This is a genomic window from Dactylosporangium sp. NPDC000555 (genome assembly GCF_040300025.1).
Classification (GTDB): Bacteria; Actinomycetota; Actinomycetes; order Mycobacteriales; family Micromonosporaceae; genus Dactylosporangium.
In genome coordinates this window covers 1-57,671 of sequence record NZ_JBEPDB010000040.1, presented here as the reverse complement: position 1 = coordinate 57,671, position 57,671 = coordinate 1, and the positions used below count along the sequence as shown (strand labels likewise).

Annotated in this window: 49 protein-coding genes and 1 pseudogene (1 of these 50 running past the window's edge); 26 read left to right on the top strand and 24 right to left on the bottom strand. The window is 72.3% G+C overall.

Annotated features, from left to right (window positions below; genetic code table 11):
- Window positions 1–1,579, bottom strand: partial view of a diguanylate cyclase gene (locus ABT297_RS23505; RefSeq protein ID WP_350553195.1) — the 5' portion only. 626 nt of this gene lie to the left of the window's left edge; 1,579 of the gene's 2,205 nt are visible here — the first part of the coding sequence; it begins with the start codon at window positions 1,577–1,579; its stop codon lies off the left edge, out of view.
- A gap of 180 nt (window positions 1,580–1,759) precedes the next feature.
- Window positions 1,760–2,341 carry a cadmium resistance transporter gene (locus ABT297_RS23500; protein WP_350553193.1) on the bottom strand — a complete coding sequence of 194 codons (582 nt, stop codon included), beginning with the start codon at window positions 2,339–2,341 and terminating at the stop codon, window positions 1,760–1,762.
- A gap of 169 nt (window positions 2,342–2,510) precedes the next feature.
- Between ABT297_RS23500 and ABT297_RS23495 the strand changes: the two genes are divergently transcribed.
- From ABT297_RS23495 to ABT297_RS23480, 4 genes are all read left to right on the top strand, one after another.
- Complete coding sequence (locus ABT297_RS23495; RefSeq protein ID WP_350553191.1) at window positions 2,511–2,735, top strand: hypothetical protein; 225 nt, start codon at window positions 2,511–2,513, stop codon at window positions 2,733–2,735.
- On the top strand, window positions 2,736–4,154 hold the full coding sequence (locus tag ABT297_RS23490) for an MFS transporter (protein ID WP_350553189.1): 1,419 nt from the start codon (window positions 2,736–2,738) through the stop codon (window positions 4,152–4,154).
- Between the two features lie 85 nt (window positions 4,155–4,239).
- Window positions 4,240–5,202 (top strand): LLM class flavin-dependent oxidoreductase, encoded by a 963-nt coding sequence (locus ABT297_RS23485; RefSeq protein ID WP_350553187.1) that lies wholly within the window; start codon window positions 4,240–4,242, stop codon window positions 5,200–5,202.
- Window positions 5,203–5,228: 26 nt separating this feature from the next.
- Window positions 5,229–6,536: an LLM class flavin-dependent oxidoreductase gene (locus ABT297_RS23480; protein WP_350553185.1), complete on the top strand. Its 1,308-nt coding sequence runs from the start codon at window positions 5,229–5,231 to the stop codon at window positions 6,534–6,536.
- Window positions 6,537–6,632: 96 nt separating this feature from the next.
- Here the strand turns inward: ABT297_RS23480 and ABT297_RS23475 are convergent, their stop codons facing one another.
- Genes ABT297_RS23475 through ABT297_RS23465 form a run of 3 tightly spaced genes read right to left on the bottom strand, consistent with a single transcriptional unit; the run spans window position 6,633 to window position 9,126 of the window.
- Window positions 6,633–7,379, bottom strand: a complete 747-nt coding sequence (locus tag ABT297_RS23475; protein ID WP_350553183.1) for an amino acid ABC transporter ATP-binding protein — start codon at window positions 7,377–7,379, stop codon at window positions 6,633–6,635.
- On the bottom strand, window positions 7,376–8,230 hold the full coding sequence (locus tag ABT297_RS23470; protein ID WP_350553181.1) for an amino acid ABC transporter permease: 855 nt from the start codon (window positions 8,228–8,230) through the stop codon (window positions 7,376–7,378). Before ABT297_RS23470 ends, ABT297_RS23475 begins: the two co-directional genes overlap by 4 nt.
- 17 nt (window positions 8,231–8,247) lie before the next feature.
- Window positions 8,248–9,126, bottom strand: coding sequence for an ABC transporter substrate-binding protein (locus tag ABT297_RS23465; RefSeq protein ID WP_350553179.1), 879 nt, complete (start codon window positions 9,124–9,126; stop codon window positions 8,248–8,250).
- A 234-nt stretch (window positions 9,127–9,360) separates the two neighbouring features.
- On the opposite strand from ABT297_RS23465, the gene ABT297_RS23460 reads away from it, so the two are divergent.
- The 3 genes from ABT297_RS23460 to ABT297_RS23450 all read left to right on the top strand — a co-directional run bounded on the left by ABT297_RS23460 (window position 9,361) and on the right by ABT297_RS23450 (window position 12,650).
- Window positions 9,361–10,011, top strand: coding sequence for a pentapeptide repeat-containing protein (locus ABT297_RS23460; RefSeq protein WP_350553177.1), 651 nt, complete (start codon window positions 9,361–9,363; stop codon window positions 10,009–10,011).
- A 160-nt stretch (window positions 10,012–10,171) separates the two neighbouring features.
- Window positions 10,172–12,304 (top strand): SpoIIE family protein phosphatase, encoded by a 2,133-nt coding sequence (locus ABT297_RS23455; RefSeq protein ID WP_350553175.1) that lies wholly within the window; start codon window positions 10,172–10,174, stop codon window positions 12,302–12,304.
- 1 nt (window position 12,305) lies between these two features.
- The gene (locus ABT297_RS23450) at window positions 12,306–12,650 is read left to right on the top strand and encodes an STAS domain-containing protein (RefSeq protein ID WP_350553174.1); all 345 of its coding nucleotides are present in this window, start codon (window positions 12,306–12,308) and stop codon (window positions 12,648–12,650) included.
- Window positions 12,651–12,694: 44 nt separating this feature from the next.
- Here ABT297_RS23450 and ABT297_RS23445 read toward each other — a convergent pair whose 3' ends face one another.
- Both ABT297_RS23445 and ABT297_RS23440 read right to left on the bottom strand, forming a co-directional pair.
- Window positions 12,695–13,000, bottom strand: coding sequence for a MoaD/ThiS family protein (locus ABT297_RS23445; RefSeq protein ID WP_350553172.1), 306 nt, complete (start codon window positions 12,998–13,000; stop codon window positions 12,695–12,697).
- Entirely contained in the window at window positions 12,997–14,112 is a 1,116-nt protein-coding gene (locus ABT297_RS23440) for a WD40/YVTN/BNR-like repeat-containing protein (RefSeq protein ID WP_350553170.1), read from the bottom strand. Before ABT297_RS23440 ends, ABT297_RS23445 begins: the two co-directional genes overlap by 4 nt.
- Before the next feature lie 367 nt (window positions 14,113–14,479).
- Between ABT297_RS23440 and ABT297_RS23435 the strand changes: the two genes are divergently transcribed.
- Both ABT297_RS23435 and ABT297_RS23430 read left to right on the top strand, forming a co-directional pair.
- The gene (locus ABT297_RS23435) at window positions 14,480–14,953 is read left to right on the top strand and encodes a hypothetical protein (protein ID WP_350553168.1); all 474 of its coding nucleotides are present in this window, start codon (window positions 14,480–14,482) and stop codon (window positions 14,951–14,953) included.
- 411 nt (window positions 14,954–15,364) lie between these two features.
- Complete coding sequence (locus tag ABT297_RS23430; protein WP_350553166.1) at window positions 15,365–15,544, top strand: hypothetical protein; 180 nt, start codon at window positions 15,365–15,367, stop codon at window positions 15,542–15,544.
- A gap of 360 nt (window positions 15,545–15,904) precedes the next feature.
- On the opposite strand, the gene ABT297_RS23425 is transcribed toward ABT297_RS23430, so the two are convergent.
- From ABT297_RS23425 to ABT297_RS23390, 8 genes are all read right to left on the bottom strand, one after another.
- Window positions 15,905–18,193 carry an ATP-binding cassette domain-containing protein gene (locus ABT297_RS23425; protein ID WP_350553164.1) on the bottom strand — a complete coding sequence of 763 codons (2,289 nt, stop codon included), beginning with the start codon at window positions 18,191–18,193 and terminating at the stop codon, window positions 15,905–15,907.
- Between the two features lie 107 nt (window positions 18,194–18,300).
- Window positions 18,301–18,789, bottom strand: coding sequence for a flavin reductase family protein (locus ABT297_RS23420; RefSeq protein WP_350553162.1), 489 nt, complete (start codon window positions 18,787–18,789; stop codon window positions 18,301–18,303).
- A gap of 221 nt (window positions 18,790–19,010) precedes the next feature.
- A complete protein-coding gene (locus ABT297_RS23415; protein WP_350553160.1) occupies window positions 19,011–19,580 on the bottom strand; it encodes a hypothetical protein in 570 nt (189 codons plus the stop codon).
- Between the two features lie 104 nt (window positions 19,581–19,684).
- On the bottom strand, window positions 19,685–21,874 hold the full coding sequence (locus tag ABT297_RS23410; protein ID WP_350553158.1) for a carbohydrate-binding protein: 2,190 nt from the start codon (window positions 21,872–21,874) through the stop codon (window positions 19,685–19,687).
- Between the two features lie 209 nt (window positions 21,875–22,083).
- On the bottom strand, window positions 22,084–23,133 hold the full coding sequence (locus ABT297_RS23405; protein ID WP_350553156.1) for a LacI family DNA-binding transcriptional regulator: 1,050 nt from the start codon (window positions 23,131–23,133) through the stop codon (window positions 22,084–22,086).
- Window positions 23,134–23,236: 103 nt separating this feature from the next.
- Complete coding sequence (locus ABT297_RS23400) at window positions 23,237–24,115, bottom strand: TIGR03560 family F420-dependent LLM class oxidoreductase (protein ID WP_350553154.1); 879 nt, start codon at window positions 24,113–24,115, stop codon at window positions 23,237–23,239.
- Between the two features lie 52 nt (window positions 24,116–24,167).
- Window positions 24,168–25,205, bottom strand: a complete 1,038-nt coding sequence (locus ABT297_RS23395) for a LacI family DNA-binding transcriptional regulator (RefSeq protein ID WP_350553152.1) — start codon at window positions 25,203–25,205, stop codon at window positions 24,168–24,170.
- A gap of 97 nt (window positions 25,206–25,302) precedes the next feature.
- Complete coding sequence (locus ABT297_RS23390; protein ID WP_350553150.1) at window positions 25,303–27,492, bottom strand: discoidin domain-containing protein; 2,190 nt, start codon at window positions 27,490–27,492, stop codon at window positions 25,303–25,305.
- A gap of 310 nt (window positions 27,493–27,802) precedes the next feature.
- On the opposite strand from ABT297_RS23390, the gene ABT297_RS23385 reads away from it, so the two are divergent.
- Window positions 27,803–28,069, top strand: coding sequence for an ABC-2 family transporter protein (locus tag ABT297_RS23385; protein ID WP_350553148.1), 267 nt, complete (start codon window positions 27,803–27,805; stop codon window positions 28,067–28,069).
- A 15-nt stretch (window positions 28,070–28,084) separates the two neighbouring features.
- Here the strand turns inward: ABT297_RS23385 and ABT297_RS23380 are convergent, their stop codons facing one another.
- The 3 genes from ABT297_RS23380 to ABT297_RS23370 form a co-directional block, all read right to left on the bottom strand.
- A complete protein-coding gene (locus ABT297_RS23380; protein WP_350553146.1) occupies window positions 28,085–29,236 on the bottom strand; it encodes a putative PEP-binding protein in 1,152 nt (383 codons plus the stop codon).
- Between the two features lie 83 nt (window positions 29,237–29,319).
- Window positions 29,320–31,155 carry an FAD/NAD(P)-binding protein gene (locus ABT297_RS23375; RefSeq protein WP_350553144.1) on the bottom strand — a complete coding sequence of 612 codons (1,836 nt, stop codon included), beginning with the start codon at window positions 31,153–31,155 and terminating at the stop codon, window positions 29,320–29,322.
- A gap of 141 nt (window positions 31,156–31,296) precedes the next feature.
- Complete coding sequence (locus tag ABT297_RS23370) at window positions 31,297–32,223, bottom strand: GNAT family N-acetyltransferase (RefSeq protein ID WP_350553142.1); 927 nt, start codon at window positions 32,221–32,223, stop codon at window positions 31,297–31,299.
- Between the two features lie 50 nt (window positions 32,224–32,273).
- Here ABT297_RS23370 and ABT297_RS23365 point away from each other — a divergent pair, with 50 nt between their 5' ends.
- Entirely contained in the window at window positions 32,274–33,614 is a 1,341-nt protein-coding gene (locus ABT297_RS23365) for an MFS transporter (protein WP_350553140.1), read from the top strand.
- A gap of 18 nt (window positions 33,615–33,632) precedes the next feature.
- On the opposite strand, the gene gnd is transcribed toward ABT297_RS23365, so the two are convergent.
- From gnd to ABT297_RS23345, 4 genes are all read right to left on the bottom strand, one after another.
- Window positions 33,633–35,069, bottom strand: coding sequence for an NADP-dependent phosphogluconate dehydrogenase (gnd, locus tag ABT297_RS23360; protein WP_350553138.1), 1,437 nt, complete (start codon window positions 35,067–35,069; stop codon window positions 33,633–33,635).
- 160 nt (window positions 35,070–35,229) lie between these two features.
- A complete protein-coding gene (locus ABT297_RS23355) occupies window positions 35,230–35,784 on the bottom strand; it encodes a TetR/AcrR family transcriptional regulator (RefSeq protein WP_350553136.1) in 555 nt (184 codons plus the stop codon).
- 7 nt (window positions 35,785–35,791) lie between these two features.
- Complete coding sequence (locus ABT297_RS23350; RefSeq protein ID WP_350553134.1) at window positions 35,792–35,947, bottom strand: hypothetical protein; 156 nt, start codon at window positions 35,945–35,947, stop codon at window positions 35,792–35,794.
- A gap of 282 nt (window positions 35,948–36,229) precedes the next feature.
- Window positions 36,230–37,345, bottom strand: coding sequence for an LCP family protein (locus tag ABT297_RS23345; RefSeq protein ID WP_350553132.1), 1,116 nt, complete (start codon window positions 37,343–37,345; stop codon window positions 36,230–36,232).
- Between the two features lie 185 nt (window positions 37,346–37,530).
- Here ABT297_RS23345 and ABT297_RS23340 point away from each other — a divergent pair, with 185 nt between their 5' ends.
- From ABT297_RS23340 to ABT297_RS23300, 9 genes are all read left to right on the top strand, one after another.
- Window positions 37,531–37,968: a DUF3307 domain-containing protein gene (locus ABT297_RS23340; RefSeq protein WP_350553130.1), complete on the top strand. Its 438-nt coding sequence runs from the start codon at window positions 37,531–37,533 to the stop codon at window positions 37,966–37,968.
- Window positions 37,969–38,293: 325 nt separating this feature from the next.
- Window positions 38,294–38,746 carry a thiol-disulfide oxidoreductase DCC family protein gene (locus ABT297_RS23335; RefSeq protein ID WP_350553128.1) on the top strand — a complete coding sequence of 151 codons (453 nt, stop codon included), beginning with the start codon at window positions 38,294–38,296 and terminating at the stop codon, window positions 38,744–38,746.
- A complete protein-coding gene (locus tag ABT297_RS23330; protein WP_350553126.1) occupies window positions 38,724–39,422 on the top strand; it encodes a TetR/AcrR family transcriptional regulator in 699 nt (232 codons plus the stop codon). The genes ABT297_RS23335 and ABT297_RS23330 overlap by 23 nt, the downstream gene beginning before the upstream one ends.
- Window positions 39,423–39,544: 122 nt before the next feature.
- Window positions 39,545–40,747, top strand: a complete 1,203-nt coding sequence (egtA, locus tag ABT297_RS23325) for an ergothioneine biosynthesis glutamate--cysteine ligase EgtA (RefSeq protein WP_350553124.1) — start codon at window positions 39,545–39,547, stop codon at window positions 40,745–40,747.
- Window positions 40,740–41,984, top strand: coding sequence for an ergothioneine biosynthesis protein EgtB (gene egtB, locus ABT297_RS23320; RefSeq protein WP_350553122.1), 1,245 nt, complete (start codon window positions 40,740–40,742; stop codon window positions 41,982–41,984). Before egtA ends, egtB begins: the two co-directional genes overlap by 8 nt.
- The gene (gene egtC, locus ABT297_RS23315) at window positions 41,984–42,757 is read left to right on the top strand and encodes an ergothioneine biosynthesis protein EgtC (protein WP_350553120.1); all 774 of its coding nucleotides are present in this window, start codon (window positions 41,984–41,986) and stop codon (window positions 42,755–42,757) included. Before egtB ends, egtC begins: the two co-directional genes overlap by 1 nt.
- Window positions 42,758–42,759: 2 nt before the next feature.
- Complete coding sequence (gene egtD / locus ABT297_RS23310) at window positions 42,760–43,737, top strand: L-histidine N(alpha)-methyltransferase (protein ID WP_350553220.1); 978 nt, start codon at window positions 42,760–42,762, stop codon at window positions 43,735–43,737.
- A gap of 103 nt (window positions 43,738–43,840) precedes the next feature.
- On the top strand, window positions 43,841–46,639 hold the full coding sequence (locus ABT297_RS23305; protein ID WP_350553118.1) for a protein kinase domain-containing protein: 2,799 nt from the start codon (window positions 43,841–43,843) through the stop codon (window positions 46,637–46,639).
- A gap of 38 nt (window positions 46,640–46,677) precedes the next feature.
- Window positions 46,678–47,103: a protein-tyrosine phosphatase family protein gene (locus ABT297_RS23300; RefSeq protein ID WP_350553117.1), complete on the top strand. Its 426-nt coding sequence runs from the start codon at window positions 46,678–46,680 to the stop codon at window positions 47,101–47,103.
- Between the two features lie 35 nt (window positions 47,104–47,138).
- On the opposite strand, the gene ABT297_RS23295 is transcribed toward ABT297_RS23300, so the two are convergent.
- Together ABT297_RS23295 and ABT297_RS23290 are read right to left on the bottom strand one after the other, a co-directional pair.
- The gene (locus tag ABT297_RS23295) at window positions 47,139–48,188 is read right to left on the bottom strand and encodes an MFS transporter (protein WP_350553218.1); all 1,050 of its coding nucleotides are present in this window, start codon (window positions 48,186–48,188) and stop codon (window positions 47,139–47,141) included.
- A gap of 48 nt (window positions 48,189–48,236) precedes the next feature.
- The gene (locus ABT297_RS23290) at window positions 48,237–49,703 is read right to left on the bottom strand and encodes a bis-aminopropyl spermidine synthase family protein (protein WP_350553115.1); all 1,467 of its coding nucleotides are present in this window, start codon (window positions 49,701–49,703) and stop codon (window positions 48,237–48,239) included.
- A gap of 335 nt (window positions 49,704–50,038) precedes the next feature.
- Here ABT297_RS23290 and ABT297_RS23285 point away from each other — a divergent pair, with 335 nt between their 5' ends.
- The 6 genes and pseudogenes from ABT297_RS23285 to ABT297_RS23260 all read left to right on the top strand — a co-directional run bounded on the left by ABT297_RS23285 (window position 50,039) and on the right by ABT297_RS23260 (window position 57,337).
- Window positions 50,039–52,084: a M4 family metallopeptidase gene (locus ABT297_RS23285; RefSeq protein WP_350553113.1), complete on the top strand. Its 2,046-nt coding sequence runs from the start codon at window positions 50,039–50,041 to the stop codon at window positions 52,082–52,084.
- Window positions 52,085–52,318: 234 nt separating this feature from the next.
- Window positions 52,319–52,801, top strand: a pseudogene (locus ABT297_RS23280) (transposase family protein); the annotation flags it as partial.
- A gap of 119 nt (window positions 52,802–52,920) precedes the next feature.
- Entirely contained in the window at window positions 52,921–53,121 is a 201-nt protein-coding gene (locus tag ABT297_RS23275) for a hypothetical protein (RefSeq protein ID WP_350553111.1), read from the top strand.
- Between the two features lie 898 nt (window positions 53,122–54,019).
- On the top strand, window positions 54,020–55,531 hold the full coding sequence (locus ABT297_RS23270) for a serine hydrolase domain-containing protein (protein WP_350553109.1): 1,512 nt from the start codon (window positions 54,020–54,022) through the stop codon (window positions 55,529–55,531).
- Window positions 55,524–56,702: a sensor histidine kinase gene (locus ABT297_RS23265; protein ID WP_350553107.1), complete on the top strand. Its 1,179-nt coding sequence runs from the start codon at window positions 55,524–55,526 to the stop codon at window positions 56,700–56,702. The genes ABT297_RS23270 and ABT297_RS23265 overlap by 8 nt, the downstream gene beginning before the upstream one ends.
- On the top strand, window positions 56,693–57,337 hold the full coding sequence (locus ABT297_RS23260; RefSeq protein WP_350553105.1) for a response regulator: 645 nt from the start codon (window positions 56,693–56,695) through the stop codon (window positions 57,335–57,337). The genes ABT297_RS23265 and ABT297_RS23260 overlap by 10 nt, the downstream gene beginning before the upstream one ends.
- Window positions 57,338–57,671: the final 334 nt, after the last annotated feature.

Below are 57,671 nucleotides of genomic sequence, written 5' to 3'. Positions count from 1 at the left end.
CGCGCTGGAGATAGTCCAGGTGCAGGACCGGGGCGACGGCCGGCGCCGTGTCCGATTCTTCGGATACCACCGCCTGAACCCCGTCTTCCGGGCCCGGCTCCGCACGGGGCTCGACGCGCGCACCGCCGACGACCACCCGGTCGCGGCCGAGGATCTTCGCGGTGTAGAGGGCGCGGTCGGCGACCGCCACCAGCTCGCGCTGCGAGGCGCTGTGGGCCGGAAAGCCGGCCGTACCGATGGAGACGGTGATCGTGACGCGGGTGTCGTGGTCGAGCGGGACCGGCTCGTCGCCGACACTGCGCCGCAGCCGCTGCGAGACCGCCTCCAGTTCCTCGGGGCGCAGGCCGGGCATGAGCACCGCGAACTCCTCGCCGCCGTAGCGCGCCAGCACGTCGCCGGGGCGCACGGCCCGCCGCAGCCGCCGGGCGATCTCGACGAGCGCGCGGTCGCCGGCCGGGTGGCCGTAACGGTCGTTGACCGACTTGAAGTGGTCGACGTCAGCGATGAACAGCGCCACCGGGCCGCGGCGCCGGCCGGCCCGCGCCACCTCGGCGGACAGCCGGCCCTCGATGAAGCGGCGGGTGAACAGGCCGGTGAGCGGGTCCGTGACCGCCAGGCGGCGCTGCTCGATCGCCACGCCCGCCATCCGGCCGAGGGTGAGCAGGAACAGCACCGCGCAGGCGACGGCGGCGGCCGGCACATCCGCGTTGATGCCGCGCGCGGACTGCACCAGCAGGGCGGCGGGGGCGAGCAGGGCGGCGCAGGCCAGCAGTAGGAAACGGACCGGCCTCGACTCGTCGCGCCCGCACGGCGCCGGGTCGGTGAGCCCGATCATGCCGCGGTGCAGCGTGGCGGCGCCGAGGGCGAGGTTGGCGGTGAGCCACATCGCGTCGAGGAAGTTGCCGGCCTCGTAGACGCCGTGCAACTGCTGGTAGCTGTAGACGGTGTCGGCGGCGGCGATGCCGAGCAGGTTGGCCAGCAGCAGCCCGAACGAGGCGGACCGGACGGCGACCCCGATCACCAGCCGCGCGGTGAGCGCCACCAGTGCCAGGTCCAGGACCGGGTAGGCGAGCTCCGCGTAGTGGGCGAGGGTGCTCCCGCCGCGTGCCGCCGTGGGGCCGATGAGGAACATCCAGGACAGCAGCGCGGCCGCGACGGCGGCGACGAGCCCGTCGATCTGCCCGACCACGCTGCGCGGCTCGCGGCGACGGATCAGCAGCAGCAGCGCGGCCAGTAGCGGCGGGTAGTGGCCCAGGTACAGCAGGTCGGCGAAGGACGGGAACCGCTCGGAGTGCAGGACGTAGTGCGAGACGTAGAAGACCGCGTCGGCGCTCGCGTAGACCAGCTGACTCAGGCCCAGCAGCAGCCAGGGCAGGCACACCGCGGGGCGGTTGCGGGCGATGCCCCACCAGACGGCCGCGGCGCCCGACAGGCTGATCGCGAGGTACACCGCGACCCGGGCGTAGCGCCAGGCGTCGCGCTCGGGCAGCAGGAAGTACCCGAGCATCGCGATGGTGCCGGCGAGCAGATATCCGAGCCACACCCGGTTGTCCCGGACGTCCGCTCTCGCGCTTGACATAGTCGCTCCTCGATGGCGCATCGATGACCCATCAGGTGCTCGGCGGGCGATTCCCGGCGACCGTGCAAGGTCAATTCGACGCCGGGGCCAAAGCCGTCCAACACCGTAGTGCACGGGGACCCGGAATGCATTCGGCCACACGCGCCACACCGGCCGTTCGTGAACGAAGCCCGCCGCGGCCTATTCGACGCCGGCGAGGATCAGCACGCCGATGCCGATCAGCACGACGGGCAGCGCGACGTTGCCCCAGCGGCCGAGCATCCGCGCGACCGCCGGACGGGTGGCGAGGTGCCGGCCGGCCGCGCACCAGACCGCCACCAGCGCCAGGAAGACGACGGCGTACACCGCGATCCGCACGCCCCCGGCGGTGGCGAGCACGGGCACGTACACGCCGATGTTGTCCCCGCCGTTGGCGAGGGTGACCGCGGCGACCTCGGCCGCGGCGGGCCCGCCCCGGCCCGCCCTCGGGTCGCCGTCGTCGCCGCGGGACCGCCACGCCCGCCAGGCCGCCCGCAGCCCGAGCAGGAGCGGGATCAGCCCCAGGTAGGGCAGGGCCCGCTCGGGCAGGAACGTCGCGCCGAACGCGCCGGCGGCGGACACCGCGAGGATCGCGGCGAAGCCGAGGTACTGCCCGAGGACAACCCGCCGGGTGGCCCCGGGGCGGCCGTCGCCGCGGGCGAAGTACAGCGCCAGGATGAGAAGATCGTCGACGTTGGTGACCACGAAGAGGCCGATCGCCTGCCCCAGCGCGCCCAGCACCACCGAAGATCCTCCCGCCGACGCGGGGAACCCTATCGCAGCTCAGGGCCGGGTCAGGCCGGTCCGAGCCAGTCCAAGCCGCCGTCGCCGACCGCCGCGGTGTGACGCAGGACAACGGCGATCACGGAATTAATCCTATGGGCGAAGTATGAAAACTGATAGCCTTCGAGCTATGAGCAACCGGCGATTCCTGCTGCAGCAGGCAGTCACGCGGGTCGTCAACCGCGCGGTCGGCCTGGCACACCGTCTGATCGGCTTCGGCGCCGCACCCGCGGACGGCCCGGCGGAGGCGGACGCGGAGCCGTTCTGCCGGACCGGCGCGCACGACGCCCCGATGTGGGCCGAGCTCGCGACGGAATTACAACTGCGCCGCATCGCCGTGCGCGCGGCGCGCTGAGTGGACCGCTCGCACCGGCTGATTCTGGTCGTCTGCCTCGGCGCCGGCTGGACCACCCTGCTCGACCAGTCCATCCTCAACGTCAACGTGCCGGCCATGCGCGCCTCGCTGCACGCGAGCGACGCCGCGCTGCAGTGGATCATGGCGGGCTACTCGCTCACGTTCGGCCTCGCCCTCGTGCCGGCCGGGCGGCTCGGCGACATGTACGGCCGGCGCGCGCTCTTCGCCGGCGGCATGGCGCTCTTCGGCGTCGGCGGGATCGTCGCCGCGTGCGCCGACCGCGACTGGCTGGTGGCGGCGGCGCGGCTGACCCAGGGCCTCGGCGCCGGGACCGTCAACCCGCAGATCATCGGGCTGTTCCAGGACGTCTTCCAGGGCCGGGACCGGGTGCGTGCGCTCGGCGCGTACGCCGTGGTCGGCGGCCTGTCCGGCTCGGTCGGCCCCCCGCTCGGCGGGCTGATCCTGCAACTGGCCGGCCCCGACCCCGGCTGGCGGCTCGTGCTGCTGGCCAACCTGCCGTTCGTGCTGCTCACCGTCCCGCTCGCGCTGCGCCTGCTACCCGCCGGCCGGCCGCGTGGGCACCGCACCGACCTCGACCTTCCGGGACTGCTCCTGCTCGGCGCCGCCACGCTGGGCCTGATCCTGCCGCTGGTGGGCACCTCGGGCGGCTGGCGCTGGGCGGGGCTCGCCGCCCTCGCCGCCGCCGGGTTCGTGGCCTGGGAGCGGCGCTACAACGCGACCGGCCGCACCGCGCTACTGCTGCCGGCGCTGACCCGCAACCGCGGATACGTGCTGGGCACCCTCGTGGCCATGTTCCATTTCGGCGCCACGCTGGCGCTCAACCTGGTGCTGTCGATATTCCTGCAGGACGGCCTCGGCTTCTCCGCGCCGGCCGCGGCCGCGATGGCGCTGCCCGGCGCCGTGGGCTTCGCCGCCGCCTCCATGGCCAGCGCGAGCATGGTCGCCCGCTACGGCCGGCGGGGCATCAGCGTCGCCCTCGCCGTCGCCGCGGCCTGCGTCGCGGCCGACGCCGCCGCGATCGCGCTACTCGGCGACCGCGGGCTCATCGCCGCGCTCGCCGTCGGGCAGCTCCTCATCGGCGTGACCGGTGGCCTGGTCAACGCGCCGAACCAGGCGCTGACCCTCGCCCACGCCCCGGCGGGCGCGAACGGGCTCAGCGCCGCGATCCTGCAGCTGTCGCAGCGGCTCTCGGCGAGCGTGAGCATCGCCGCGGTGACCGGGATCTTCCTCGGCGGAGCCGTGGCCGGGGGCGCCGGGTATCGCGGCGCGTTGCTGCACGGCGTCCTGCTCTGCCTGGCGCTGGTGGTGCTGGCGCTGCTGTTCGCCGTCGCCGACGGCGCCCGCCCGGGCCGGCACGGTGCCCGGGAACCGCACCCATTGGAGGTAGCACGGTCATGAACGGTCCGAAGCGAAGCGGAGGGGCCGGTCATCATCGGCTCAGCTCCCAGTCATGCCGCCGCCGGAGCGAAGCGGAGGTTTCGGCATGACCCTGCACGTCGCGCTCGAGCTCGACGGGGCGCCGGACCCCGCCGACATCGAGGCCCTTTCCCGCACCGCGCGGGCCGCCGAACAGGCCGGCTTCGCGCTCGTCACGCTCGCCGACGCGCCGCTGCCCGAGGGGCGGGTGCGCATCGAGGCCGGCGTCCGGGCGGCGTTCCTGGCCCGGCGTACCGAACGGATCGGGCTCGCGCCCGAACTGCACGCCACCCCGACCGAGCCCTTCCACCTCGCCACCCAGCTGGCCAGCCTCGACCACGCCTCCCTCGGCCGCGCGGCCTGGGTCATCGGCGCGGCGAACACCACCGAGGCCCTCGCCACCATCGGCCGGGCGCCGCTGGAGCCCGAGGCGCTGCGCCGGGAGACCGCCGACGTCATCGAGGTCGCCCGCCGGCTGTGGGACTCCTGGGAGGACGACGCGGTGATCCGCGACGTGGCCACCGGCCGGTTCCTCGACCGGCGGCGAGTGCACCACGTCGACTTCGAGGGCCCCACGTTCTCGATCGTCGGGCCGCTCATCACGCCCCGGCCGCCGCAGGGTCAGGTCGTCGTCCTGGGCGCCGCCAACCTCGGCGTGACGGACCGCCTCGACGTGGCGCTGGTCGGCGGCGACGGGCCGGACGCGGTACGGCGACGGGCCGAGCTGGCCCGCGCCGAGGGTGCCCCGCTCGTCTTCGCCGAGGTCGAGTCCGCGCTGACCGGTGCGCCGGACGCCCGGCCGGCCACCGACCGGATCCGATACTCCGGCCCGCCCGAGGGCCTCGTCGCGCTGCTCACCGAGCTGTCCGGCGCCGTGGACGGGGTGCGGCTGCACCCCGCGCGGCTGGACGAGGAGCTGCCGATCCTCGCCGAACGGGTGCTGCCCGCCGTCGCGACGCGCGCCGCCGGCCCCACCCTGCGCGACACGCTCGGCCTGCCCCGCCCCGCCAACCGCTTCGCCGCCGTCTGACAACGGCGTCTGAGAAGGAGCCCATCGTGAGCGACCCCAAGCCCCGGCTGCACCTCGGCGTCTTCTTCACCGGCGTCGGCCCCAACCTGCTGTGGACCCGGCCCGACTTCGCCTCGCACACCCACATCGACACGTTCGTCCACGTGGCGCGGACCCTCGAGCGCGGCCTCTTCGACGCGTTCTTCCTCGGCGATGGGCTGCGCGTGCGGGAGAACCGCGGCCAGATCCACGACCTCGACGTGGCCGGGCGGCCGGACGCGATCACCCAGCTCGCCGCCGTCGCCGCGGCCACGGAGCGCATCGGGCTGGTGGTCACGCAGAACACGACGTACAACTTCCCGGCCGACCTCGCCCGGCGCCTGGCGAGCCTCGACCTCGTCTCCGGCGGCCGCGCCGGGTGGAATGTCGTCACCACCGACAACGCGTGGACGGGCGCCAACTTCCGGCACGGCGGCTGGCTGCCGCACGAGCGGCGCTACGAGCGCGCCGAGCAGTTCGTCGAGGCCGCGAAGGCGCTGTGGGCGACCGCCCCCGGCGAGGTCGTCGAGCGGCGGACCGACCTGGTCGACCTGCGCGCGGCGGCGACGGTGCCGGCGAGCCCGCAGGGCCGCCCGGTGCTGTTCCAAGCCGGCGACTCCCCCGGCGGGCGCGACCTGGCCGCCCGGCACGCCGACGTCGTGTTCTCCGCGAACACCGAGTACGACAAGGCCGTCGCCTACGCCGAGGACCTGCGCCGCCGACTGGCCGCCTACGGCCGCTCCCCCGACGCGGTGCGCATCCTGCCCGGGGCGTCGGTCGTGCTCGGCGACACCCCGGCCGAGGCCGAGGAGCGGGCCGCGTGGATCCGCCGCGAGCAGACCACGGGCCCGCGCGCCATCGCCTTCCTGGAGCAGTTCTGGGGCAAGGACCTGTCCGGCTACGACCCGGACGGCCCGCTGCCCGACATCGACCCGACCGACGAGGAGCTGGACCCGTCGCGCGGCACGCTCACGATCGAGCTGCGCACCGGCAAGCTCGAGCGGATCCGGCAGTGGCGCGCGCTGGCCGCCGAGCGCAACCTGTCGATCCGGGACCTGGTCATCGAGGTCTCGCCCGGGGCACACAGCACCTTCGTCGGCACGCCGGGGCAGATCGCCGACGAGTGGGCCCGCTACGTGCGCACGCGCGCCGTCGACGGGTTCAACCTGATACCCCAGCTGCTGCCCGGCACCGTGGAGGACGTCGTGGACCGGCTGGTGCCGCAGCTGCAGGAGCGCGGAGTGTACCGCACGCAGTACGAGGGCACCACCCTGCGCGAGCACCTCGACCTGCCGCCGCTCGACGCCCGCGGGTGATACCCCGCGCCCGCGCCCGTCCCCGTGCCGATGACCCCGCGGGTCATGACGGCGGGGCCGGGCGCGAGGCAGGCTGCAGGATGGTGTGGCGGCGGTTCAGAGCCTTCCGGCCTCGATGATGCGGCTCAGGAACTGCCGGGTCCGCGGCTCCCGCGGCTCACCGAGGACCTGTTCCGGCGGCCCCTGCTCGACCAGCACCCCGCCGTCGAGGAAGCAGACCCGGTCGGCGACCTGCCGCGCGAAGCCCATCTCGTGCGTCGCCAGCAGCATGGTGACGCCGTCGGACTTGAGGTCGCGGATCAGTGACAGCACCTCGCCGACGAGCTCCGGGTCGAGCGCTGAGGTGACCTCGTCGAGCAGCAGCAGCCGTGGCGCGTTCACCAGCGCCCGCACGATGGCGACCCGCTGCTGTTGGCCGCCGGAGAGCCGGTCCGGGTAGGCGCCGGCGAGCTCGGCGAGGCCGATCCGGGTCAGCAGGGCGGTTGCCCGCTCGCGGGCCTCGGCGGCCGGCAGGCCGTGCACCCGCCGCGGGGCGAGGGTCACGTTGTCCAGCACCGACATGTGCGGGAACAGGTTGAACGCCTGGAAGACCATCCCGATGCGGCGGCGGACCCGGTCGGGGTTCACCCGGGGGTCGGTGATGTCCTCGCCGTCGAGGCGGATCGTGCCGTCGTCGACCGGCTCCAGCAGGTTGACGCAGCGCAGCAGCGTCGACTTGCCCGAGCCGCTGGCGCCGATGAGCGCCACCACCTCGTGCTCGGCCACGTCGAGGGAGACGCCGCGCAGCACGGGGCGGGCGCCGAACACCTTGTGCACGCCGTCGACGGACAGGACGGTGGTCATAGGGCGTTGTCTCCGGACTGGCGGCGGGCCGCCCTGACCGTGACCCAGTCGGTCACGGCGACGAGGGGGATCGCCAGCAGCACGAACAGGACCCCGGCGAGGATGTACGGCGTGTAGTTGTACGAGACCGACGTCTCGATCTGCGCGGCGCGGATCGCGTCGACCGGGCCGGCCAGCGAGATGAGGCCGACGTCCTTCTGCATCGCGACGAGGTCGTTGAGCAGCGGCGGGGCGACGCGGCGAACCGCCTGCGGCAGCACGACGTGGCGCATGGTCTGGCGGTAGGTGAGCCCGAGCGAGCGCGCCGCCGCCAGCTGCGACGGGTGCACCGACTCGATGCCGGCCCGGAACACCTCGGCGATGTAGGCGCCGTACGTCAGCACCAGCGCGGTGCCGCCGAGCACCAGCACCGAGGGCGTACCCGACAGGCGCAGCCCGGGCACGCCGAACGCGAAGAGGTAGATGGTGATGATGAGGGGCAGGCCGCGGAAGGTGTACGTGTACCCGGTCGCGAGCGCGCGCAGCGGGAAGAACACCGCCGGCCGCAGCGTGCGCAGCATCGCGAGGCCGAGCCCGAGCAGCAGGGCTCCGGCGGCGCAGAACAGCAGCAGCTGAAGGTTGAGCGACAGGCCGCGAGCCACCGCCGGCAGCGCCTCGCGCGCGGTGTGCGGGTCGAAGAAGCTCTCCCGGACCCGCCGCCAGCCGGGCGCGCCAGTGACGGCGGCGAGCAGCAGCCCGCCGACCACGGCCGTGGAGACGGCGGCGACCACCACCGACAGGATCGTCTGCCGGCGGCGGTACGCCTCGCGCTCGAGCTGGACGGCGCTCCTGGGCACCGTGGGGGTGGGCATCGGGTCCGGGCGACGGGTCAGGACAGCGTCGGGGCGCCCTGCGCCGCCGAAAGCCACTGCTGCTCCAGCTTCTTCAGCGTGCCGTCGGAGCGCAGTGCGTCGACGGCCCCGCTCACGCAGCCGGTGAGCGCTGAGCCCTTGTCGAGGACCAGGCCGAACTGCTCCGGCGTGCCGGACAGCGCCGGCAGCTGCCCGACGATCGCGGCGTCGGTGATCTCGGCCCCGGTGATGTAGAAGGCGGTCGGCAGGTCGACCACGAGCCCGTCGATCTGCCCGTTCTGCAGCGCCTTCTTCGCGTCGTCGTTGTTGTTGTACACCGATGGCTGCGCGTCCGGCTTCACGACCTCGGTGATCGACCGGTAGCTCGTGGTGCCGACCTGCGCGCCGAGCTTGGCGCCCTTGAGGTCGGCGAGGGTCTTCGCCCCGGCGATCTTGGAGCTCTTCAGCGCGATGACGGTCTGGGTGACGTCGTAGTACGGGGAGGAGAAGTCGACGGCCTTCTTGCGCTCGTCGGTGATGGAGAACTCGTTGATGTCGAAGTCGAACGTCTTCGGCCCGGGCGCGATGGCGTTGTTGAACGTGACGCGGGTCCAGACCACCTGGTCCTTGGCGTAGCCGAGCTTGGCCGCCACGGCGTAGGCGACGGCGGACTCGTAGCCCTGCCCGCTGTCGGGCTTGTTGTCGTTGAACCACGGCGGATACACCGGGTCGTCGGTGCCGACGGTGAGCTTACCCGCGGCGACGGTCTTGAGCTGGGCCGGCGCGCAGGCACCGGCGCTCGGGCTGCCACCGGACGCGGCCGGCGCCGCGGTGTTGTCGTCGGCGGGCGCGCAGCCGGCCGCGGCCACCAGGACTGAGGCCAGCCCGGTCGCGAGGAGGAGGGTCGCGGGACGCATGGCCGGGATCATAACCACTATTCCGGTCAGGAATATCGGAAAGGTGGGGCCCATCACGCGCCCCGGATCGCCGGTGGATGACGAACGCGTTCGTTGCGATCGTGCTCAGGAGTCCGCGACGCGTGCCCGTCGGCCGCCGCGGCACGAAACACCCCCGGCCGGCGGCGCGCCCGAGGGTCACCCTCCCCCGGCGCATCATCCGGCGGCCGCCGGGGCGACGAGCATCATGGAGGCATGCCGGCACCCCGGACCGTCGGCGCGATCTACCTCGTCACGCTGGCCATCGTGGCGGCGGTGCTGTCGTGGCACCGCGGCGACGGCGCCGACCACGGCCACCGCTGCGCCGCCGCAGGGTCCGCCGATCTCAACGGGCGGACAGTTACCGCGCTGGACCTCGACGGGCGGCCGATGCGCTGCACCAACCTCGAACGGTCCACGGTAGACGGACCGGTGGGCGCGGCGAACCTCAGCGGGTCCAACCTGCACCGGGCGACGCTGCGCGACGCCGCCATGACCGACGTCGACCTGACCGCGGCCGACCTCACCCTGGCGGTGGCTCGTTCGGCGGAGTTCACCGGTGTGAAGCTCGTCCGCGCCGACCTCGGCGGCGCCGACCTGCGCGAGAGCACCCTGACCGACGTCGGTCTGGAGCACGCCCGGCTGCGCGACGCCAACCTGCACGGAGTCTCGTTCGTGCGGGCGGACCTCAAGGACGCCGACGTGCGCGGCGCCGACCTGACCAACGCCACGCTCACCGACTCCAACCTGCGCGGCGCGCGGCTCGACGGCGCCAACCTCTCCGGCACCTCGTGGGTCAACGTCGTGTGCCCGGACGGCGTGAAGTCGACCGGCGGCTCGTGCGACGGGCATCTCAGGCCGCGCTGAGCACCGCGCCGCCGGCCCCGGACGCCGCGGTCCCTTGTGGACGGTACCGGGGAGACGGCGACCGCCGCGCCGGCTCGGGCGGGACAACCGGCCGGGCATGTCGGCTTTACGATGCGCGCCCGGTGCGAGTAGCGTCACGGCCCGTGAGGGTTGTGCGACGGTGGGAGGCCTGACCGTGCCGGAGCCGCAGCCCGACATGACGGTGTTCGACGTGGCGGCCCGGCGCGCCTACGAGCGGGAACTGCTCGCCGAGCGCCGCCGCGCCGAGCGCAACGCGACGCGGATCCGGCTGCTGCAGGAGATGGTCGTGCGCTGCGCCGCGATCGAGCGCGCCGAGCAGATCCGCGACCCGATCGCGTGGCTCGGCGGCGAGGCGTTCGCGGCGACGCGGACCCGGGTGTGGCTGCTGCATCCGCAGGAGGCGGCGCTGCGCCCGCTCGGCCACCGGGACGCGCACCCGGCGGACGGTGCGCAGGACCCGCTGATCTCGCTCGACGACCCCGGGCCGGAGGCGCGCGCCGTGGCCCGGCTCGACATCGTCCGGGTCGACGGCGACGCCGAGGACGGACCGCGGGTCGTCATGCCGCTGCTGGCCGGCCGGCGGGTGCTCGGGGTGGTGGCCTTCGCGCTGTCGCCCGGGTGCGCGCTCGACGACGACGAGATCGAGCTGATGCGCACCATAGGCCGGCAGACGGGGCAGGCCCTGGACCGGATCCGGCTGCTGGAGGAGACGACCCGGCAGGACCGGCTGGCCGGCTTCCTGGCCCGGCTGAGCCGCGACCTGGACGAGACCGTCGGCTTCACCGGCCGCGCGCGCCGGCTGGTCGAGCTGCTCGTCCCGGACATCGCCGCGTATGCCCAGATCGACCTCGACCTCGCCGGGGAGCCCGGCTGGCGGTCCGTCGCGCCCGCCGACGGACCACACCCTGGCGGCTGGACGATCCCGCACGACGTGCTGGCCGCCGTCCACACGGCGGGGCGCGGCAGCGAGGCGGTGACCGCGGTACAGCTGCTGGCCGCCGACGGCCGCCGCGCCACGGTGCTGCCGTTGCGGGCCCGCAACGCCGTGCTCGGCACGCTGCTGCTCGTCGCCGCCGACACGGCCATCGCCGACCACGCCTGCCCCGAGTTCCTCGCCGACCTCGCCGACCGGGCGGGGCTGTCGCTGGACAACGCCCGGCTCGGTGAGCGCGACCGCGAGGTCGCGCTCACCCTCCAGCGCAGCCTGCTCGCCGGCGAGTGGCCGGCGGATCCGCGGTACCACGTCGTAACCGCCTACCGACCGGCCGTGCACTCGCTGGAGGTCGGCGGCGACTGGTACGACGTCTTCGCGACCTCGGCGGAGAGCGTCGGCATCGTCGTCGGCGACGTGGTGGGCCGGGGCCTGCGCGCGGCCAGCGCGATGGGCCAGCTGCGCAGCGCCGTGCGGGCGCTGGCCACCGCGCACGACGGACCGGCCGAACTGCTGCGGCACATGGACGACTTCGTCGCCTCGTTCGCGGCCGGGCGCATGACCACACTCGCCTACGCCGAGCTGTCCCTGGCCACCGGTGTGCTCCGCTACGCCTGCGCCGGCCACCCGCCGCCGCTGCTGGTCGAGCCGGGCGGGGTGCCGAGCTACCTGTGGGAGGCGCGCTCCGGACCGCTCGGCGCCACCGCGGCCGGCCGGGCGCGCAGCGAGGCGTCGGTGCGGGTGCCGCACGGGTCCCGCCTGGTGCTGTACACCGACGGGCTCGTCGAGCGCCGCGGCGAGCGGTTCCGCGACGCCCTCGACCGGCTGGCGGCGCTCGCGGCCGAGCACTGGCAGACCCCGCTGCCGGCGCTGGCCGGGCGGCTCAGCGACGCGATGTTGCCCAGCGGCGGCGGCCACGACGACATGTGCCTGCTCGCGCTGGACTACACCGACGCCGCGCCGTTCCGCGCCGATGTCCCGGCTCGGATGTCGGCGCTGGCCGGGCTGCGCGCCGCGCTGGACGCGTGGCTGGGTGAGCGGGGCGTCGGCGACTACGACCGGTTCGGCATCGTGCTGGCCACCGCCGAGGCCGTGGCCAACGCCATCGAGCACGGCTACGAGTTCGACGAGGTCCGGCCGGTGGGCGTGCTGGCGCAGGTCGACGGCGACAGCGTCGCGGTGCGGGTCAGCGACAGCGGGAAGTGGCGGCCGCCGCGCGTGGCGCTGCGCCGCGGGAGGGGACTGGCGCTGATCGGGCGCCTCATGGACGAACTCGTGATCGACCGTGGTACGGGCACCACGGTCCTGATGCGCCGGCGCACCGGCGTCGGGAGGCGTTGACGTGGACGAGGAGCGTCAGGTCCGGGTGTTCACCGCGAACGGCTGCGAGGTCGTGCGGCTCCTCGGCGAGATCGACCACGCCAACGCGCCGCTGGTCGAACGCGACGTCCTCGCCGGCGTACGCGCGGCCACCGGCGTCGTCGTCGACCTCACCGAGACGACGTTCCTGGACAGCGCGGGCCTGTTGTGCCTGGACCGGATGGTGACCGCGTTCAGCGACCGCGGCGCGCCGGTGCGGGTCGCCGCGCCGACCGACGGCATGGTGCGGTACACGCTGGAGCTCATCGGCTTCCTGCCGGACCTGCTCACCGAGAACGTCGAGACGGCGCTGGCGGAGATGGCCTAGGCAGCCCGCGGGGGCCTCGCCGCGGCGGGGCCGGCCGGGGTGGCTCAGCCGCCCGCCATCGCGCCGACGATCAGCAGCGGCTCCGCGCCGGTGGCGACCGGCGCGGGCAGCGGCGCGTCCGGGGAGTCGTTGGAGAGGTCCTCCTCGCAGGCGTAGAAGCGCACGAACGCCCGCCGCTGCCCGCTGGCGCGGTCGCGGATCGTGCCGCGCAGCATCGGATACCGCTCCTCGAGGGCGTCGAGGAGCAGCCGCTGGGTGACCTCACCGTCTCCGGCCTCGAGGTCCAGGCGGACCTCGCCGGTGACGCGGGCCAGGTTTCTCAGGTGCGCGGGGAGCACGACGCGGATCACGGCAGCGCCTGTACCTCGACCGAGAGCACGGTCGGCAGGTCGCGCACGATCGGCGCCCAGGTGTCGCCGTTGTCGGCCGAGCGGTACACCTGCCCGCCGGTGGTGCCGAAGTAGATCCCGCACGGGTCGAGCGTGTCGACGGCCATCGCGTCGCGCAGCACGTTGACGTAGCAGTTCTCCTGCGGCAGGCCCGCGGTCAGCGGCTCCCACTCGTCGCCCCCGCTGCGGCTGCGGAAGACGCGCAGCCGGCCGTCCGGGACGTAGTGCTCGGAGTCGCTCTTGATCGGCACGACGTAGACGGTCTCCGGCTCGTGCGCGTGCACCGCGATCGGAAACCCGAAGTCGGTCGGCAGGTCGCCGCTGATCTCGCGCCAGGACCCGCCGCCGTCGTCGGAGCGCATGACGTCCCAGTGCTTCTGCATGAACAGCACATCGGGCCGCGACGGGTGCATCGCCAGGCGGTGCACGCAGTGCCCGACCTCGGCGTCGGGGTCGGGGATCTGGCCGGAGACGAGCCCGCGGTTGATCGGCCGCCAGGTGCCGCCGGCGTCGTCGGAGCGGAACGCGCCGGCCGCCGAGATGGCGACGTAGATCCGGTCGCGGTGCACCGGGTCGAGGATGATCGTGTGCAGGCACATGCCGCCGGCGCCGGGCTGCCAGCGCGGCCCGGACTCGTGGGTGCGCAGCGCGGTCAGCTCCTGCCACTCGCGGCCGCCGTCGGTGGAGCGATACAGCGCGGCGTCCTCGGCCCCGGCGTAAACCGTGTCGGGGTCGTCGCGGGACGGCTCCAGGTGCCAGATCCGCTTGAACTCCCAGGGCCGCGGCGTGCCGTCGTACCACAGGTGCTCGCCGACGTCGCCGTCGTAGGTGAAGTCGTTGCCGACCGGCTCCCAGGTGCGGCCGCCGTCGTCGGAGCGCTGGATCAACTGCCCGAACCAGCCGCCGGACTGCGCGGCGTAGAGCCGGTCGGGATCGGCCGGCGAGCCGTTGACGTGGTAGACCTCCCAGCCGCCGAAGTGCGGCCCGTCGACCTGCCAGTGCTGCCGCGCGCCGTCCGCGGTCAGGATGAAGGCGCCCTTGCGCGTGCCGACCAGTACCCGAACTCCGCTCATTTCGTGTCACCCCCGTCTCGCATGGTCGCACGGATGCCGCCGGCCCTCCACCGCTGCGGCGAATCCGGTCCCTCGATCGAGGAGAACCCCGCGCGCACCGGTCCTCGCCCCTGACCGGCCATTCGTCCGGCGGCTGGAGGCGGCGCCGCGCCAGGTTGAGGGCGTCCACTGCGCCGAGCTGAGCACAGCCGGCCGGGCGCCCTCGTCCGGCCGGAAACGCGCGCCGGCGCGGACGGGCGGAGAGCGTTCGCCCCGGCGGACACCCTCGGCTGATCGGGAGCCCGCGGTTGACCGGAGCGAGGCGGGGTAGGCCGCCGATTCGCGCCGGGCGCAGAGGCCGGCGCCTGCCAGGTGCGGAGGTGTCACGATGGCCGAGACCAGGACGAGGCCGGGACCCGGCGCAGGCTCGCGGTCCGGTGGCGGAGGAACCGCCCGGGCTACAGCCAGCGGGCGCACGACCGCGACCCGCACCGCCAAGCCCGAGACCGGCGGCCGGCGGCGAGCCGCGGCCCCGGCCGGCCGCGCGGCCGGCCCGGAGGAGGAGCGGCACGACGGCCACGGCCGGGTGCGCTGGGAGGAGCTGCCGCTCGCGCGCATACGGGTGCCGGTCGTCCACCTGCCCATGTCGTCGGCGCGCCCGCTCATCGCGGAGGCGCGCTGGGTGCTCAAGGCGGCCGCGTCGGCGCTGCCACCGCCACCGCGGCTGCTGTACTACGGCGGTGTCGGCGTCCTCGCGGCGCTGGGCGTCCTGGAGTGGCCGGTCGCCGGCGCCCTCGCCGTGGGCCTGTGGATCGCCGGGCGCCGGCACACCGGTGGGGCGCCGGCCGCGAGCGCCGCGTGAGCGCCGGTACCGTGCGCCGCGCGACCACCGGGCGCGGACGCCACGCCATCGCCGGCCGCGAACACCGCCTGACCGCCGCCGCTGCCCGATGACCGGAGTGATTCCGGACGACCACGCGGACCGGCCCGCCGGTCCGGAGCCGGTCGGCGACCTGACGGGCGACGTCGTCTAGCTGGCCGTCGACATCGCCGGCGCCGTGAGCGCGACGGCGGGCCGGGCGCTACGCCTGCCCGCGGCACCGCGGGAGCTCGCCGCCATCCTCGCCGCCGTCGACCACGTACCGCGGCTGCGCCGGGCGCTGGATCGCGTCGCCCGTCCGCGCGCCACGAACCCGGCCTCTCCCTGGCCTCCTCGGCGCTGGCGGCCGCGGCCCAGTCCCGCACCGCGCACCTCGCCAACGCCATCCTGCGCGTGATCCTGCTGCTGGAGACCTCCGCCGAGCGTGCGGCCTGGCAGCGCCGCGCGCCCGAGCTGCGCTGGGAGCCCGTCCCGGGCGAGCAGAGCCCGACGAAGAGGACCTCGGCGAAGAAGAAGGAACCGAGGTCGCGACGGCGGCCGACGGCACGATCGAGCGGTACACCCGGCGGATGAGCACCGTGACGCTGATCGCCGCCGCCATCGCCGCGACCATGCCATCCGGCGCCCGGCGTGCGGCCCGGCTGCTGATGGCGGGATCCCCGCGCGTGGCCTCGATCGGCCGTGATGCCTACGCCGCCCGCCTCGGCCGGCTGCTCGCCCGCCGCGGGGTGCTGGTGCGCGACCAGGGCGGGGCCCGCTCGGCGGCTGGAACGCGTGGTCGAAGCTCGGCGAAGTCCTCCAGCGTCAGCCACGGGCCGAGCGCGCCCCTGTTCTCCCGGGCGTGCCGCGGTCGGCGGCGGCCCACAGCGGTCATGACCCGGCCGGCGCGCTCCCCCGCGAGGAGGACGGGCCGGCCGGGGCACCGACGCGGCGCTACTTCGCGGCCTCGCCCGCTCCGACGTATTCGGCGAGGTGCTGGCCGGTGAGGGTCTGGCGGGTCGCGACCAGGTCCGCGGGCGTTCCCTCGAACACGACCGTCCCGCCGTCGTGGCCGGCTCCCGGGCCGATGTCGATGATCCAGTCGGCGGATGCCATGACCGCCAGGTGGTGCTCGATCACGATCACCGACTTGCCGGCGTCGACCAGCCGGTCGAGCAGCGCGAGCAGCTGCTCGACGTCGGCCAGGTGCAGGCCGGTGGTCGGCTCGTCGAGCACGTAGATGCCGCCCTTCTCGGCCATGTGGATGGCCAGCTTCAGCCGTTGCCGCTCGCCGCCGGACAGCGTGGTGAGCGGCTGGCCGAGGCTCAGGTAGCCCAGCCCGACGTCGGCCAGCCGGGCCAGGATGGCGTGCGCGGCCGCGTTCTTCGCCTCGCCCGCGCCGAAGAACTCCTTGGCCTCGGTGACCGGCATGCCGAGCACCTCGCTGATGTCCCGGCCGCCGAGCTTGTACTCGAGCACCGTGGCCTGGAACCGCTTGCCCTCGCACTCCTCGCACATCGTCGCGACGCCGGCCATCATCGCCAGGTCGGTGTAGATGACGCCGTTGCCGTTGCAGTTGGGGCAGGCCCCGGCTGAGTTGGCGCTGAACAGCGCCGGCTTGACGCCGTTGGCCTTCGCGAAGGCCGTCCGGATCGGGTCGAGCAGGCCCGTGTAGGTGGCGGGGTTGCTGCGCCGCGAACCCCGGATGGCGCCCTGGTCCACCGAGACGACGCCGGCGCCCTTCGGGATCGAGCCGTGGATGAGCGAGCTCTTGCCCGACCCGGCGACGCCGGTGACGACGCACAGCACGCCGAGCGGGACGTCGACGCTCACGTCGCGAAGGTTGTGCCGCGTCGCGTTGCGGATCGCGAGCGCGCCCGCGGGCTTCCGGGTGTGCGGCTTGAGCCGGGCCCGGTAGTCGAGGTGGCGACCGGTCAGGGTGCCGCTCCCACGCAGTCCGTCAACGGTGCCCTCGAAACACACCGTTCCGCCCGCGCCGCCCGCGCCCGGTCCGAGATCGACCACGTGGTCGGCGATCGCGATCGCCTCCGGCTTGTGCTCGACCACCAGCACGGTGTTGCCCTTGTCGCGCAGCCGCAGTAGCAGGCCGTTCATCCGCTGGATGTCGTGCGGGTGCAGCCCCACGGTGGGCTCGTCGAAGATGTAGGACACGTCGGTCAGGCTCGATCCGAGGTGCCGGATCATCTTGGTGCGCTGCGCCTCGCCGCCGGACAGCGTTCCGGACGGCCGGTCGAGGCTGAGGTAACCGAGTCCGATCTCGACGAACGAGTCGAGGGTCCGCTGCAGCGTCGCCAGCAGCGGCGAGATCGAGCGGTCGTCGATGCCGCGCACCCATGCGGCGAGGTCGCTGATCTGCATCGCGCAGGCATCCGCGATGTTGATGCCGTTGATGCGCGAGGCGAGCGCGGCCTGGTTGAGGCGGGTGCCGCCACACTCCGGGCACGAGGCGAACGTGACGGCGCGCTCGACAAAGGCCCGGATGTGCGGCTGGAGCGCCTCCTTGTCCTTCTGGAGGAACGCCTTCTGCACGCGGGGGACGAGCCCCTCGTACGTCATGTTGATCTTTTCGATCTTGACCTTGACCGGTTCCTTGTAGAGGAAGTCGTGCAGCTCCCGCTCGTCGTAGTCGCGGATCGGCTTGTTCGGGTCGATGAACCCGGACGCGGCGAAGATGCGGACCTGCCATCCGTCGGCGTTGTAGCCGGGAATCGTGATGGCGCCCTCGGCGAGCGACCGGTCGCGATCGAACAGCTCGTCGAGGTCGATGTCGGTCACGGTGCCCATGCCCTCGCATCGGGGGCACGCGCCGGCCGGCACGTTGAAGCTGTAGTGGAACGCCGGCCCCGCGCTCGGCTCACCCAACCGGCTGAACACGATCCGCAACATCGCGTTGGCGTCGGTGGCGGTGCCCACGGTGGACCGGGAGTTGGCACCCATCCGCTCCTGGTCGACGATGATCGCCGTGGTCAACCCCTCGAGCAGATCGACGTCGGGACGGGCCAGGCTGGGCATGAAGCCCTGCACGAACGCGCTGTAGGTCTCGTTGATGAGCCGCTGGGACTCGGCGGCGATCGTTCCGAACACGAGTGAGCTCTTGCCGGACCCCGACACCCCGGTGAACACGGTCAACCGGCGCTTCGGGATCTCGACGCTCACGTTCTTCAGGTTGTTCTCACGGGCACCATGGACCTGGATCAGGTCGTGACTGTCGGCGACATACACCGCGCCACCCTAACCGGGCAGCGACCTGCGCGCAGGCCTGACAGCCGACCGGCCCGACGCGAGGGTGACGAGCGGCACCAGGCTGATCGCCGACCCCCATCGGCCACTTATCCCCCGGCGATGAACCGGCGCTCGTGGTAGATCAGGCGGCCCGCGGCCGGCCCGATCGCGACACCGACCACCTCGGCCACGACCACGGTCGATGCGCCGACCGGCAGCCGGTGCAGCGGCACACAGCGCAGCACGGCCTGCGCGCCGCGCAGCACGGGCTCTCCGGTGGGCAGGCCGTCCCACCCCTGCTCGCCGGTGAAGCGCGGGCCGCCCGAGCGCGCGAAGTCGTGCGCGAGGCCGGCGTGTGCCGCCCCGAGCAGGTTCACGACCAGGCGGTCGGCGGCGGTGATCACCATGGCCGACGGCGAGTCCATGACGGAGAACGACAGGGCCGGCGGCGCGAGCGACACCGACGCGACGCTGGAAGCGGTCAGCCCGGCCGGGCCGTCGGGACCCATGACGGAGATGACGGCCACCCCGGTGGGATACCCGCGGAAGGCGGCCTTGAACAGTTCCACCACGCTGATGTCGATGCCGGTGTTCACCGTTCCGACGGTAGAACCTCGACCCCGGTCGAGGTCAACCCCACAAAGCCGGTCGAGGTCAACTCCACAAAAGGGGTTGCGCGAGCGCCAGAGGTCATGGGCCCGCAGGCCCGTCCGTGGCGGTCCGCGGGATCGACCCACGGACCGCCACCACTTCGACGACACCCGCCGGGCTTGCTCCGGTGCTGACGCCGCCCTCCGCGTCCCGCGCGGCCTGACTCTTACGCCGTCGGCTGCTGGAACGCGGGCGGAGCCTGCGGCGCCGGGTATTGAGCCGGCGGAGCCGGATAGCCACCTTGCACGGGCGGAGCCGGGTAGCCACCCTGAGCCGGTGGCGCAGAGTAACCACCCTGCACGGGCTGGGCCGGGTAACCACCCTGCACGGGCGGAGCCGGGTAACCACCCTGAACCGGCTGGGCCCCGTAGCCCTCCGGCCCGGGCTGGGCCGGGTAGCCGCCCTGCGCGGGCGGCGCGTACAGGGCCTGGCCCGGCTGAGGTCCGGCAGCGGCCTGGAACTGCGGCTGCGTGGACTCCTTGCTCCGCTTCAGCGCGGCCCGCACGCCCCGGATCACCAGCAGCACCGGCATGATCAGGATCTTGAAGCTGATGATGATCCAGCCGCCGAACACCAGCACCCAGCCGGCCCAGATCGCCATGACCAGACCAGCCACGATGCTCAGCACCCGCCAGCCGATCTTACTGCCCGGCAGCAGGCCACTACCGATCGTGGCCAGCCCGCCGAGGATGTAGAACAAGAGCAGCACTTCGCCGCCCGTACCGTCGAGATTCACGACCATTCCTCCCCTTGGGTCGTTCTGCGACGTGAGACGGTACAAGATCGGGTCGCCGGCCGCTGTCCTGCGGCCGGCGACCGAGCATCACGGCTACCGGGGAATCACGCGGACAGGCGGAAGTAGTCCACGTTGAAGCCGCCCGTCTCGCAGTACAGCGTGACGAGCTGGTCGCCGGCCGGCAGCGTCACCGTGGCGTGCACCGACCGGTAGGCGCCCCAGCCGCCGGTGTCGGGGACCGACACCGTGGCGAGGACCTGGTTGCCCGCGTCACGGAAGGTGATCGCGTTCGCCGCGGTGGCGCCGGCGCCGTTGGCGACCCGCAGTTCCAGGTCGTAGGTGCCCGGCTGGGCGACGTCGAGGCGGTACTGCAGCCAGTTGCCCGGCGCGGTCCAGCCCACGTTCTTGCCGCCGCTGGCCGCCGGGTTGTTCTCGACGAAGTTCGCACCGCCGTCGGTCCAGCCGTGCTGGGCCACGTACGCCTCGGCCTCGACCTTCTCGCCGATCGGCGCGCCGTGCGGGCGGACCGTGACGTGCGCGGCGACCTCGTCACTCGCCGCGCCGTCGGTCACCCGGAACTTCAGATCCAGGCTGCCGGCGGTCGTCGGGTGCAGGCTGACCTGGCCGGTCGCGGCGTCGACGGTGACCCCGTCGGGCAGGTCGACGGCGTAGAACGCGAGCGCGTCGCGGTCGCGGTCGGTGGCCCGCAGGCGGAACGTCGTGGTCGCGTACTGGTCGGCGACCACGTCCGGCACCGCGGCGAGCACCGGCGCGTGGTTGCCGTGCGGGCGCGGCAGGTCGGCGTGCCAGCGGAACGTCGCGTACGCCCCGGCCGGGACGGTCTCGACGAACTGCTTCCCGGCGAGCACGAACCGCACCGTGCGCTCGGTGGCGTTGGCGTTGCCGACGATCGCGACGAAGTCCTTGCCGTCGCGGAACACGACGTTGCTCACCCCGCCGGACGCGGCGCTGGACTCGACCCGGGTGTGCTGCGGCCCGAGGTACTTCGCGAACTGCCCCATGGCGTAGAGCTCGTCGCGCACCGAGTACGTGCGGGCGGTGGTGTCGACCTTCACCAGCCGGTCGGGCCACTTCGTGGTGGCCGCGACCTGGTCCCAGTCGACGTTGTTGTCCCGCAGCGGCGTCCAGTGCAGGGTGCCGCCGTCCTGGTCGGTCGCCTGCGCCCACAGCACGTAGGAGGAGGCGTCGAGCCGGAAGTAGCTCAGGATCGTGGCCGGCGACAGGTCGCTCGTCTCGGTCATGTGCACCGGCTTGCCGGTCTGCTCGTAGGCGTCGCGCATCACCGTGGGGTCGCCCCAGTAGGGGTGGAACGCGATCGCGTCCGAGGCCCGCCGCGCCGCCGGGTCGTTCAGGATGCGGTAGTAGTTCTTGGTCTGGGTGCTGTTCGGGTCGCGCCAGTCCCAGAAGTTGAAGTCGTGGACGTACAGCTGCACGTCCCGCGGCACATAACGCTTGATCGCGACGGCGAGCTTCTGTTGCTGCTCGACGCTGATGTCCATGGCCGGGTAGACCACGTCCATGCCGGGCTCGTTGAGCAGGGTCAGCGCGTCGATGCGGATGCCGTGGCGCGCGTAGGCCTCGATGAACTTCGCGTAGTAGCGGGCGAAGACGTCGATGCAGTCGTCGCGCAGCTTGCCGACCTGGTAGTGCTCGGTGGTGCTGCCCGGCTTGAGGGCGACCTCGCCGACGAACTTGTTGTTCGTCTTCATCCACGCCGGGGCGCTCCAGGCCGAGGCGAAGAACGTGGCCCGGGGGTTGTACTTCTGGATCAGCTTGATGGTGTCGATGATGTGCAGGTCGACGTCGCGCTTGATGGAGAAGTACTTCAGGCCGAAGTCCTCGGTGACGCCGGCCGGCAGGTCGTCCGCGGACCAGAACGGCAGGTGCTCGATGAGGTCGGGGCTGCCGATGGTGAGCCGGAAGCGGTCCAGCCCGGCACCGGTGCGGGGGTCGACGAGGAGCCGGACGGCGTCCTCGCGCTGCCGCGGCGTCAGCTTCCACAGGTTCGACACGCTCGTCTCGTCGAGCGAGAAGCCGATCCCGGAGTACCGCTGCCTGATCCGGCTCGGGTCGACCACGACCGTGACGTCGGCCGCGGTGGACGCCCCCTCCCCGACCCGGACCGTCGGCAGCGACTGCCAGGCGTGCGCGGCGCCGGTCGAGTAGGTGCCGGTCACCGGCGCACCGCGGGGTGGTGGCGCCGCCGTCGCGGGGGCGCCCGCGGCGAAGAGCGCGAGCATGGCCGTCGACGTGACGATGACGGATCTCCGCACCGTGTCTCCTTTCGTTCCACAGTGGACCGTCATGTGTCATCGCGGGCAGGGTGCGGCGCCGGACGCGTCCGGTTGCCGGTATGCGGTCCTGTCCGAGTCCACTGGCGGGGTGTGGGGGTACCGCTAGACAACACGCCGCGACACGAGCGTGTCAATGAATCACTGGAACTTTCTTCGAGTCTTGGCCGAAGTGTTTTATGAAACACACGTCAAGCAGCGACCGGCACCGGTCCCGTGGAGCCGCGGACGACCAGGTCCGTGGCCAGCTCGACGTGCAGCGCGTCCAGCTCGTGGCCGGTCACCATCCGGCCGAGCAGGCTCACCGCCATCCGCCCCATCTCCCCCAGCGGCTGGCGTACCGTGGTCAGGGCCGGGTGGGTGGCGCGGCTGACGTCGATGTCGTCGAACCCGGCCACCGACAGGTCGAGCGGCACCCGGATGCCGCGCTCGGCCGCGGCCTGCAGCGCGCCGACGGCCATCTTGTCGTTGAAGGCGACCAGCGCCGTGGGGCGGTCCGGCCGGTCCAGCAGCTCGGCGGCGGCGGCGCGGCCGGCCTCCACGGTCGGGTCGGACACCGTGCGCACCAGCTCGGGCGCGGGATAGACGCCGACGCCGACCAGCGGGGCGGTGTAGCCGGCCAGCCGGTCGCTCATCGCCATCCAGTCCATCGGGCCGCCGAGCACACCGACGCGGCGGTGGCCGAGCTCGACCAGGTGCGTCATGAGCCGCCGGGCGCCGGCGAAGTTGGCCGCCGACACCGCGGCGATGTTGCGCGGCGGCGCGGTGCGCGGGTCCACCACGACGAACGGGAACCCCTGGTCGCGCAGCCGCTCCAGGTCCTCCTCCGGCTCCGGGGGCAGGATCAGGATCGCGCCGGTGACCTGGGGCCAGGCCGTCAGGGTGGGCAGCACCCCGGTGCGCCCCCAGGCGGACTCCCCGGCGTCGACGACCGCGTGCATGCCGTGCACGTCGAGCGCCTCGGTGATCGCCGAGACGATGAGGCCGAAGTAGTCGCTCAGGACGTACGGGCAGCGCACGTAGACCCCGTTGTCGGCCTTCGGCACGCCGGCGCCGCGCCGCCGCGGCGCGCGCCGCCCCAGGCCGCCCATCGCCTGCAGGACGCGGTCGCGGGTCTGCGGCGCGACGTTGGCCCGCCCGTTGAGGACCCGCGACACGGTCGCGATCGACAGGCCGGTCTGTGCGGCGACGTCCCGGATCGTGACGCGCGCGTCCTGCGTTGTTTCACTGCTCTGTTTCATCGCCGAACAGCGTAACCCCCGTGCCGCGTCGAACCGTTCGCCGTTTCGGGCAGTTCAGCAGGGTGCCTGCGCGAGGGCCTGCTGAACTGCCGCGTGCCGCGCCTCAGCCGCGAGTGATCGACAGGACCGTGTCCATCGCCTTGAGCCGGTCGGCGCCCTTGCCGAGCAGGCCGTCGGGGACGATGAGCTCGTCGAGGCCGATCCCGCGGTACTCGGCGATCGTGTCGCCCAGTGCCTGCGGCGAGCCGCCGATGACCGGGAACGGCATGTCCGGCAGCGGGCCGTCGACCACGACGAGGGCCTGGGCCGTGCGGTCGATCGCCTTCGCGTCGCGCCCCTGCGCGGCGCAGAACTCGTCGAGGACCGCGGACTTGTGCGCGATGACGTCCGGGAGACCCCAGGTGTTCCAGACGTCGGCGTACCGCGCGACGATGCCCAGCATCCGCCGCTCGCCCCCGCCGCCGATGAGGATCGGCAGCGGGTCCTGGACCGGCTTGGGCTCGCAGACGGCGTCGGTGAGCCGGTAGTACTCGCCCTCGAAGGTGGTCCGCGGCCGGCGCAGCAGGCCGTGCAGCACCTCCAGCGCCTCGACGAACCGGTCCAGCCGTTGCTTCACCGGGGGCAGCTCGATGCCGTACTGCTCGTGCTCGTTGACCTGCCAGCCCGCCCCCACGCCGAGGGTGAACCGGCCGCCGCTCACGTGGTCGGCGGTCGCGGCCATGTTCGCGAGCACGGCCGGGTGGCGGTAGGTGTTGCCGTACACCATGCTGCCGAGCCGGACCCGGGGCACCGCGGCGCCGAGCGCGGCGACCAGCGTCCCGCACTCCAGCATCGGGGCCATGGGGTCCCGGCCGGGCGCGGCATTGGGCATGAAATGGTCGGCGACGTAGACGCCGTCCCACCCGGTCGCCTCCGCGTGCCGGGCCACCTGCAGAATCTCGTCGTACCCCTGTCCAGCGGTCGGCCAAATCGAAAGTCGCATGCCTCTTCTATACCGCGACCGCAGGGCCGGCGTCGGTCAAGGCCGGGATCCGTCAGGCGGAGGCGCGCAGGATAAGCTCCGGGTTGAAGATGACCGAGCGCGGCGAGCGGTTCGGCTCGCGGATGCGCGTCAGCAGCAACTGCGCCATCTCGCCGGCCATCTCCTCGACCGGCTGGCGGACCGTCGACAGGGGCGGGTGGCATTCCAGGGCCGCGGTGCTGTCGTCGAAACCGATGACCGCCACGTCTTCGGGCACTCGACGGCCGGCCTCCTGCAGCATCCGCAGCGCGCCGTCGGCCATGAGGTCGTTCGCGACGAAGACGCCGTCCAGGTCCGGCAGCTCGCTCAGGAGGCGGGCGGCCGCGCGCTCGCCGCCGGAGCGGGTGAAGTCGCCCTCGGCGTGGGACGGCTCGAGGCCGTGGGCCCGGGTGGCCGCCTCGAAGGCGGCCAGGCGGTCCTGCGCGGCCGGCATGTCGAGCGGGCCGGTGATGGTGGCCAGGCTGCGGCGCCCGAGCGCGGCCAGGCGGTCGACGGCCAGCCCGACGCCGGCGCTCTGGTCGACGTCGACATAGCTGATGTTGACCGGGTGCCCTGGGCGGCAGGACAGCACCACCGGCACGCCGAGCTCGACGAGCTGGGCGGGCAGCGGGTCGTCGACGTGGCTGGAGATGAGCAGCGCCCCGTCGACGTGGCCCTGCCGGAGGTACCGCAGCAGATGCGGCCGCGCGGGCGGGTCGGCCAGGAAGATGACGAGGTGGATGCCCAGCGGCCGCAGCACCTCCTGCGCGCCGGCGGTGACCCGGCCCAGGAACGGGTCGGTGAACATCCGGGTCAGAAACGGCGTGGAGTACCCGCGGTTCTCCGGCTCCGACACCACGAGCGCGATCGAGTCCGTCCGCCGGGTGACCAGCGAGCGGGCGGCCAGGTTCGGCACATACCCGGTCGCGGCGATGGCCCGCTCGACCGTCCGGCGAAGCTCCGGGTCGACGGTCTGCACGCCGTTGATGACCCGGGACACCGTGGCGCGTGACACTCCGGCGTAGTTGGCGACCTGCTCGAGGGTGGGCGGTCGCGAGTCGCTGCCCGTCATGGATGCCACGGTAGATCGTGCCCCGATGCGTTGAGGAGCCGCGGGTGGACGGACTCGCATGTCACGCCCACCCGCGGCCGGTTCTGGAGGAGGATATTTACTTGTAGACGCGCACGTAGTCGACGTACATCCGCGACGGGAACGGCGTGGAGGCGTCGATCGGGCCGGGGAAGTCACCGCCCACGGCCAGGTTGAGGATGATGTAGAACTGGTGGTCGTAGACCCACGGGCCCCGGGTCGCCTCGACGGTCTCCCGGTCGGCCACGAAGATCACCTGGTTGTCGACGCGGAACGTCATGCGCTTGCTGTCCCACTCGACCGAGTACACGTGGTAGTCCAGCGACAGGTCGACCGTGCTCAGCTTCTGGCCGTAGCCGCCACCGCCGTTGTAGGCGGGGGCGTGCAGCGTCGAGTAGATCTCCGAGGTGTTCCGGCCGAGGATCTCCATGATGTCGATCTCGCCGTTGTACGGCCACGGGCGGCCCTGCAGGAAGTCGGTGCCCATCATCCAGAACGCGGGCCACAGGCCGTTGCCCTTCGGCACCTTGATCCGGGCCTCGACGCGCCCGTACTGCAGCGAGAACTTGTTGCTGGTGTTGATGCGGCCCGAGGTGTAATCGCGGCCGCCCTGGGTCTCCTTGCGGGCCTCGATCACCAGCGAGCCGTTCTCGATTCTGGTGTTCTGCAGGTTGGTGTAGTACTGGATCTCGCCGTTCTGGCCGGTGCCCGGGTCGATCGTCCACTTGGAGGTGTCGACGTTGGTGCCGGAGTTGAACTCGTCGCTCCAGACCAGGGTGTTGGCCGGGAAGGTCGGGTCGGCCGGCTGGGCCGGGGGCTGCACCGGGTTGCCGCCGGTGCCGTACACCTTGAACTCCCACAGCGAGTAGCCGTAGCCGTTGGAGCGCTGGGTGCCGTACATCCGCACGTAGCGGCCGGTGCCGTTGACGTTCAGGGTCTCCTTGAAGCCCTTGCCGGTCGTGGTGCTGTAGATGCTGGTCCAGTTGGTGGCGTCGTTGGAGGTCTGGATCTGATAGGAGACCGCGTACGCCGGGTCCCACTGCAGCACGACCTGCTTGATCTGCGCCACGGCGCCGAGGTCGACGTAGATCCAGCCCGGGTCGACCCAGCCGGTGGTGGAGCTGGTCGCCCAGCGGCTGGCCGGGTCGTTGTCGAACGCCTTGTCGGGGCTGCACGGGTTGCAGTTCACGTCGTTCTGCCACGACGAGGCGACGGCCGGCTTGTTGTACGACAGCAGCACCGAGTTGCCGGACGGCGGGGTGCTCGGCGAGGTGCTCGGCGACGCGCTCGGGCTGGTCGGGGTGTCGCTGGTCGTCGACGGCATGCCGCCCACCCGGATCTGGAACTCCCACAGCGAGTAGCCCCACTGCGTGGCCCGCGCGGTGCCGTACACGCGCACGTAGCGGCCGTTGCCGGTGACGCTGAGGTTCTGCACGCCGCCGGTGCCCGTGGTGGTGCTGTAGATCGTCGTCCAGGTGGTGCCGTTGGTCGACGTCTGGATCGAGAACGCCGTGGCGTAGGCGGCCTCCCAGTTCAGCGTGACGCCGCAGATCTGCTGCACCGACTGCAGGTCGACCTGCAGCCACTGCGGGTCGCCGGCCGCGCTGGACCAGCGGGTGCCGGTGTTGCCGTCGACCGCGGCCGAGGCCGGGGTGCCCGCGTTCTCGGTCGAGGAGGCGGTGGCCGGCTTGCCCTGCGCGGCGTTGGCGGTGCCGCAGCTACCGGGCGTGGAGCCGCCGCCGCCGAACACCTGGAACTCCCACAGCGACACGCCGTACTGCGTGTTCTTCGCCGTGGCGTTGAGCCGCACATAGCGCCCGTTGCCCGTCACGGACAGGCTCACGTTGCCGCCGGCGCCCGTGGTCGTGGAGTAGATGTTCGTCCAGTTGGTGGCGTCGTTGGAGGTCTGGATCGTGTACGCGGTGGCGTAGGCCGTCTCCCAGTTCAGCGCGATCCGGCTGATCGACTGCTGGGAGCCGAGGTCGACCTGGAGCCACTGCGGCACCGAGAAGGCGCTGGACCAGCGGGTGCCGGCGTCGCCGTCGGTGGCGTTCGAGGCCGCGCTGGCCGCGTTCTCCGTGGACGAGGCGGTCGTCGGCTTGCCCTGCGACAGCAGGGTCTCGGCGGCGTTGGCACGGGTCACGACCGTGACGATGTACGCACACAGCATGGCGGCCACCGCGAGCGCGATGACGCCGTAGCGCAGGGTGCGGCGGCTCGACACGGATCTGGCGGATCGATGGCCGGGGGCGGAGACCGACCAGTCCATGGATGACTCCTTCGTGGCGGGGGTGTTACGGCGGTGTGAGAGAGCGCTCTCTCAGAAAGCCACAATGAGCCCTTCGTCCACCCCTGTCAATGGCCGCGCCAGAATGGGAGAGCGCTCTCCAAGGTCGGGTCCGGCCCTGGTCATGGCCCGGTGACGCCGGGTATAGCTGTCAAGAGCACCGATGGAGGCGATCGCGGGAGCGCTCTCCGAGCCCGGGGTCCGCTCCGATGGCGCCACCATCAGGCCCGGGTTCGTTCGCCTCCCGAAAAAAGATTGCGGGCATCGATCGGCTTTGCCAGGCTCGACCCCGATGGCACTCGTGGAGGCACGACAACTGACCAACCAAGCCGGCGACCTCGCCCGGTTCCCCATCTCCGTCTACCCGCTGGCGCTGAAGGCGGCCCTGGGCTTCGCCCTGCCGTTCGCGTTCGTGAGCTTCTTCCCGGTGAGCTTCCTGCTCGGTCACGGCCAGGCCTGGGTGGGACTGCTGACCCCGCTCATCGGGGCGTACTGCCTGGTCGTCAGCGGCTGGATCTTCTCGCGCGGCCTGCGCCGCTACGAGAGCGCCGGCAACTAGCAACATCGTTCTCGATCAGCGGGCGACCATCTGTCGGGACTGCAGGATGTGCTGAAGTTCGGAGACGCACATCATGTATCCGGTCGGGGTTGGCAGCCGCTCGAGGTAGTGGTCGAAGTCGGCGCCGAGCGCGAACACGCGGGTCGGGGTGCCGGCGTCGCGGCCGTCCTCGATGACCCGTCGCAGGCCGTCGAGGACGGCCGGGTGCCGGGTCCGGTAGGACTCGGCGACCAGATGGTTGCTGCGGTCGGCGGCGAGGTAGAACTGCACCAGGTCCTTGGTGCCGACGAACAGTTCGTCGGCGCCGGCGGCGCAGATGGCCGACGTGGCGTGGACCGCGGCCGGTGTCTCGATGAACGCGGACAAGGGCGTCTCCGTCGACAACCCGAGGTGCGGCCGCAGCTTCGCGAACTCTTCGGCGTCGGTGAGGAACGGCGCCGACAGGTGGACCCGGTCGGCCTCGGCGCCGAGTCGTTCACGCAGGGTCTCCAGCATGACGTGCAGCGCTTGGGGATAGGCGGCCGACCGAAGCAGCCATCGGGTGCCGTGCAGGCCCATGTCGGGATTGGGCTCACGCGGTACCGTGGCCTCGTCCGTGATGTGGACCGCATCGTTCGAGCGCAGGTCGAGCATGCGCAGGATCAGTCGCTGGCCCGGCAGGAGCTCCTCGACGCACACCTGCAACTGCTTGGCGATGGCGCGCCCGTAAGCGTTGACGGCGGTCCCGCCGCGGAGGGCGTCGATGGGGCTGAGGGCCGCGGAGAAGCACAGGAACTCCTCACGGAGGAAGAAGGACTCGACGCGTGCCGCATGCGGACCGCTCGAGTTGAGGCCGCGGATGTCCCGGAGGTCGGCGATCACCGCGCAGGCCGAGCCGAGAACGTCCGGCGGCGCGGCGGCGGGGTTGGTGTTCACGGCCCCGGCGCCCCGGGGGCCGCCGGCGGCACCGACGATGACCGACCCGCGTTCCAGATCGAGCGTCACCTCGCCGACGAGCTTGTCGAGGTCGGTCGGGTCGACGCGCAGGACGGGGATGCCCTTGGCACGACAGATGGACTGCATGTGCCCGGTCCGCCCGCCGGAGCTGCAGACGACCGCGCGGGCGGTCATGAGCGCGTCGTACAGCCTCGGATGGAGTGACGGGGTGACGAGGATGGAACCCTCCACCGGTCGTTCGGTGCGATTGCAGGGCCCGCCCACCACCGTTTCGGTTCCGCGAGTGAGCAGGACGCCACGGATCTGTCGTTCGGTCACGGGATCTCCGCATCTTCATCATTCGTGATGCCGAGCTGCCGGCGCAGCTGGCGCGGTGTCACCGAGACGTCCGTGAGCCGCTGGATCGCCGCCTGGTTGACCGCGGCGCGCATCAGCTGGCCGCGCCCGTCGGTGGGGACGGCATCGAAGCGGTGATCGGACCGCAGGTGGGTTCCCAGTTGCGCGTCGAGGTGTTCGCGCTCGGCCCGGGACCGCGCGGCGAGCCTCCGGACTTCCAGTGAGACGGCCTGCTCGAACGCGGCGCGGGTTGTCTCGTCGGCGGTGAACGCGTGGTGATGTTCCGCGGCGGCGCAGTGCGGTTCGAGACGTTCGATCACGTGCGCGGCGACCACGATGGAGTGGTTCTTGATCGCGGCGAGATTGAACGCGAAGGCGCCGGTGCGGCCGTTGCGCACGATCTCGTCGCCCTCGCGCATCACCCCGATGGCGGAGAGCATCTCGATCGGCTCGCCGTCGGGCCGCAGCGGCGTGCCCCGGTTGTTGATCTCGATCCCGCGTCCGGTGCGCTGATGGGGGGTGACGAGCTCGTTGACGAGAAGGTTCATCCACAGTGGCGAGTCGACGTGGGTGTAGTCGGACTCCCGGCCGAAGTTGCACACCACAAGATCGGCCGGGATGACGCGCGTGGCCGCCTGCGTCGCGACGACGACGTCGAGCCGCCCCGATTCGGCCGGCTTGACCCGCTCGATCTTCCCGACGACGAGCTCGACCGAGTCGTGGTCGCAAGACATGGCGTGCTCGACGATCGAAGTCGTGTACGGCACCGCGCCGACCCGCAGCGATGCGATCTGCGTGCCGAACTCGTCGAGCAACTGCCGGAGCTCGTCCGTCGGGATCTGTTCGATGACCCTCGGGAGGTACGGCTCCCACGCCTTGGCCACCCGCTCCGTGACGATCCGCCGGTCCATGTCGGGGTGGTCCCGGGCGACCGCGGTGCAGGCAGCCTTCCACCCGGTCTGGACGCGCGCCAGGAACTCCGTCCGGTTCCGGTACGGTTCGAACAGCAGTGCGGGTGCGGGGAGCCGGACCACGCCATGCTGGTGGTTCTCGGGATACGACCGGGGTGTGGTGCCCGACTTGGAGACCAGGTGGATGGTGCCGGTGTGGCCCTGGCGCAGCAGCAGAGCCACGGAGTCGTACGCGCTCAGCACCGTTCCGACGATCACGACGCTCGCGTCCGCCGGCGCTGCCAGGAGCCTCCGCACGCCGTCAGTCGAGTACGGGTGCCGGATGAATGCCTCGTGCTCGAGCACGTCGGTGGCGAAGGCCGGCTGCTTGAGCTCCATGCCGGTCGCGAGGATGACGTGGTCGGCCGTCAGCGTCCGCGTCCGCGTCGCACCGTCGCCGGGCGGCTGCCGGATCGACGCCTCGACGTGGTCTGCGCGGACGTCGAGGTTCACCGCCTCGCCCTCGGCCTCGACGAGGTCGACGCCGGGGTATGCCTCCAGACGCGCCTCCGCGATGCGGTCGGTCAGGTAGTCGTGGTAGATCCGGCGTGGCGCCGGTCCGTGCTCGACGAACGTGAAGTCCGTCCACGGCGCGGGCCATCCGCGGCGGTCGGCCTCGTGATTGGCCCAGCGTACGAAGTCGTTGACGTCCTCTCGGAACGCCGACATGCGACCGGCCTGGATGTTGAACACGTGGTCCCAGGGGTTGCCGTCGCGGTGGTACGCGACGCCCGCGTACCGGTAGTCGTGGCGGCGCTCGAGCAGGACAATTTCGAGGGGCTTACGCGCGAACCGCAAGAGCCGGATCGCCGTTGCCGTGCCGGCCAGTCCGGCACCGACGATGAGGACTCGAGGACGACGCATACCTGCCTCCGACTTTGTCTCACGCGGGCGCGGCGCATTGCTCGGTGTACGTCCCTCGACTGCTTTCTCCTGAAACCACACAGTCACAAACAATAGTGATTGGTCAATATTGGCGATCCGCCGACCGCCGGCTCAACTTCATCAGTGCGGAGGTCGGTGGCGCCTGACCATGATCCACACGGGGAGGCCGTCGACCGTCAGGTACTCGGCGACCTCGAAGCCCGCCGAGCGGTAGACGTCGACGTTGCTCGGGTTGGAGGTCTCCAGGTAGGCGGGAAGCCCGTCGGCCGCCGCGCGCGCCAGCCCGGCGGCCATGACCGTCCGGCCCAGGCGCCGGCCGCGGTGGTCCGGGTGGGAGGCGAGCACGCCGAGATACCAGTGCGGGAACCTCGGCATCCACTCGCGCACCACCTCCTGGTAGCGGCCGAACCGGCCGGGCGGCGGTCGATGCTCGGCCGCGCCCTCCCCCGCGGGCGAGCGCGGCTGGTCCCACATGGCGACGGCCGCGCCGCCGTCGGCGATCCACACCGTGCCGCGCCCGACCCGCAGGTCGAACAGGTGGCCCGCCATCGCGGCGGCCTCGGCGGGGTAGGTCTCGTCGTCCGGCAGGAACCATCGCACGGCGGGGTCGGCGACGAACGCGGCCACGAAGGTCGCGACCACCGCCTCCCGGTCGGCCGGGATGGCGACGCGGATGCCGGGCCGGCCGCTCGGTGCGGTCACGGTCGACAGGTACGCGTCGATGGCGTCGCGGTTGCGGGACAGGCACGCGATCCGCGCGTCCATGCGGTCGCGCTCGTGCCGCAGCAGCTCGACCACCTCCGGCCCGGCATCGGAGATCGTGATGCTGCAAGGGTTGTCCAGGCAGGGCAGCACGTCCTTGATCAGGCGGGTGGGCAGGCCGGCCTCGAGCAGGCCACGGATCTGCAGGACCCGGTCGACGAGGTGCTCGCCGTAGTCTCGGTAGCCGTTGTCCAGCCGGGCCGGGGTCAGCAGGCCCTGCTCCTCGTAGTACCGCAGCAGCCTGGCCGGGGTGCCGGTGCGGGCCGACAGCTCGCCGATGCGCATGTGACGTGCCTCCTACGCGTTGACCTTCACATTAATGTGAAGGTCTGAGGATGGCGAGCATGCCCCTCGCCGTCCTGTCCGTGGCCCAGTTCCTGCTCGCCCTGGACTACTCGATCGTGTACGTCGCGCTGCCGGGCATCGCACGGGACCTGCGCCTCGACCTGTCCGCCGCGCAGTGGGTGGTGAGCGCCTACGCCGTGCCGTTCGCCGGCTTCCTGCTGCTCGGCGGCCGGCTCGCCGACCGGGTCGGCGCGGGCCGGCTGTTCCTGGCCGCGACCGTGCTGTTCGGCACGGCGAGCGCGGCCGGCGGCGTGGCCGGCGGCGGCGCGACGCTGCTGGCCGCCCGGGGCGCGCAGGGGCTCGCCGCGGCGCTGCTGCAGCCGGCGATCCTGGGGCTGATCGGCGCACGGTTCCCGGCCGGGCCGGCCCGCACCCGGGCGCTGTCGGTGTGGGGTGCGGTCGGGGCCTGCGGGCTGGCCGCGGGCGTGGTGCTGGGCGGGGTCCTCACGCGGTACAGCTGGCGCTGGACCTTCCTCGTGAACATCCCGGTGACCGCGGCCTGCGCGGCCGGCGCCGCGGTGTGGCTGCTCTCCGCCGCCCGGGCGCGCCCCGAACCGGTACACCTGGCCGCCCCGCTGCTGGGCACCGGCGCCGTGCTGGCGGCCGTGCTCGGGCTCACCTTCGGCGGCGCCCGGGGCTGGGCCGACCCGGTGACGGCCGGCACCCTCGCGGCCGCCGCGGCGCTCGGGGCGGTGCTGCTGGCCCGGCGGCGGCCGGCGGGCAGCGCGATCCCCTCGCTGCGCACCGGGACGGCGGCAGCAGCGCTCTACATGGCCAGCGTCGGCTCGGAGTTCTACGTCGTGACGCTGATGCTGCAGGACCGCGACGGATACTCCCCGCTGCGGGCCGGCCTCGCGTTCCTGCCTCTGGCGGCGCTGGTCACCGTCGGCAGCTCGCTCACCGGCCGGCTCGTGCGCCGCCTCGGCGCGGCCCGCACGCTCGGCGGCGGGTTCGCGCTCGCCGCGCTCGGGCTGGCCTGGCTGGCGGTGGCGGCCGGGCGCGGCTACGCCGCCGGGGTGCTGCCCGGGTTGCTGGTCAGCGGCCTGGCGCACGGGATCGTCTACACGTCGATGTTCAACGTGGGCGGCCGGGACGTGCCGGCCGAGCGGCAGTCCTCCGCCGGGGCACTGCTCACCACGTCGCAGTACCTCGCCGGCGCCGTCGCGATCGCGGTGCTGACCCTGCCCCTGCACGAGGGCGCCTACAGCACGGCCTTCTGGCTGACGACGGCCGCAGCAGCGATCGGCGCCGTAGTGGCCCTCAACCACAAAGCGAGGACGGCCGTGATCACGGAGAGAAAATGCTCAACCGAGCACAAGTACTCTCCGTGATCACGGTCGGTCGCACCGTCAGGCGGTGTGTTCCTTCTTGTCGCCGGCCCACTCGACGTGGAACGTGCCGTCGCGGTCGGTGCGGCGGTAGGTGTGCGCGCCGAAGTTGTCGCGCTGGCCCTGGATCAGCGAGGCGGGCAGGCGCTGCGCGCGCAGGCCGTCGAAGTACGCCAGCGACGACGAGAACGCCGGGGTCGGGATCCCCGCCTGGGCCGCGGCCGCGACGACCCGCCGCCAGCTGGGCACGCCCGCGTTGACGGCCTCGGCGAAGTACGGCGCCACCATGAGGCTCTTCAGACCCGGGTTGCCGTCGTAGGCCTCGCGGATGCGGTCGAGGAACCGGGCCCGGATGATGCAGCCGCCGCGCCAGATCGTGGAGACCATGCCGCGGTCGATGTCCCAGCCGAACTCCTCGCTGCCGGCCTGGATGTGGTCGAAGCCCTGCGCGTAGGCGACGATCTTCGACGCGTAGAGGGCGGCGCGCACGTCCTCGACGAACCGGTCCCGGTCGGTGACCTCCAGGCTCGCGATCTCGGTGCCGAACGCCTCGCGGGCGGCGGTGCGCTGGTCGGCGTGGCCGGACAGCGACCGGGCGAACGTGGCCTCGGCGATGCCGGTGATCGGCACGCCCAGGTCGAGCGCGCTCTGCACGGTCCAGCGGCCGGTGCCCTTCTGCTCGGCCTGGTCCAGCACGATGTCGACGAACGCCTTGCCGGTGTCGTCGTCCACGTGGGCGAGCACGTCGGCGGTGATCTCGATGAGGAAGGACTCGAGGTCGCCGGTGTTCCAGGTGCGGAAGATGTCCGCGATCTCCGCCGGGGTGGCGCCCAGGCCGGACCGCAGCAGGTCGTACGCCTCGGCGATGAGCTGCATGTCGGCGTACTCGATGCCGTTGTGGACCATCTTGACGAAGTGCCCGGCGCCGTCGGGGCCGATGTGCGTGCAGCACGGGGTGCCGTCGACCTTCGCCGAGATCTTCTCGAACATGGGGCCGAGGGTCTGGTACGACTCGGGGGAACCGCCCGGCATGATGCTCGGGCCCAGCAGGGCGCCCTCCTCGCCGCCGGACACGCCGGTGCCGACGAAGTGCAGCCCGTGCTCGCGCAGGGACTGCTCGCGGCGGCGGGTGTCGGCGAAGTGGGCGTTGCCGGCGTCGACGATCATGTCGCCCTCCTCGAGGAGGGGGACGAGCTCGTCGATCACGGCGTCGGTGGGGCCACCGGCCTTGACCATGATGATGACGGCCCGCGGGCGGGCCAGCGAGGCGACGAAGTCGGCCATGGACTCGCTCGGCACGAACGTGCCCTCGTGCCCGAACTCGTCCACGAGGCGGCGGGTGCGCTCGTACGAACGGTTGTGCACGGCGACGGCGTAACCGTTGCGAGCAAGGTTCCGGGCCAGGTTGCGGCCCATGACGGCCAGGCCGGTCACGCCGATCTGCGCCAGGTCGGACATCTGCGATGCACCCCATCCACTCGTTGCGATCCTCGCCCCGGACCGGCCGATCACAACCTCGTGATCACGGCACGAAGCGCGCGTCGGACCAGGTTACCCGCCTACTGTCCCGCCTCCCCACGGCGCAGGTGGCCGGTTCCAGACATCAGGACGGCCCGCCTCAGCGGGCTCGCACGCCGTCCATGGCCACGGCGAGCACCCGATCGCGCTGGGCGTCGTCGACGTATCCCCCGGCGGTGAGCCCGGAGACGAGGCGCAGCAGGTCGTCGGAGCTCACGTCCCGCCGGGCGACGCCGGCCTCCTGTGCCCGGGTGAGCAGCCGGTCGGCCGCCTCGTAAATGACGCCGCGGGCGCCGCGGATCATCTCGGAGTCGCGGTTGATCTCCTCGCAGATGGCGCGCTTCGTCGCGACATAGCCGACGAACCGCCTCAGCCATGCGGTGAGCGCGTCCCACGGCGGCAGCCCAGCGACGTCGTCGGCGGCGCGGCACAGCGCCCTGATCTCGTCCATGTAGACGGCGTCGAACAGGTCCCGCCGGGTGGGGAAGTTGCGATACAGCGTGCCGATGCCGACCCCGGCCCGGCGCGCGATCTCCTCCAGCGACGTCCCGGTGCCGTGCTCGGCGAAGGCCTCGCACGCGGCCGCGATCAGCGCGTCGAAGTTACGCCGCGCGTCCGCCCGCTGCGGCCGCCGCGGACCCGCCTGCGTCTGCATGACACCGTCACCTTATATCGGAGGTACTCCTCCACTTTATCACCGCCTCACGGACGGCCCGCGCGACCTCCCGCGCCCACCGGTCGATCGTCGCGTCGTCCCGCGGGAACAGCACGAACCCGACCGCGCTGTGCTCCAGGACCGCCGCGGTCAGCTCGTCCACCCACTGCGCGGCGGAGCCACCGATCCAGCGCCCCTCCGCGTCGCGGGTCCGCGGCGGACGCGATTCGGTGTGCCGCGCGCTGCGCCAGTCCGCGGCCCGCCCGGGGATCCAGCCGTCGGCGCGCCGCCCGGTGGCCGCCAGGGATCGCGGGCCGCCCGCGCCGGTCCAGATCGGTGGGGCCGGGAGGAGGCCGCCACCCGGTAGAACTCGCCCGCGAAGGTGACCGGCCGACCCGCCTCGGCGCGCCCGGGTAGGCCGCGCGTGACGCCTTCCGGCGCCGGCTCAGTTGGCGCCCGGGGCGATGACCCAGGCCGGGTACCGCGCGGCGAACTCCGCCAGCCGGTCGTCCCGGGCGGCGGCGAACAGCTCCGCGGTGGTGGCGTCGAGGTTCTCGTAGTCGCGCCCGTCGCGCCGCTCGGTGCGGAACCGCCCGCCGTTGGTGCGCAGCAGCGTGAGGTCGTCCGGGCCGATCGCGCGCAGCCGGACGATCCAGTCGGTGACCGAGGCCCCGTTGCCGTCGAAGGTGAGCGAGCCCCCGACGGCGGTCAGCACGCGGTCGAGCGCGATCGGGTTGGCGATCACCCCGGCGGAGGTGATCTTCTCCGCGAGCGCGCGCAGGAGCTGCTGCTGGTGGCGCTGCCGGCCGTAGTCGCCATCGGGGATGAGCTCCCGCTGGCGCACGTAGTCCAGGGCCTCCCAGCCGGCGAAGTGCCGGCAGCCGACGTGGTACACCTGGGCCCGCACCCCGGGGATCCGCTCCGCCCGGAACGAGGGCGGGATCAGCCGGTACGGCGGGGTCTGCCGCCCCTGCGCGTCCCACCCGACGTGCACGGAGGTGGTCTCCTCGTCCACGCACAGCTCCACCCCGCCGACGGCGTCCACGACCTTGCGCAGGCCGGCGAAGTCGATGATCGCCCCGGCGTCGAAGACCAGCCCGGTGATCCGCTGGACGGTGCGCGCGAGCAGCTCGAACCCGCCCAGCGAGAAGGCGGCGTTGAGCTTGTCGGTGCCGTGCCCGGGTATCGCCACGCGGGTGTCGCGGGGCAGCGAGATGAGGTACGCCCGGTCGCCCGACTCCGTCACGTGCACCACGATGACCGTGTCGGCGCGCGCGGTCGCCCGGTCCTCCCCCGGGCGGGCGTCGAGGCCGGCGAGCAGGAGGTTGCGGCCGGGTTGGGCGTCCAGCTCGGCGGCGTGGCCGGCGTCGGGCGCACCCGGCACGACGGACGGGCGCGGCGCGGACTCGATGGTGATCCGCCGGGGCGGGCCGGCGCGGTCCCGGCCGGTGTCGCCGAGCAGCTCCGCCTGATCCACCGTGCCGATGTAGTGCTGCCAGGTCAGGGTGCCGCCGAGCGAGACGGACAGCACGACGGCGGCCGCGACGAGCCAAGCCTTCACAAGCGTCCGATCGGCGCTCGCGCGGCCGGGTTTAGCCGTCGCCGCGTACGGTGCGGACGCTGACCGCGATCCAGGACACATGTGTTCTGCCGTATTCGACATAGAAGTGGGCAGCCGGCGGGCGGATGATCGGTGCTCCGCCGCACCCCTCCCCGCGCAAGCGCTCAGTGAGGAGCCAGTCCGTCATGTCGCATGACACGCTCACCAGGTCCGTCGTCTTCGCCGTGACCCTCGTGGCGCTCTTCGTCGGCCACTCCCTCGGCGACCACATCGCGCAGACCGACCACCAGGCCGCACGCAAGTCCGGCACGGGCGCCGCCGCCTGGCGGGCCCTCGCCGGGCACCTGCTCGGGTACCACCTCACCGTGACCGCCGTGCTGCTGCTCACCGCCGCGGCGCTGCGCCTGCCGCTCTCGCCGCTGGGCGTGTGCGCGGGCCTGGCGTTCTCCGCGGCGACGCACGGCCTGCTGGACCGCCGCTGGCCGGTGCGGGCGTTACTCCGGGCGACCCGCTCGCCGGAGTTCGCCGAGACGACCTCTCCGATCTCCGGGATGTACGTCGCCGACCAGTCCCTGCACCACCTCGCCCTGCTGGGCACCGCCCTGCTCATCGCCGCCCTGTAGCAAGTCCTCGTCGTCGGGTTCTACCTGCTCAACCTCGGCTACGTCGCGGTCGCGCTGAAGATCAGCGGGGCGATCCTGGACGGCAGCGGGGCGATGGAGGCCCTCGCGATGAAGCTCGGGCTGGTGCTGCTCGTGCTCGGCGGCATGCACTTCTTCAACCTGTTCGTCCTGAGCCGGTTCCGCCGCCGCCGGATGCTCGAGCAGGCCGCCCCACCCGTCGCGCCGACCCGGTTGCTGGGGCCGATGCCAGGGCCGATGCCGGTCCCAGGCCCCGGCCTCCGGGTCGGCCGGCCGGTCCCCCGCTCGACGGCCTCGAACCACCTCGATGATCACCCGGCTGACCGTGCTGTACGACGCGGGCTGCGGACTGTGCCGCACGGCGCGGACCTGGCTCACGGCGCGGTCGCAGATCGTCCCGCTGGAGTTCGTCGCGGCGGGCTGCGAGGAGGCGCGCCGCCGGTATCCGGCGCTCGACCCGGCCGAGACCCTCGCCGACATCACGGTGGTCGACGACGGCGGCGTCTACACCGGCGATGCGGCCTGGCTGATGTGCCTGTGGGCGCTGGACGGATATCGGGGGCTGGCGGCGCGCCTCGCCCAGCCGCACCTGCGGCCGCTCGCCCGGCACGTGGCCGCCTCGGCCGGCTCGCTGCGCCAGGCGCTTCGCGACAAGAACTTCGCGCGGGGCTGGGACTCGGGCTGGGACGACGGCTGGGCGGCGGGCCGCAAGACAGGCGGCAGATATCGTCGGGACTGTGGCGGAACCTGCGACACCTGACATGAGCACCGGGCCGGACCGGGCCTCCGAGCGCGGCGAGCAGACCAAGCGGCTGATCGTCGACACGGCGGTCCGGTTGTTCCGCGACCAGGGCTACGACAAGACCACGATGCGCGGGATCGCCCAGGCGGCGGGGCTGTCGGTGGGCAACGCCTACTACTACTTCCCGTCCAAGGACCACCTGGTCCAGGAGTTCTACGCCACCGTGCAGGTGGACGCCGCCGCCGCCTGCGCCGCTCGGCTCGCCCGGCCCGGGCCGTTCGACGAGCGGCTGCGGGTGGCGTTCGGCGCGATGGTCGAGACCACGGCGCCGTACCACGCCTTCGCCGGCAAGTTCATCAAGACCGCCGTGGAGCCGGGATCGCCGCTCAGTCCGTTCAGCACCGAGTCGGCCCCGGCCCGCGAGCGCTCGATCGGCATCCTGCGCGACGTGGTCGAGGGCTCCACCACGAAGATCGACCCCGAGCTGCGCGCCGACCTGCCCGAGCTGCTGTGGCTGTGCCAGATGGGCATCACCCTCTACTGGGTGCACGACACCTCCCCCGGCCAGGAGAAGACGGCTCTGCTGGTCGACCGCGCGGTGCCGCTCATCGACCGGCTGGTCTCGCTGGCCAGGATGCCCGGGCTGCGCTCGCTCAACCGCGAGGCCCTGAAGTTGTACCGCATGTTGCGCTGAACACCTTGCGGTGCCCGCGAAGCGAACGCCAAGCTGGAGATCGCATTTCGTACTCGGGCGGTCACCATTTGTTCAGTGTCAGCGTTCGCCGATCGACGGATCCTGGGGTAACGTCGGCTCGCATGGCGACCTTGCAGGGCATCCGCACGGCCGCCGACCACGACGGGGTCATCACCGAGATCGAGCAGGCCGAGGGCTACATCGCATCGATCTGCTTCAAGACCGGTCCACCCGCGGCGGTCGGTGTCGAACTCGAGTTCACCGTCCACCAACACGACGATCCCTCCGCTCTGCTGGATCGTGACCGACTCTGTCAGGCCCTCGGTGACCACGCACCGACGACCCTGCGGGCCGACAGCCCGGCGCTCCCGCTGCGACACGGCAGCAGCGTCACCCTCGAACCAGGCGGCCAGGTGGAGATCTCCAGCCGGCCGCACGCCTCACTGGCCGACCTCCACGCGGCCGTCGGTGCCGAGATCGACCAGCTCACCGCGATGTTCGCGGAGGCCGGGCTCATCCTCGGCGAGACCGGCGTAGACCCGCACCGCGCGCCGCGACGGCTGCTCTCCACCCCCCGGTATGACGCGATGGAGGCCGCGTTCGACCGCCGGGGCATGTCCGGAAAGATCATGATGTGCTCGACGGCGGGCCTGCAGGTCTGCCTCGACCCCGGGCCGGCGCCGGAACTGGCCGTTCGCTGGGCCGCCGTACACGCGCTCGGCCCCCCGCTACTGGCGCTGTTCGCCAACTCGGGGCGCTTCGCCGGGCGCGACACCGGCTGGGCCTCCGCCCGGCAGCAGACCTGGGGCGGCATCGACCCGTCCCGCACCCAGCAGATCCGCATCGGTGCGGAACCCGCCGCCGACTGGGCCCAATACGCGCTCGACGCGGCGCTGCTGTGCGTGCGCCGCCCCGACGGCGCCTGGGACACCCCCGTGGGGGTGACGTTCGCGGACTGGATCCGTGGCGCACTGGGCCCGAGACCGACGTACGCCGACCTCGACTACCACCTCAGCACCCTCTTCCCGCCGGTCCGCCCGCGCGGGTACCTGGAGATCCGCTACCTCGACACCCAGCCCGGGCGCGGCTGGTTCGCGCCCGCGGCGCTGCTGCACGCCCTGCTCGCCGACCTGGCCACCGTCACGCGGGTCCTCGAGCTGTGCGCGGCGGCCACCGGGCGCTGGGTGGAGGCGGCCCGCGACGGCATGGCCGACCCGATCCTGGCCGGCGCGGCCAAGGCCGTTCGCGAGCTCGCCCTGGAGCGGCTCGAACTGCCGCCGCCCCTGCTCGACGACGTCATCGAAGGGAGTACACGCAATGGCTGACCTGAGGGAACGCGTCGCGCGGGAGCTGGAGCGGTCCCGCCGCAGATCCGCCGTGCTGACCGAGGCCGTGGACGACGACGACCTGGTCAAGCAGCACTCGCCGCTGATGTCGCCGCTGGTCTGGGACCTGGCGCACATCGGCAACCAGGAGGAGCTGTGGCTGGTGCGCGACGTCGGCGGCCGCGACGCGGTCCGCGCGGACATCGACCACCTCTACGACGCCTTCAAGCACGCGCGCAAGGACCGGCCGGCGCTGCCGCTGCTCGGGCCGAAGGAGGCGCGGGCCTACGTGGCGACCGTGCGCGACAAGGCGCTCGACGTGCTGGAGCGGGTACACCTGGAAGGCAGCAGGCTCATTGAGGACGGCTTCGCCTTCGGCATGATCGTCCAGCACGAGCAACAGCACGACGAGACCATGCTGGCCACGCACCAGCTGCGGGCCGGCACCCCGGTGCTGTCCGCACCCCCGCCGCCACCATCCACAGTGGATGTCCGCGGCGAGGTGCTGGTGCCGGGCGGGCCGTTCACGATGGGCACGTCGACCGAGCCGTGGGCGCTGGACAACGAGCGGCCGGCGCACGTGGTCGACGTGCCGGCGTACTTCATCGACGCGGCACCGGTCACCAATGCCCAGTATGCCGAGTTCGTCGACGCCGGCGGCACCCCGCCGCTGCACTGGGTGCGCGACCCCGGCGGCTGGCTCGCCACCGAGTTCGGCCGCACCGCGCCCATCGTGCCCGACGCGCCGGTGGTGCACGTGTCGTTCCACGAGGCGAGCGCCTACGCGGCGTGGGCCGGCCGCCGGCTGCCGACCGAGGCGGAGTGGGAGAAGGCGGCGCGGTGGGACCCGGCGAGCGGCCGCTCGCGCCGGTATCCGTGGGGCGACGCCGACCCCGGCCCCGAGCACGCGAACCTCGGCCAGCGGCACCTGTCCCCCGCCCCCGTCGGCGCCTACCCGGCCGGCGCCTCGCCGCTGGGCGTGCACCAGCTCATCGGCGACGTGTGGGAGTGGGTCGACAGCGACTTCGCCGGCTACCCGGGGTTCAACGCGTTCCCGTATCGCGAGTACTCGGAGGTGTTCTTCGGCCCCGACTACAAGATGCTGCGCGGCGGCTCGTTCGGCACCGACGCGGCCGCGTGCCGGGGCACGTTCCGCAACTGGGACTACCCGATCCGCCGGCAGATCTTCAGCGGCTTCCGGACCGCGCGCGACGCGCGCCCCGAGGAGCTCACCTAGTGTGCCGCCACGTGGCGTATCTGGGGCCCCCGATCCCCCTGGCCGACCTGCTGTTCACGCCGCCACACTCGCTGTCCCGGCAGTCCTGGGCGCCCCTGGACATGCGCGGCGGCGGCACCATCAACGCCGACGGCTTCGGCATCGGGTGGTTCGAGGACCCCAAGAGCGAGGAGCCGGTTCGGTACCGCCGGGAAAGTCCACTGTGGAGCGACGCCGGGCTGCCCGCGCTGGCGGCGGCGGCCCGCTCCGGCGCGATCCTGGCCGCGGTGCGCTCGGCGACCGTCGGCATGCCCGTCACCGAGTCGGCGGTCGCCCCGTTCGCCGAGGGCCGCTGGCTGTTCAGCCACAACGGGACGATCGCGGGCTGGCCGGACAGCGTGGCCGGCGTCGCCGGCGGGCTGCCGGTGCGCGACCTGCTGACGCTGGAGGCGCCGACCGACAGCGCGCTGCTGTGGACGCTCGTGCGCGACCGCCTGCGGGCCGGTGACCCGCCGGCGACGGCGCTGTCCGCGGTCGTGGCGCAGGTGCGCGCCGCGGCACCCGGCTCGCGACTCAACCTGCTGCTCACCGACGGCGAGACCATCGCGGCGACCGCGTGCGGCCACTCGCTGTCCTATCTCGCCCGCGATACGTCGACCGCGGACGCGAGCGTGCTCGTCGCCTCCGAGCCGCTCTTCCCCCACCCCGGCTGGATCCCCGTCCCCGACCATGCCCTGCTCGTCGCGAACCCGGAGTCCGCGACCATCACAGCGTTGGAAGGTGCTGCACCGTGACTGTGCCGGAGCTCGATCTCGACGTCCACCTGACCGAGGAGGACCTCGCCGCGGCCCTGCGCGAGGACGCCCGGTCCGGACTCACCGCGACGCCGAAGCGGCTGCCACCGAAGTACTTCTACGACGCCCGCGGCAGCGCGCTGTTCGAGGAGATCACGCGGCTGCCGGAGTACTATCCGACCCGCGCGGAGCGCGAGATCCTCGCCGACCGGGCCGGCGCCATCGCCCGCATCACCGGCGCCAAGGTCCTGGTGGAGCTCGGCTCCGGCTCGTCGGAGAAGACCCGCCTGCTGCTCGACGCGCTGCGCGAGCACGGCACGCTCGGCTCGTTCGTCCCGCTGGACGTCTCGGGCGCGGCGCTGCGCGACGCGCTCGGCCAGCTGCACGCGGAGTACCCGGACCTGCACCTGCACGGCATCGTCGCCGACTTCGTCAACCACCTGGAGGTCCTGCCGGACTCCGGCACCCGCCTGGTGGCGTTCCTGGGCGGCACGATCGGCAACTTCACGCCGGCGGAGCGGGCCCCGTTCCTCGCCGCGCTGCGCGCCCGGCTCTCCCCGGGCGAGTGGCTGCTGCTGGGCGCCGACCTGGTGAAGGACCCGGCGGTGCTGGTGCCGGCGTACGATGACGCGGCGGGCGTGACGGCGCAGTTCAACCGCAACGTGCTGCACGTGCTCAACCGCGAGCTGAGCGCGGACTTCGACCCCGGCTCCTTCGCCCACGTGGCCCTCTGGGACGAGGCCGAGGAGTGGATCGAGATGCGCCTGCGGGCGACGCGGCCGATGACGGTGCGCGTGGCGGACCTGGACCTCGACGTGACCTTCGCCGGCGGCGAGGAACTGCGCACCGAGGTGTCGGCCAAGTTCCGCCGCGACGGCCTGACCGCCGAGCTCGCGACGGCCGGCTTCGCGGTGCGCGACTGGTGGACGGACCGCGCCGGCCGATTCGCCCTCACCCTGGCTGTGGCCGTGGCCGTGTGAATCGACCGGGCCGCCCGGGTTGGACGCATCGGAAATCTGTCACGCGACTCACCTCGGCGAGGGCTACACGTGGTCGGGGGATCCGTCGGGTACACAATGATGCATGCCCGCCGCGCCCTCCGTCGTCGCCGACCGTTACCGTCTGCTCGAACCACTTGGCGCCGGCGGGATGGGGCGGGTGTGGCGCGCCCGCGACGAGGTCCTCCACCGTGACGTCGCCGTCAAGCAGATCGTCCTGCCGCCCGAGCTGTACGACAGCGCGCGGGACGTAGCCATGGAGCGCACGCTGCGTGAGGCGCGGGCGGCGGCGCGGCTGAACCACCCGAACGTGGTGCGCGTGTACGACGTGCTGGCGGCCGAGGGGCAGCCGTGGCTGGTCATGGAGTACGTCCGGTCACGCTCCCTGGACCAGGTGTTCCGCAACGACGGCCCGCTGGAGCCGCGCCGAGTCGCCGAGATCGGGCTCGCCGTCCTCGACGCGCTGCGGGCCGCGCACCGGGCGGGCGTCGACCACCGCGACATCAAGCCGGGCAACGTGCTGCTCGCCGACGACGGGCGGGTCGTGCTGACGGACTTCGGCATCGCCCGGGTCGAGGGCGAGGGCCACGTCACGCGCACCGGGCTGGTGCTCGGCTCGCCGGAGTTCATCGCCCCGGAGCGGGCGCGGGAGGGGATCGCCGGCCCGGCGAGCGATCTGTGGTCGCTCGGTGCCACGCTGTACACCGCGGTCGAGGGCCGCTCACCGTTCGGCCGCGGCTCGGCGATGGAGACGCTGACCGCGCTCGCCTCGGAGGAGGCGGACCCGCCACAGCGCGCGGGCGCGCTCGCCCCGGCGCTGCGGGCCCTGCTGCGCAAGGATCCGAAGACGCGGGCCGACTTCACGCAGACCGAGGAGCTGCTGCGCCGGGCGCTGGTCCGCGGCGAGACCCCGAAGCGCCGGCGATCGTGGCTGGGCGGCTGGGGCCGCGGCGACGCGGAGCCGATCACCCCGGTCCTGCCGGCCCAGCGAGCGCCGCTGACGCAGCCGGAGCCGGCCACACCGCCGCTCAAACGACCACCCGCGCACGCCGAACCCGTCGCCGGGCCGGTCGCGAACGCCGCACCGACCGCAGAGGCCGAGCCGGCCGCAGCCGAGCCGGCCGCATACGCCGAACCGCTCACGGACGCTGAACCGGTCGCAGCCGTCGATCCGGCCGCAGCCGAACTGGTCGCAGCCGAACCGACCGCAGAGGCCGAGCCGGTCGCAGCCGCACCGACCACGGACGCCGAACCGCTCACGGACGCCGAACCGGTCGGAGCCGCACCGATCGCGGACGCTCAACCAGTCACGGCCGATCTGGTCGAGAACGCCGAACCGCTCACAGAGGCCGAACCGGTCGCAGCCGCACCGACCACGGACGCCGAACCGACCGCAGAGGCCGAACCGGTCGCAGCCGCACCGACCACGGACGCCGAACCGACCGCAGAGGCCGAGCCGGTCGCAGCCGCACCGATCGCGGACGCTCAACCAGTCACGGCCGATCTGGTCGAGAACGCCGAACCGCTCACAGAGGCCGAACCGGTCGCAGCCGCACCGACCACGGACGCCGAACCGCTCACGGACGCCGAACCGGTCGGAGCCGCACCGATCGCGGACGCTCGACCAGTCGCAGCCGCACCGCTCACAGAGGCCGAACCCGTCGCAGCCGAACTGGTCACAGACGCCGCGCCGATCGCGCAGGCCGAACCGATCGCAGCCGAACCGACCACGGACGCTCGACCAGTCGCAGCCAAACCGGTCGAAATCGCCGCACCGACCACAGAGGCCGAACCCGTCGCAGCCGAACCGGCCACGGACGCTCGACCAGTCGCAGCCGAACCGGTCGAAATCGCCGCACCGACCACAGAGGCCGAACCGGTCGAAGCCGAACCAGTCGCGGACGCTCGACCGGTCGCAGCCGAGCCGGTCGCATACGCCGCACCGACCACAGAGGCCGAGCCGGTCGAAGCCGAACCGATCGCGGACGCCGAGCCGGTCGTGCGGGAGGCGGCCTCGATGCCGGCACCGCCTGAGCCCGAGCCTGAGCCCGAGCCGGTGGGCGCGGTCGGCGCCGAGCGGGGCACGGTCGTCCCACCAGCGGCGCCTTCGCGCGAGCCCGAGGCCGGGACCGCGCTCAAGACGGCGGCGCCGGGCATTACCACCCCTGAACAGCGCCGGCGCCGGCTCGTCCTCGGCGGCGTGGGCGCCGTGCTCGTCGTGGCGCTGCTCGTCTGGCTCGTGGTGCTCACCGACGGCGACGACGACCCGCGGTCGAAGGGCACCGACGCGGCGCAGACGACCGCGGCCGCCGAGGTCCCCGCCCCGACCAGCCCCAGCGCGATCCAGAGCTCGACCCGGAGCGCCTCCCCGAGCACGGCCGCCCCCGTCGACACGCAGCCGTCGTCGGCGCCCCCGGCTCCCAGCACGACGCAGCGCAACCTGCCTCCGCTGCCGCCGGGATGGATCGACTACCACGACCCGAGCGGCTTCTCGGTGTACGTGCCGGAGGGCTGGCGGCAGTCGAAGGAGGGCCGCATAGTGTACTTCCGCACCAGCGGCCGCACGCTGGGCATCGACCAGTCCGACACACCCAATCCCGACCCGGTCGCCGACTGGCGCGCGCAGGAGCAGAGTCGCGTGAGCAAAGGCCACTTCCGCAACTACACGCAGGTCCGCATCGAGCAGGTCGACTACTTCATGAAGGCCGCCGACTGGGAGTTCACCTTCGACGGCAACTCGACGAGACAACACGTCAACAACCGCGGCGTGGTCGCCACCCAGAACAAGGCGTACGGCTTCTGGTGGCAGACCGCGGAATCGGACTGGGCCGCCGCCCAGCCGGACCTGCAACTCGTCTTCGACAGCTTCCGCCCGGCCGGGTAGTCAGCGCGGGCCGGCGGCCGCCGCAGTATGGTGGCCGGATGTGGCAACCCGACGAGCCGGGCGTGCTCCGGCTGCCCTCCGGCCGACTGGTCCGCGGTCGTGGGCTGCGCCGGCCGCCGGCTGCGGTGGATCCGCAGTACGGTCTGTATCTGCTCGGTAAGCCGCTGCCCGACCCTGGATGGTCGCACGCGTGGTTGCGCTGGCCCGACTTCCGCCTGCCCGCGGACCCGGCCGCGGCCGCGGTAGCGTTCGCGGAGGCCCTGCGGCGGGCCGGGGACGAGCGGGTGGAGGTCGCCTGCAACGGCGGCCGGGGCCGCACCGGAACGGCCCTGGCCTGCATCGCGGTCCTCGACGGCGTGCCGGCTGCCGAGGCGGTCGCCTACGTCCGCCGCCACTACCACCCGCACGCCGTCGAGACACCGTGGCAGAAGCGCTACGTGGAACGGTTCGGTTCGCGGTCTTGAGCGGCGCGTCCGGCGCTGGGACGCCGACCGGGTCGCTATGCGGGCGGAGGCGACGGCCGCCGTAGCGGGGTGAACAGCGCCGCCAGCGCCGTGAGGGCGATCGCCGCGCCGGCCACAGACAGCGTCACCGGCACGCCCGCGTGCTTGGCCGCGAAGGTCAGCGCCGCGTCGCCGGCCGGGGCGAGCACCAGCTGCAGCGTCCAGAAGGCGGCGGTGACCCGGCCGAGCAGGTGCGCCGGGGTCACCTCCTGGCGCAGCGACATCGAGGCGATGCCCGCGACGCCCGTGCACAGCGTCACCCCGGCGGCGAGCACGGCGACCGCCGGGACGCGCGTGGCCAGGCCGATGCCGGCGACGACGGCGCCGCACAGCGTGTAGGCGCCGATCCACGTCGCGCCGAACCCGGCCCGCCGGCGCAGCGGCGCGACCGCGGCGGAGGCGGCGGTGGCGCCGAGCACCCCGGCGGTGAGCACCAGGCCGATCATCGAGTCCGGCTGGCCGAGGCCGGTCATGAGGTGGTACACGATGACGTCGTTGAGGCTCGACGTGAAGAAGATCAGCACGGCGAGCAGGACGGTCAGCGGCAGCAGCACCGGATTCCGGCGGATGAACCGCACGCCCGCGCCGAGCCCGCGTTCGGCCCCGCCCGGCGGGTTGCGCAGCCGCACCAGATAGAGGCCCAGCGCGGACGCGGCGAACGACAGCGCGTCGACGCCGAGCGCGACGGCCGGGCCGGCGGCCTGCGAGATGAACCCGGCCACGGCCGGGCCGGCCAGGTACGCGACCGAGTACGCCCCGTACAGCTGCGCGTTGGCCTCGTTGATGCGGTCCGGCGGTACCAGGGCCGGCACCACGGTCACGTAGGTCACCTGGAACACCATGGCGAACACGCCGGCCGCCGGCAGCACCACGAAGAGCAGCCACGGCTGCGGCCCGGCCAGCCAGGCCACCGGGATCGCGCCGAGCAGTACGAACCGGTCCGCGATCACGCCCGCGACGACGCCGGTAAGCAGGGTCGCGACGGCCTTCAGCGCGCGGGTCCAGCCGATCCTGGTGATCGACACCACGCCGGTACGCATGAGCAGCGGGACAGCGGCGAAGTCACGCGCCCTCCTCGCTCCGCTCCGGACCGGTCACGCTTTGAGCAGGCGGACGATCGTGTGCCGGGGCAGGTCGAGCAGGCGTGCGTCGAGGTGGTCCGGGCGGCCGATCGCCGCCGCCGCGCGGGCCTGCGCCTCGGCCCGGCCCAGCGCCGGGTCGGCGCGCAGCAGCGCCTCGCGCAGCACGTTGCCGGCCTTGCCGTGGGCGTGCGTAAGCAGCCACCCGGCGACGCTCGGCGGCGATCCCGGCGGGCGCAGGGTCGCCTCGACCGTCGCCTGCCGCGGCCCCGGGGTGCTGCGGCGCAGGCGCAGGTCGTACTTCGCGCCGACGAGCTCGCGCAGGGCCACCTGGGCGGCCTCGTCGCGCAGGTCGGGGTGGTTGTTGGGCACCAGCAGCGTCACCGACCTGGCGTTGAGCGCGAGCAGGACGCGGGCCAGCCACGGCCCGGGGTCGGCCGAGAGGTCGACGGTGACCTCCTCGGCGCCGAGCGGGCCGCCGCCGAGGATGCGGGCCGGGCCGCGCGCCGCGACGCCCTCCAGGGACTGCCCGCCGTGCGTGTAGATGTTGGCCGAGCTGCCGGAGCCCGTCAGCCGGTCGAGGCGGCGGTCCAGGACGCGCCAGGTGTGCGCGGTGGGGCGGCACACGTACAGGTCGCTGGCGCTGCCGACGGCCTGGGCGCCGTGGTAGCGGTTGAAGGCCGGCAGCATCGCCTCGATGACCAGGTCGAGATCGAGCACGGCGCGCTGTACCTTCAGCCCGAGCGCCGGGGTCAGCGGGCTGAAGCCGTACGCCATGACCAGCCGGCCGTTGACCCGGTCGCGCAGCGCCTGCGCGCCCCGGCCGAGGAACAGCTGCACGCCCTCCGGGGTGTACGGCGGGTCGGTGAAGATCACGTCCGCGCTGCCGGCGACCACCGGGGGCAGGCCGAAGCGCAGGTCGGCGTGGTAGCAGGCGATGCCGGCGCCCTGGCCGTCGATGTAGGCCAGCAGCCGCTCGTCGACGTCGACGACGGTGATCTCGGCTTCGGGGCATGCCTTGCGCACGGCGAGCGAGGTCAGGTCGTGGTCGCCGATGCACACGATCCGGGCGCCGGCCAGGTCGTAGGTCTCCGCCAGCCAGCGTGCCCGGCGCCGTGCGGTCTCCGCGGTCGCCGAGACGTGGTCGAGCGCCTGGTCGGCGGCGGGGGCGGCGGCGATGAGCTCCGCCATCCCGGACACCTCCGGGGTGCGGTGCAGCGCGTCGGCGGCGAAGCGTTCGCGGTACTCCGGCCGGATCGATGGCAGGAGGGACACTCGCCCGCCGCTGGAGCGCACGTGGGGCCCGGCTGCCCGCAGGAGCGCCTCGACCGTGCGCCGCGGGACCGCGAAATCGCGGACGAGATCGTCGAGGGTCGTCGGCGGGTCCTCTGTGAGCCGGGCGATGATCTCGCGAAGCCGGCGACCGGCGATCCCGGATTCCGAGACGGCGGCGGCGACCAGATCGATCGGCTCGGCTTCCACCCGCGAACTTTAACATCATGTCGCGCAGTCGACGGTTGACGAGGAGTAATGACGGACAGGGCCTTCGATCTACGGAGCGCGAGATTTCCGGCATGTTTCACCCCTTGAAGTACAGGGTGGTGGCGAGGGTGGCGCTCAAGGCATCGACTATTGTCGAGACATCGATGGGTATGTGATGGTCCTGGCATCGCCGCAAGTCGATGTGGACGGCAGGCCGGTCTACGGCGCGCACGCCGGCCATCCAGACGCTTCGACGTGCGCGTGTCTCCATCGATTCCGGCGCACCCCGTCAACATTCCCCGGTGGGGTGGGTCGTTGCTGAAAGAAGGCAACCCTTGAAGCTCTCACCACGGTTCGCCACAGCGGCCGGAGTGTTCGCGGTCGGGCTGGTCACAGCCGGCACCGCCGCGGCCGTGCAAGCCTCACCCCCATCGCCGTCCTCCGAAGGCGTCGAGGTGTCCAACGCCGCCGCCGCCCTGTCGGTCGACTCGTTCGTCAAGAACAAGCCGAGCGTGATCCAGCCCAGCACCGACGACGCCTACGTGCAGAAGTCGGTCACGGCCTCGGGCCACGCCAAGTACATCGCGTACGAGCGCACCTACAAGGGCCTGCCCGTCGTCGGCGGTGACTTCGTCGTCGTCACCGACAAGTCCGGCGCGACGAAGTACACGTCGGTGTCGCAGACCAAGGCGATCGGCAGCCTCTCGACCGCTGCGAAGATCGGCTCCGCCGACGCCGAGGCCGTCGCCCGCAAGCAGCTGACGACGGTCGACAACGTCGAGGGCACACGGCTCATCGTGTACGCGCTCGACGGTGCGGCGAGGCTCGCGTACGAGACCACGCTGTCCGGCACCGGCGCCGAGGGCGTCAGCCGGCTCACCGTCGACGTCGACGCCACCAGCGGCGCCCTGCTCAACACGACCGAACATGTCGTGCGGGGCACCGGCACGGGCTGGATCAACGGCTCGGTGACGATCAACACCACCCTCTCGGGCAGCACGTACAGCCTGAAGGACCCGTCGATCACGAACCTGTCCTGCCAGGACGCCGCGAACAACACCACGTTCACGAAGTCGACCGACGTGTGGGGCAACGGGGTCGGCACGAACCGGGAGACCGGCTGCGTCGACGCGCTGTACGTGGCGCAGAAGGAAGCCGCGATGCTGTCGTCGTGGCTCGGCCGCAACGGTATGAACGGCAGCGGCGGCGCCTGGCCGATCCGCGTCGGCCTCAACGACCAGAATGCCTACTACGACGGCACGCAGGTCCAGATCGGCAAGAACACGGCCGGCCAGTGGATCAGCTCCGCCGACGTCGTCGGACACGAGATCGGCCACGGCGTCGACGACACCACGCCGGGCGGCATCTCCAGGGGCAACACCCAGGAGTTCGTCGCGGACACGTTCGGCGCGGCCACCGAGTGGTTCGCCAACAACCCGAACGACCCGCCGGACTACCAGGTCGGCGAGGAGATCAACCTGGTCGGCAGCGGCCCGATCCGTTACATGTACAACCCGTCGCTCGCCGGTGACGACAACTGCTACTCCAGCAAAACGCCCACGCAGGAGGTCCACGCGGCCGCCGGCCCCGGCAACCACTGGTTCTACCTGGTGGCGCAGGGCTCGGCCGGCAACGGTCAGCCGGCCAGCCCCACGTGCAACGGCTCGACGGTGGGCAACCCGCTCGGCATCCAGAACGCGATCAAGATCATGTACAACGCGATGCTGATGAAGACCACGTCGTCGTCGTACCTGAAGTACCGGACCTGGACGCTGACCGCGGCCAAGAACCTGTTCCCGGGCGGCTGCAACGAGTTCAACACGGTCAAGGCCGCGTGGGACGCGGTGTCCGTGCCGGCACAGTCGGGCGACCCGACGTGCGGCACCACACCGCCCTCCTCCAACCCGCCGTCGTCGCCCACCGGCTGCTCGGGCCAGAAGCTGCTGAACCCCGGCTTCGAGTCCGGCACGGCGTCGTGGGCCGGCACCACCGGCACCATCGGCCAGTGGGCCGCCTCCGGCCAGGCCGCGCACGGCGGCACGTACAGCTCCTGGCTGGACGGCTACGGCTCGACCCACACCGAGCAGATCAACCAATCGGTGACAATCCCGGCCGGGTGCGCGGCGACACTCACGTTCTACGTGCACATCGACTCGGCCGAGACAACCACGACGACGCAGTACGACAAACTGACCATCTCGGCCGGCACGACCACCCTGGGCACCCTGTCCAACCTCGACAAGGCGTCGGGCTACCAGTTCAAGACCTTCAGCCTCAACGCCTTCGCGGGCCAGACGGTGAACATCAAGTTCAGCGGCACCGAGGACTCCTCGCTGCAGACATCGTTCGTCATCGACGACACGGCCGTCACGCTGAGCTAACCGGCAGCGCACGTCGGGGGCCCGGGCCGCGCGTCGCCCGGGCCCCTCCGCGTGCGCGGGGTCCCGCGTTGCGCGAGCCATCGCCGTTGTCGGGACATTGAGCCATGTTCATCGTGACGCCCCTGGTCGTCGACGGTACGGCTGGCCGGGATCGACGTAGTGCGAGGCTCCTGGTAAGGAGCTGTCGACCAGGACCCGATGCCCAAACCGGGAGCCTCGTTGCTGTCCCATCCAGCGCTGCTGGTCCTGGCCCACCTGCGCCACGGCGACACCTACGCCCGGCTTCGCCATCGGCACCAGCACCGCGTGTCGCTACGCCCGAGAGGCGATTGACCTGCTCGCCGCTTCGACCGACAACGTCATTGCCACCGCCGGTCGTGCCGGCCGCCTCGTCTGGGCCTCACCAGCGCCGCCTGGCGCGGTCCACGACCTGACCGTCGCCCGCACAACCAGCGGCGTCAGGACCGGCTACCAGGGCGCAGGCCGTACGATCCGCACCCCGTTCAAACGCCACCGGCACCGGCCCCGGCTCTCCCGCCGGCGGCGCAGCATCAACCGCTCACACGCCCGCACGCGGGGCATCGTCGAGCGCGCCGTGGCGACGCTCAAAAGCTGGAAGGTCCTGACCAAGCTACGTGCCGCCCTCGCCGCGCCACCGCCCTGGTGCAAGCCATCACCGTGCTGCACCACATCGAGACCCGCCACGACACAGCTTGAGTATGCCCGCACCGCGTTTTCCTTGCGCCGCACCGCGTTTTCCTTGCGCCGCACCGCGTTTTCCTTGCGCCGCACCGCGTTTTCCTTGCGCCGCACCGGGCCGGAACCTAGCCGGCAGGATGCAGGCCAAGCCACGCGGCACGATGCACGGCTGGACCTGGCGCGCGAATCTGCTGCCGTCCGTCGAGACGATTGCTGATCTTGTCCGGTTCAGGGTCGATGACGGCGCGCTCACCGCCGGCATCGAGCGCCCTGACGCCGACAACGACAGCTTCCCGCGCACTCGCACGGACGACACGGCGCTGGTCGACGGCGCCTAACACCCGAGGCCAGCTGACTGAGCCCAACGCCACGTTCAGGCATGACATCCGCTGCAGGAGGAACCACCACCGGCCACACCGCCGATGCCTCATCACGATGAAACGGCTCAATCTGCACCGGCGGTCCATGGGGACAGCGGTTGCTTGTTCCCGCCGTGCGCGGCATTGTCGAAAGATGGCCGCGGCACATCGTCAGTCGTATATTCCTGCCAGCCGTTCGATGCGTTGCCGGACCGGCGGGCCGGCGCGGCTGCGGCGTGGATGCGCGACGACGCTTCGGGACGGGACCGGGCCCAGGGCGATTGCGTAGTCGGTTAACGGGTGCCCTGAGCTGGGAGTCTACGGGTGAGATCACGTCCGTGATCATGGAGTTCTCTACGCTTCACGACGCCCGAGGAATCTCACCCGCCGATGTCATCATGCCCGATCCGGCACTGTCCGCAGTCGTCGGCACCCCTGGCACGCCACCTTCCACGGTCACGGAGGGTGAGACAACGGGTATCGCACACCACGCGTTGTCCGCAGCCCCGGATCCCCGCGACCCGCGTGGTGTGCGATACCCGTTGTCCGGTCTGCTGGCCGTCGCGGTGCGCGCGGTCCTGGGGGCGCGTCGTCGTTTGCTGCGATCACCGACTGGCTGCACGATCTGGACGAACAGGCCCGCGACCGGCTCGGCTTCGGCGACGGGGTGCCTCCCCAGGCCGTACCGCTGCTGGGAGAAAGTGAAGATCGTCAGAAACGACCGGAGTAGCCGATGAGGTCGGACGAGGGCGCACGTTGTCGTTCGCCCCTGGTTTGGCGGGTGTGGTTCTCCGTAAGTGGCCGGTGGGGTGTACGGCGCGAAACCCGGCGGTGATCTTCATGGTCATCGAGGCGCGGTCTGCTTAGCGTTCGGATCATGCTTCGTTTGAGGTTCGCGACCGCGGCCGCCGCGGTGATGATGGCCGGCCTGCCGTTGGTGGTTGCGGCGCCCGCCGCGGCGGCGCCAGGGGTTCGGTTGGATCCCGCCGCGGTGGATCGGTTTGTGGAGGGCTACCGGTCGGCGGCGGGTATGCCAGGGGTGGTGGTGGCGATCACTCATGACGCGACGGTGGTGCACGTTGCGGGTTACGGGGTTGATTCGACCGGCGCCCGGTTGAACGCACGTACACCGATGCGCCTGGCCTCGGTAAGCAAGTCGTTCACGGCGTTGGCCGTAATGCAGCAGGTGGAGGCCGGCCGGGTGGCGTTGGATCGGCCGGTGCGGGACTATCTACCAGAGTTTCGAATGGCCGACCGGCGGGCCACCGGCATCACCGTCCGGCAGATCCTCGGCCATGCCTCCGGGATTACTCAAAATGCGTTTCCGACCGCGAACCTGCGGGTCGCGCCGTCGTTGCGGGAGGCGGTCGCGCAGCTGGCCACCGCGCGGCTTGGGGCCGATCCCGGGACGGCTTGGAGCTACCACAACGCCAACTACTGGATCGCCGCACGGTTGGTGGAGGTGGTCAGCGGCGTGCCATTCACCGAGTACCTCCGTGGAAGGATTTTTGGACCGCTGGGGATGTCCCACACGGTCGCGACGATCACCACCCGTGACCGGGTGCCGGGCCTTGCCGATGGGCACAACGTCGCCTACGGGTTCTCGGTCTCCCGTCCGGAGGTCGCCGAGTTCGACGCCGGTTCTGGCGGGATCGTCAGCACGGCCGAGGACATGGCCGCGTGGCTGATCAGCCAGAACAACGGTGGCCAGGGGCCCGGCGGCGGGCGGGTGCTGTCCGCGGCCGGCGTCGCTGAGCTGCACCGTCCGTCCGCGCCGGGTGGCGAGTACGGTTTGGGCTGGTTCACCAAAACGTTGCCCAGCGGCGCCCGCAAGATCTCTCACGGCGGCACCGCCTGGACCTTCACATCCCACCAGGTGCTGCTGCCCGACAGCGGGTACGGCATCGTCGTGCTGTCCAACAGCAGACCCCCGTATGTCGAGGACACGTTCGGCCTCGTCGACGGGCTCGTCGCCATGACCCGGGGCGAGACGCCTCGCGATGCGTTGGCGTACCGGCTCATCGCCGAGGCGATGGTGACGATCCTGACCCTGGTCACGGTCGCCATCTATGTTGTCGTGGTGGTCCGCGCCCGCGTCTGGGCGCATGGGCGGCTGCGCCGCCGGGTGTGGGCTGCGCCGCTGCGGCTACTCCCTCACATGGTGGTGGCCGGGGCCGCGGCGGCGTTTCCCGCGTTGATGAGGAGCATCGGCTGGGACATCAACTGGCATCAGCTTTACGTGATCGCACCGTCGTTCGCGGTCTGGCTTACGCTGCTGGCCGCCGGGGCCGCTGCGGGCACGATCGTGCGGCTGCTGCGGCTGGTCAGGGCCGGTCGGAGCTCGGTCTGGTCAACGGCTGTTTCCAGCTACCCTCAAGCACATGCGTGAGCGTTGGTTCCGGCCCGGTGAGACGGTGGCGCGCCGGGCCGTTCGGCTCACGGCCGGGGTATGCCTCGGCGCCGTCACCGCGGTCGTCGGTCTGGCCTACCTCGTCGGATCGGGTCTGCTGCTGGCGCTCGTGCTGCCGTGGCCGGCCGCACGCCGCAGCACCCGCTGGCGGGTCCTCGCCTGTGCCCGACGGCTCGCCGCGGTGGACCAGCGGCGGGCAGCGGCGCTGCACGGGGATCCGAGCGCCGCCGCGAGCCTGGGCGGCGATCGGGCGCTGGTGTACCTGGCGATCCGGGGGCCGGTCGGCCTGCTGGGCGCGGCGGTGCTGATGCTCCTGCTCTACGTGGTTGTCAGCGGCGCGGTGTTGCTGTGGGACTGGTTCAACGGACGACCCACCGACGGGCTTACGCCCTCGCTGCTGACCGTCGGGGCCCTCCTCGCCGGCGGTGTCCTGACGCTGTTCCTGATCGCCCAGGGAATCGCCGGCGTGGCCGCGATGGAGCGGAGGCTCGCCCGCTGGCTGGCCGAACCTACTGACCGGGAACACTTCCAACGCCGCATCGCCGAGCTGACCGCGACCCGCGCCGACGTCGTCGAGGCCGTCAACGACGAACGCCGCCGCATCGAGCGTGACCTGCACGACGGCGTACAACAGCGGCTCGTCGCCTTGGGAATGCTGCTCGGCCGGGCCAGGCGCAGCCACGCCCCCGATCGGGCCGAGGCGTTGCTGCGGCAGGCGCACGAGCAGTCCCAGCAGGCGCTGACGGAACTCCGCGAGGTGGCGTGGCGGATCTACCCGACCGCGCTGGACCAGGGCGGACTTGCCGCCGCGCTGGAAACCGTCGCCGAGCGGTCCAGTGTGCCGGTCCGGCTCGGCGGCGTGCCGGATAACCTCGACCCGACCACAGCGGCGGTGGCGTACTTCGTCGTCTCCGAGGCCGTGACCAACGCGGCCAAGCACTCCGGAGCCGATCACGTCACGATCAGCGTCAACCGGGAAGGCCCAAGACTCGTGGTGCGCATACACGACAACGGCATCGGCGGCGCCGACCCCCACGGCAGCGGACTATCCGGTCTGACGCGCCGGGTGGCCGCGCTGGATGGCAGCCTCCGGGTGGACAGCCCTCCCGGGGGACCGACCACGATCACCACGGAGTTGCCGTGCGCCTGATCCTGGCCGAGGACTCGACCCTGCTACGCGAAGGATTGGTCCGATTGCTGGCCGACGAGGGGCACGAGGTCCTCGCCGCCGTCGGTGACGCCACGGCGCTCCTGCGGGCCGTAGAAGCGCGCCCTCCAGACACGGTCGTCGTCGACGTGCGGATGCCGCCCACCCACACCGACGAGGGACTACGCGCCGCCCTGGACATCCGCCGACGCTGGCCGCACATCGGCGTTCTCGTCCTGTCCCAGTACGTCGAAAGACGCAGCGCAGCGGAACTGCTCGCCGCCGGCGCCGACGGGATCGGCTACCTCCTCAAGGATCGCGTCGCGCAGGTCGACGACTTCCTCGACGCGCTCACCCGTATCGGTTCAGGCGAGACCGCGCTCGACCCGGAGGTGGTCCGGCAGCTCATGGCCCGCTCCGTCCATACCGACCCGCTGGGTCGGCTCACCGACCGCGAACGCCAAGTCCTCGCCCACATGGCGCAGGGCTACACCAACGCGGCCATCGCCGCGCGCCTACGCGTGTCCCAGAGCGCCGTCGAGAAACACGCAAACATGATATTCGACAAGCTCGACCTGGCCACAACCGCCGGCTACAGCCGCCGCGTGCTGGCCATCCTGCGCTACCTCCAACCATGAGCATCGACCGCCCTGCGCCTCACGACCGGTCACCCGCACGCCTCCATACGCCGAGATACGCTGTTGCCCGGCGTTTCGAAGAGGACTTAGCCGTCATTCGTGGTGAGGATGAGTGGACAGAAGAACACCCCGCCGGCGGTCCAACTCCGACGACTACTACGACCCCTCCGTGGCCATAGGGCTCGCGCCCCGTAGGCAATCCCGCATTCCCCTTGCGTTGGACGTACTGAGCGTGACGTAGTCCGGGGTGGTGTGAGGCGGGTGTGGTCGCCTCGATGATCATGGAGTTGCTGAGGCCCACACGACTCCGAGCAAGGACCACACCCGCTGATGC

Excerpts from the sequence above, each read along its gene's own strand:
- ABT297_RS23335 (WP_350553128.1), top strand. The coding sequence starts at position 38,294 with ATGATCACCCGGCTGACCGTGCTGTACGACGCGGGCTGCGGACTGTGC.
- ABT297_RS23275 (WP_350553111.1), top strand. The coding sequence starts at position 52,921 with ATGCAGGCCAAGCCACGCGGCACGATGCACGGCTGGACCTGGCGCGCG.
- ABT297_RS23460 (WP_350553177.1), top strand. The coding sequence starts at position 9,361 with ATGCCGGCACCCCGGACCGTCGGCGCGATCTACCTCGTCACGCTGGCC.
- ABT297_RS23495 (WP_350553191.1), top strand. The coding sequence starts at position 2,511 with ATGAGCAACCGGCGATTCCTGCTGCAGCAGGCAGTCACGCGGGTCGTC.
- ABT297_RS23370 (WP_350553142.1), bottom strand. The coding sequence starts at position 32,223 with ATGCGCATCGGCGAGCTGTCGGCCCGCACCGGCACCCCGGCCAGGCTG.
- ABT297_RS23465 (WP_350553179.1), bottom strand. The coding sequence starts at position 9,126 with ATGCGTCCCGCGACCCTCCTCCTCGCGACCGGGCTGGCCTCAGTCCTG.
- ABT297_RS23375 (WP_350553144.1), bottom strand. The coding sequence starts at position 31,155 with ATGCGTCGTCCTCGAGTCCTCATCGTCGGTGCCGGACTGGCCGGCACG.
- ABT297_RS23470 (WP_350553181.1), bottom strand. The coding sequence starts at position 8,230 with ATGCCCACCCCCACGGTGCCCAGGAGCGCCGTCCAGCTCGAGCGCGAG.
- ABT297_RS23355 (WP_350553136.1), bottom strand. The coding sequence starts at position 35,784 with ATGCAGACGCAGGCGGGTCCGCGGCGGCCGCAGCGGGCGGACGCGCGG.
- ABT297_RS23475 (WP_350553183.1), bottom strand. The coding sequence starts at position 7,379 with ATGACCACCGTCCTGTCCGTCGACGGCGTGCACAAGGTGTTCGGCGCC.
- ABT297_RS23265 (WP_350553107.1), top strand. The coding sequence starts at position 55,524 with ATGCGTGAGCGTTGGTTCCGGCCCGGTGAGACGGTGGCGCGCCGGGCC.
- ABT297_RS23435 (WP_350553168.1), top strand. The coding sequence starts at position 14,480 with ATGGCCGAGACCAGGACGAGGCCGGGACCCGGCGCAGGCTCGCGGTCC.
- ABT297_RS23300 (WP_350553117.1), top strand. The coding sequence starts at position 46,678 with ATGTGGCAACCCGACGAGCCGGGCGTGCTCCGGCTGCCCTCCGGCCGA.
- egtB (WP_350553122.1), top strand. The coding sequence starts at position 40,740 with ATGGCTGACCTGAGGGAACGCGTCGCGCGGGAGCTGGAGCGGTCCCGC.
- ABT297_RS23405 (WP_350553156.1), bottom strand. The coding sequence starts at position 23,133 with ATGAAACAGAGCAGTGAAACAACGCAGGACGCGCGCGTCACGATCCGG.
- ABT297_RS23400 (WP_350553154.1), bottom strand. The coding sequence starts at position 24,115 with ATGCGACTTTCGATTTGGCCGACCGCTGGACAGGGGTACGACGAGATT.
- egtA (WP_350553124.1), top strand. The coding sequence starts at position 39,545 with ATGGCGACCTTGCAGGGCATCCGCACGGCCGCCGACCACGACGGGGTC.
- ABT297_RS23485 (WP_350553187.1), top strand. The coding sequence starts at position 4,240 with ATGACCCTGCACGTCGCGCTCGAGCTCGACGGGGCGCCGGACCCCGCC.
- ABT297_RS23365 (WP_350553140.1), top strand. The coding sequence starts at position 32,274 with ATGGCGAGCATGCCCCTCGCCGTCCTGTCCGTGGCCCAGTTCCTGCTC.
- ABT297_RS23395 (WP_350553152.1), bottom strand. The coding sequence starts at position 25,205 with ATGACGGGCAGCGACTCGCGACCGCCCACCCTCGAGCAGGTCGCCAAC.
- ABT297_RS23440 (WP_350553170.1), bottom strand. The coding sequence starts at position 14,112 with ATGAGCGGAGTTCGGGTACTGGTCGGCACGCGCAAGGGCGCCTTCATC.
- gnd (WP_350553138.1), bottom strand. The coding sequence starts at position 35,069 with ATGTCCGACCTGGCGCAGATCGGCGTGACCGGCCTGGCCGTCATGGGC.
- ABT297_RS23305 (WP_350553118.1), top strand. The coding sequence starts at position 43,841 with ATGCCCGCCGCGCCCTCCGTCGTCGCCGACCGTTACCGTCTGCTCGAA.
- ABT297_RS23385 (WP_350553148.1), top strand. The coding sequence starts at position 27,803 with ATGGCACTCGTGGAGGCACGACAACTGACCAACCAAGCCGGCGACCTC.
- ABT297_RS23390 (WP_350553150.1), bottom strand. The coding sequence starts at position 27,492 with ATGGACTGGTCGGTCTCCGCCCCCGGCCATCGATCCGCCAGATCCGTG.
- ABT297_RS23340 (WP_350553130.1), top strand. The coding sequence starts at position 37,531 with ATGTCGCATGACACGCTCACCAGGTCCGTCGTCTTCGCCGTGACCCTC.
- ABT297_RS23270 (WP_350553109.1), top strand. The coding sequence starts at position 54,020 with ATGCTTCGTTTGAGGTTCGCGACCGCGGCCGCCGCGGTGATGATGGCC.